42 protein-coding genes are annotated in these 46,345 nt (G+C 65.6%); 12 read left to right on the forward strand and 30 right to left on the reverse strand.

Annotated features, from left to right (window positions below):
- The first annotated feature begins 272 nt into the window (after positions 1-272).
- Entirely contained in the window at positions 273-836 is a 564-nt protein-coding gene (locus tag RUU78_RS05815) for a hypothetical protein (protein WP_313914613.1), read from the forward strand.
- Positions 837-1,255: 419 nt separating this feature from the next.
- Here the strand turns inward: RUU78_RS05815 and RUU78_RS05820 are convergent, their stop codons facing one another.
- Genes RUU78_RS05820 through RUU78_RS05830 form a run of 3 tightly spaced genes read right to left on the reverse strand, consistent with a single transcriptional unit; the run spans position 1,256 to position 6,180 of the window.
- On the reverse strand, positions 1,256-3,013 hold the full coding sequence (locus RUU78_RS05820) for a hypothetical protein (protein WP_313914615.1): 1,758 nt from the start codon (positions 3,011-3,013) through the stop codon (positions 1,256-1,258).
- 4 nt (positions 3,014-3,017) lie between these two features.
- Entirely contained in the window at positions 3,018-3,188 is a 171-nt protein-coding gene (locus RUU78_RS05825; protein ID WP_313914617.1) for a hypothetical protein, read from the reverse strand.
- A gap of 19 nt (positions 3,189-3,207) precedes the next feature.
- A complete protein-coding gene (locus RUU78_RS05830) occupies positions 3,208-6,180 on the reverse strand; it encodes a TonB-dependent receptor (RefSeq protein ID WP_313914619.1) in 2,973 nt (990 codons plus the stop codon).
- Between the two features lie 603 nt (positions 6,181-6,783).
- Here RUU78_RS05830 and argS point away from each other — a divergent pair.
- Positions 6,784-8,469 carry an arginine--tRNA ligase gene (gene argS, locus RUU78_RS05835; RefSeq protein WP_313914621.1) on the forward strand — a complete coding sequence of 562 codons (1,686 nt, stop codon included), beginning with the start codon at positions 6,784-6,786 and terminating at the stop codon, positions 8,467-8,469.
- Between the two features lie 14 nt (positions 8,470-8,483).
- Positions 8,484-9,122, forward strand: a complete 639-nt coding sequence (locus tag RUU78_RS05840) for an SPOR domain-containing protein (RefSeq protein ID WP_313914623.1) — start codon at positions 8,484-8,486, stop codon at positions 9,120-9,122.
- A 368-nt stretch (positions 9,123-9,490) separates the two neighbouring features.
- Here RUU78_RS05840 and RUU78_RS05845 read toward each other — a convergent pair whose 3' ends face one another.
- The 4 genes from RUU78_RS05845 to glyQ form a co-directional block, all read right to left on the reverse strand.
- Entirely contained in the window at positions 9,491-10,951 is a 1,461-nt protein-coding gene (locus RUU78_RS05845) for a DUF4139 domain-containing protein (RefSeq protein ID WP_313914625.1), read from the reverse strand.
- A 176-nt stretch (positions 10,952-11,127) separates the two neighbouring features.
- Positions 11,128-12,564: a DNA recombination protein RmuC gene (gene rmuC / locus RUU78_RS05850; protein ID WP_313914626.1), complete on the reverse strand. Its 1,437-nt coding sequence runs from the start codon at positions 12,562-12,564 to the stop codon at positions 11,128-11,130.
- Between the two features lie 437 nt (positions 12,565-13,001).
- The gene (gene glyS / locus RUU78_RS05855; protein ID WP_313914628.1) at positions 13,002-15,143 is read right to left on the reverse strand and encodes a glycine--tRNA ligase subunit beta; all 2,142 of its coding nucleotides are present in this window, start codon (positions 15,141-15,143) and stop codon (positions 13,002-13,004) included.
- Positions 15,136-16,053: a glycine--tRNA ligase subunit alpha gene (glyQ, locus tag RUU78_RS05860; RefSeq protein ID WP_313914629.1), complete on the reverse strand. Its 918-nt coding sequence runs from the start codon at positions 16,051-16,053 to the stop codon at positions 15,136-15,138. Before glyQ ends, glyS begins: the two co-directional genes overlap by 8 nt.
- Positions 16,054-16,237: 184 nt before the next feature.
- On the opposite strand from glyQ, the gene RUU78_RS05865 reads away from it, so the two are divergent.
- Positions 16,238-17,971 carry a GspE/PulE family protein gene (locus RUU78_RS05865; RefSeq protein WP_313914782.1) on the forward strand — a complete coding sequence of 578 codons (1,734 nt, stop codon included), beginning with the start codon at positions 16,238-16,240 and terminating at the stop codon, positions 17,969-17,971.
- 4 nt (positions 17,972-17,975) lie between these two features.
- The gene (locus RUU78_RS05870) at positions 17,976-18,701 is read left to right on the forward strand and encodes a glutamine amidotransferase (RefSeq protein WP_313914631.1); all 726 of its coding nucleotides are present in this window, start codon (positions 17,976-17,978) and stop codon (positions 18,699-18,701) included.
- A 195-nt stretch (positions 18,702-18,896) separates the two neighbouring features.
- On the opposite strand, the gene RUU78_RS05875 is transcribed toward RUU78_RS05870, so the two are convergent.
- From RUU78_RS05875 to RUU78_RS05900, 6 genes are all read right to left on the reverse strand, one after another.
- The gene (locus RUU78_RS05875) at positions 18,897-19,115 is read right to left on the reverse strand and encodes a hypothetical protein (protein ID WP_313914633.1); all 219 of its coding nucleotides are present in this window, start codon (positions 19,113-19,115) and stop codon (positions 18,897-18,899) included.
- 171 nt (positions 19,116-19,286) lie between these two features.
- Positions 19,287-20,048, reverse strand: a complete 762-nt coding sequence (gene tatC, locus RUU78_RS05880) for a twin-arginine translocase subunit TatC (RefSeq protein ID WP_313914634.1) — start codon at positions 20,046-20,048, stop codon at positions 19,287-19,289.
- Complete coding sequence (gene tatB, locus RUU78_RS05885) at positions 20,035-20,352, reverse strand: Sec-independent protein translocase protein TatB (protein WP_313914636.1); 318 nt, start codon at positions 20,350-20,352, stop codon at positions 20,035-20,037. Before tatB ends, tatC begins: the two co-directional genes overlap by 14 nt.
- Positions 20,353-20,361: 9 nt before the next feature.
- Positions 20,362-20,583, reverse strand: a complete 222-nt coding sequence (tatA, locus tag RUU78_RS05890; RefSeq protein ID WP_313914638.1) for a Sec-independent protein translocase subunit TatA — start codon at positions 20,581-20,583, stop codon at positions 20,362-20,364.
- An 89-nt stretch (positions 20,584-20,672) separates the two neighbouring features.
- Entirely contained in the window at positions 20,673-21,365 is a 693-nt protein-coding gene (locus tag RUU78_RS05895; protein WP_313914640.1) for a lipid-binding SYLF domain-containing protein, read from the reverse strand.
- A gap of 120 nt (positions 21,366-21,485) precedes the next feature.
- The gene (locus RUU78_RS05900) at positions 21,486-22,424 is read right to left on the reverse strand and encodes a hypothetical protein (RefSeq protein WP_313914642.1); all 939 of its coding nucleotides are present in this window, start codon (positions 22,422-22,424) and stop codon (positions 21,486-21,488) included.
- A gap of 155 nt (positions 22,425-22,579) precedes the next feature.
- Between RUU78_RS05900 and hemH the strand changes: the two genes are divergently transcribed.
- Both hemH and RUU78_RS05910 read left to right on the forward strand, forming a co-directional pair.
- Positions 22,580-23,659 (forward strand): ferrochelatase, encoded by a 1,080-nt coding sequence (hemH, locus tag RUU78_RS05905; protein ID WP_313914644.1) that lies wholly within the window; start codon positions 22,580-22,582, stop codon positions 23,657-23,659.
- Complete coding sequence (locus RUU78_RS05910; RefSeq protein ID WP_313914645.1) at positions 23,646-24,521, forward strand: alpha/beta hydrolase; 876 nt, start codon at positions 23,646-23,648, stop codon at positions 24,519-24,521. The genes hemH and RUU78_RS05910 overlap by 14 nt, the downstream gene beginning before the upstream one ends.
- A gap of 26 nt (positions 24,522-24,547) precedes the next feature.
- On the opposite strand, the gene RUU78_RS05915 is transcribed toward RUU78_RS05910, so the two are convergent.
- The 3 genes from RUU78_RS05915 to ttcA all read right to left on the reverse strand — a co-directional run bounded on the left by RUU78_RS05915 (position 24,548) and on the right by ttcA (position 27,362).
- Entirely contained in the window at positions 24,548-25,309 is a 762-nt protein-coding gene (locus RUU78_RS05915) for a YgjP-like metallopeptidase domain-containing protein (protein ID WP_313914646.1), read from the reverse strand.
- 190 nt (positions 25,310-25,499) lie between these two features.
- Complete coding sequence (locus tag RUU78_RS05920; RefSeq protein WP_313914648.1) at positions 25,500-26,414, reverse strand: recombination-associated protein RdgC; 915 nt, start codon at positions 26,412-26,414, stop codon at positions 25,500-25,502.
- 72 nt (positions 26,415-26,486) lie between these two features.
- On the reverse strand, positions 26,487-27,362 hold the full coding sequence (gene ttcA / locus RUU78_RS05925; protein ID WP_313914650.1) for a tRNA 2-thiocytidine(32) synthetase TtcA: 876 nt from the start codon (positions 27,360-27,362) through the stop codon (positions 26,487-26,489).
- Positions 27,363-27,498: 136 nt separating this feature from the next.
- On the opposite strand from ttcA, the gene RUU78_RS05930 reads away from it, so the two are divergent.
- The gene (locus tag RUU78_RS05930) at positions 27,499-27,705 is read left to right on the forward strand and encodes a DUF465 domain-containing protein (protein WP_313914784.1); all 207 of its coding nucleotides are present in this window, start codon (positions 27,499-27,501) and stop codon (positions 27,703-27,705) included.
- Here RUU78_RS05930 and RUU78_RS05935 read toward each other — a convergent pair.
- From RUU78_RS05935 to RUU78_RS05970, 8 genes are all read right to left on the reverse strand, one after another.
- Positions 27,650-27,925 (reverse strand): hypothetical protein, encoded by a 276-nt coding sequence (locus RUU78_RS05935; RefSeq protein ID WP_313914651.1) that lies wholly within the window; start codon positions 27,923-27,925, stop codon positions 27,650-27,652. The two genes, RUU78_RS05930 and RUU78_RS05935, sit on opposite strands and share 56 nt — an antisense overlap.
- A complete protein-coding gene (locus RUU78_RS05940) occupies positions 27,922-28,092 on the reverse strand; it encodes a hypothetical protein (RefSeq protein WP_313914653.1) in 171 nt (56 codons plus the stop codon). Before RUU78_RS05940 ends, RUU78_RS05935 begins: the two co-directional genes overlap by 4 nt.
- Positions 28,074-28,451, reverse strand: coding sequence for a hypothetical protein (locus RUU78_RS05945; RefSeq protein ID WP_313914655.1), 378 nt, complete (start codon positions 28,449-28,451; stop codon positions 28,074-28,076). Before RUU78_RS05945 ends, RUU78_RS05940 begins: the two co-directional genes overlap by 19 nt.
- Positions 28,452-28,502: 51 nt before the next feature.
- Positions 28,503-31,037 (reverse strand): glycerol-3-phosphate 1-O-acyltransferase PlsB, encoded by a 2,535-nt coding sequence (gene plsB / locus RUU78_RS05950; protein ID WP_313914657.1) that lies wholly within the window; start codon positions 31,035-31,037, stop codon positions 28,503-28,505.
- A 109-nt stretch (positions 31,038-31,146) separates the two neighbouring features.
- A complete protein-coding gene (locus RUU78_RS05955) occupies positions 31,147-32,067 on the reverse strand; it encodes a hypothetical protein (RefSeq protein ID WP_313914659.1) in 921 nt (306 codons plus the stop codon).
- Between the two features lie 370 nt (positions 32,068-32,437).
- Positions 32,438-33,157 (reverse strand): orotidine-5'-phosphate decarboxylase, encoded by a 720-nt coding sequence (pyrF, locus tag RUU78_RS05960; RefSeq protein ID WP_313914661.1) that lies wholly within the window; start codon positions 33,155-33,157, stop codon positions 32,438-32,440.
- Between the two features lie 7 nt (positions 33,158-33,164).
- Entirely contained in the window at positions 33,165-34,052 is an 888-nt protein-coding gene (locus tag RUU78_RS05965; RefSeq protein ID WP_313914663.1) for an HAD family acid phosphatase, read from the reverse strand.
- A gap of 107 nt (positions 34,053-34,159) precedes the next feature.
- The gene (locus RUU78_RS05970) at positions 34,160-36,139 is read right to left on the reverse strand and encodes a UvrD-helicase domain-containing protein (protein WP_313914665.1); all 1,980 of its coding nucleotides are present in this window, start codon (positions 36,137-36,139) and stop codon (positions 34,160-34,162) included.
- 299 nt (positions 36,140-36,438) lie between these two features.
- Between RUU78_RS05970 and RUU78_RS05975 the strand changes: the two genes are divergently transcribed.
- Positions 36,439-37,059 (forward strand): thymidine kinase, encoded by a 621-nt coding sequence (locus RUU78_RS05975; RefSeq protein WP_313914666.1) that lies wholly within the window; start codon positions 36,439-36,441, stop codon positions 37,057-37,059.
- A 24-nt stretch (positions 37,060-37,083) separates the two neighbouring features.
- On the opposite strand, the gene RUU78_RS05980 is transcribed toward RUU78_RS05975, so the two are convergent.
- The 6 genes from RUU78_RS05980 to RUU78_RS06005 form a co-directional block, all read right to left on the reverse strand.
- Positions 37,084-38,160 carry a DUF4892 domain-containing protein gene (locus RUU78_RS05980; protein ID WP_313914668.1) on the reverse strand — a complete coding sequence of 359 codons (1,077 nt, stop codon included), beginning with the start codon at positions 38,158-38,160 and terminating at the stop codon, positions 37,084-37,086.
- Positions 38,161-38,254: 94 nt separating this feature from the next.
- Positions 38,255-39,067 carry a bifunctional DNA-formamidopyrimidine glycosylase/DNA-(apurinic or apyrimidinic site) lyase gene (gene mutM, locus RUU78_RS05985; protein ID WP_313914670.1) on the reverse strand — a complete coding sequence of 271 codons (813 nt, stop codon included), beginning with the start codon at positions 39,065-39,067 and terminating at the stop codon, positions 38,255-38,257.
- Positions 39,067-39,873, reverse strand: a complete 807-nt coding sequence (locus RUU78_RS05990; RefSeq protein ID WP_313914672.1) for a hypothetical protein — start codon at positions 39,871-39,873, stop codon at positions 39,067-39,069. The genes mutM and RUU78_RS05990 overlap by 1 nt, the downstream gene beginning before the upstream one ends.
- A 4-nt stretch (positions 39,874-39,877) precedes the next feature.
- Positions 39,878-41,230 (reverse strand): DUF4350 domain-containing protein, encoded by a 1,353-nt coding sequence (locus RUU78_RS05995; protein ID WP_313914673.1) that lies wholly within the window; start codon positions 41,228-41,230, stop codon positions 39,878-39,880.
- A complete protein-coding gene (locus tag RUU78_RS06000) occupies positions 41,230-41,985 on the reverse strand; it encodes an ABC transporter permease subunit (protein WP_313914675.1) in 756 nt (251 codons plus the stop codon). Before RUU78_RS06000 ends, RUU78_RS05995 begins: the two co-directional genes overlap by 1 nt.
- Positions 41,982-42,746, reverse strand: coding sequence for an ABC transporter ATP-binding protein (locus RUU78_RS06005; RefSeq protein ID WP_313914677.1), 765 nt, complete (start codon positions 42,744-42,746; stop codon positions 41,982-41,984). Before RUU78_RS06005 ends, RUU78_RS06000 begins: the two co-directional genes overlap by 4 nt.
- 183 nt (positions 42,747-42,929) lie before the next feature.
- On the opposite strand from RUU78_RS06005, the gene RUU78_RS06010 reads away from it, so the two are divergent.
- The 3 genes from RUU78_RS06010 to RUU78_RS06020 all read left to right on the forward strand — a co-directional run bounded on the left by RUU78_RS06010 (position 42,930) and on the right by RUU78_RS06020 (position 46,241).
- Positions 42,930-44,126: a fatty acid desaturase gene (locus RUU78_RS06010; RefSeq protein WP_313914680.1), complete on the forward strand. Its 1,197-nt coding sequence runs from the start codon at positions 42,930-42,932 to the stop codon at positions 44,124-44,126.
- 284 nt (positions 44,127-44,410) lie between these two features.
- Positions 44,411-44,776 carry a hypothetical protein gene (locus tag RUU78_RS06015; protein WP_313914682.1) on the forward strand — a complete coding sequence of 122 codons (366 nt, stop codon included), beginning with the start codon at positions 44,411-44,413 and terminating at the stop codon, positions 44,774-44,776.
- 103 nt (positions 44,777-44,879) lie between these two features.
- Positions 44,880-46,241, forward strand: a complete 1,362-nt coding sequence (locus RUU78_RS06020; protein ID WP_313914685.1) for a hypothetical protein — start codon at positions 44,880-44,882, stop codon at positions 46,239-46,241.
- Positions 46,242-46,345: the final 104 nt, after the last annotated feature.

Below are 46,345 nucleotides of genomic sequence, written 5' to 3' on the forward strand. Positions count from 1 at the left end.
GGGCGGCCAAATGCCTGCGCAGCAGGCGTTTGGCGGGGTTGTGGAGATCTGGTGCTGAGTATAAGAGCGATAGTTCCAGGACTTGTTCAGAGCTTCCCAAGTGGCGCAACGCTTTCAGTCAGGTGCATTGTCGCAGCCAAACGAATATGCATTGGCATGGTGATATTTGTCATGCCAAAGACATTGGAGGCGTGCATTGACCAGGGCTGGGTTTGGAAACAGGATTCGCTACTCGTTCCCGAGTGGGAGCCAGGCAACAGGATCGTATTTCCATGGCAATTGAGACGGGCTTTTCTTCTGCGACCACCATTGCAGACGCACAGCGCGATATGCGCATGGCGTACGTGAGTGGCGCACCGGGTATTTTTGTTTCCGCCCTGGCGTGGCTCCTGGCCGGCTGTGTGGCATGGTCGATGTCCCCGCAGAAAGCCGTAATTGCCTTGTTCGTCGGCGGCATGTGCATTCATCCCGTCAGCCTGCTCCTGGTCAAATTGCTCGGTCGATCCGGCAAGCATGGTGCCGGAAATCCGCTGGGCGCGTTGGCTATGGAGACTACCGTCTGGCTGATCCTGTGCATGCCCGTTACCTATGCGGTATCACTGTATCGCGTGGACTGGTTCTTCCCCGCCATGCTTGTGATGATCGGAGGGCGGTACTGCATTTTTGCCACCCTGTTTGGCAATCGCTGGTACTGGGCGTGCGCCGCTGCACTCATTGGTGCAGCCTGGTTGCTGGTGAGCATGCGTGCTTCCCCAACGCTCGCAGCCCTGAGCGGTTCTGCCATTGAGGCGGTGTTTGCGGTGATGATTTTTGCGCAAGCCCGGCGCGAGCAGTAGAAGAAAAGCCGGCGCAGTGCGGGGTATCGAGCGCATCGCGTGCGGCGCCGTCGAATTGCCCCCGATGCGCACTGCGTCCGCCATACGGACTGAGGTGTTTCGGTATCTGACGTATTTCGCGAGTTCGTTGCGCTCGCTGTTTCCAGCATTGGCCCGGTGATTTTGGCTCGCGCCAAAATAACTATTCCACTGGGCCTCGGTTCAAGGCCGGGGCGACGTACATCGGCGGGTTTGTCGCGAGGATGGTGGCCGAAGCGGCGACACCGAAAAACAAAAAGCGCGGAGTCCGCGCTTTTTGTCCTGAAAGATCGGCGCATCCCTGCACCGCGGCGCGACGTGCGCATCCCGCACGCCAGGCCGGTTCCATGTCTGGCCGCATCCCTGCCGCACGTCCGTGTGCGCTGCTGCTCCTGCGAAGATCAGCGCGTCAGGTTATAAGCCCAGCCACGCGTCCAGTCGTCGTTGGCGTCGCGGAAGGCGCCGATGTAGCTGACGGGCGTGAACCACACGCTGCTGGCCGACAGGCCGCCGTCGAGCAGCGGGGAGCCAGCCTTCGGCAGGAAGCCCTGCAGCATCGGGTCGCCCGTCACGTTGGCGGCCTGCGCGGTGTAGAACGCCTGCGCGGTCCACGGTGCATCGGCGGCCTGGTCGAAGTTCAGTGTGCATTGGACCAGGTTGTGATCCATGGTCAGGTTGCCGGTGAGCGCAGCCGGCGTGCCCGCCGAGGTGAAGGTCGGGCCGTTGGTCAGGAACAGGCAGCCCTTCTTGAAGCCGGTGATCACCGAATTCTTGATGCGTCCGCCGCTGCCTTCCTTGAAGGTGATGCCGTAGCCACCCTGGCCGTTGCCGATGAAGGTCAGGTTCGACACGGTCGGCATCGCGCGCGGCAGCGCGTCCTGGTTGGCGTTCTGATTGGCCGCTTCGATGCCGTGGTCTTCACCGAGGCCCGTGCCGTGCTGCAGCAGCACGTACTGGATGTTGCCGTTGTAGCCTTCGTCCCAGTCCAGGCCGTCATCGCCGGCTTCGGTGATGATCGCGTGCTTGACGTTGACGGTGCCGCCAAAGAATTCGATGCCGTCGTCCTTGCCGCGGTAAGCCTGCACGTGATCGACCACGGTGCCGTCGCCGACCGACTGGAACGTGAAGGAGTTCACTTCACGGCCCGTCTGGAAGACATAGCCGGCGTAGCGCGACTGCACGTACTGGATCACGCCCGAGCTTTCGCGCGGCTTGTCGCCGCCGTAGCGCAGGGTCGGATCGAATTCGCTGCGGCAGTCGAACGGCGCGGCGAGACACTTGTTGTTCGGCGCATTGCCGGAGACGACGATGCCGCCCCAGTCGCCGGGCTTGGGTGCCGTGGTGCCGACACCGTCGGCCGGGCTGGTGAAGATGATCGGTGCATACGGCGCGCCCTGGGCGAAGATCTGCGAGCCCGGCTCGACATAGAGATAGTCGGCGGACTGGCCCGAACCGGTGATCAGCGTGCCCGGCTCGATGTTGAGCTTGACCTTGGTGCCGTTGTCGGTGCCAACCTTGACCAGGCCCTTGAGCACCCAGGTCGTCTCGTTGGTCAGGGTCAGGTTCTGCGCGACGGTGCCGGTGATCTGGCAGGTGCGGTCGGCGACGAGCGTCGTGCCCGCCGGGCAGGTGGTGAACTTGCGCTTCTGCACGCACTGCTCGTTGACCGCGGCGACGCCGAGCGTACCGACGTAGTCGGCGCTGGCGGTCAGGGTCTGGGTCGACGTCGGCAGGCCCGTGGCGGCGTTCGGTTTCACCGTGATTTTCAGTTCGCCGCAGCTCAGCAGTTCCACATCGAGCGTGCCATTGGCGACCGGTACGACGGGCGTCGGCCAGGTGTCGCCGAAGCGGCCGCCGGTCGGCATGGCCATCGGCACGCCAGTCTTCTTGAACTCGAATTCCTTGACCTCGAAATTGCTCGTGATCCAGGCCTGTTTGCCGGTCTCGTCATAGGCGGCCCCGTAGAGATACAGGATGCCGCCGCCGTCCTTGCGCGGAATGAAATCGACCACCCAGCCACGGCCGCCATGTGTGGCGTCGGAATACAGGCCGTCGGTTGCCTCGGAAAAACGGATCGCGGCGTTGGCGGCCGGCGCGGCGAGTAGCGCGGCGGCCAGGGCGCCCGCAAGCGCGCTCAGCTTAGGAATAGTGAATCGCATTGTTTCAACCCTCTGTCTGCACGGAACGAATGCGCCGAACGGCGCGGTAGCCGTGGGAAAGTAGCCCGCCGCCGTGACGATCTCTGTGCGGTCTGATGACGCTTTGAAGGCAGGCGGCCTCGGCGGTTTCCCGCTCGGCGGAAATGAAAAAAGCGGCAAACGCCGCTTTTTTCATCGTGACGTCCTGCGGCGGCTCAGCGCGGCTTCCACTCCAGGCTCAGCATCAGCGCGCGTCCCTTGCGGTACTCGCGCGTGGTTTCCGGACCCTGCGTATAGCGCACGGCCGGATCGAGCAGGTTGCGCAGGCGCAGCTTCAGCGACCAGTCGTCGCCGAGATTGCGGCGGTACTGGAAATCGAGCTGGCGGAAGGCTTCCTCGTAGATGTCCGGCTGGCCGGCTACACCGACCGCGGCGATGCGCCGGCCGGAGACGTTGTAGAGCAGAGTCGCTTCGCGGCTGCCGTCGCCGGCCTGATGGCCGATTTGTACGTTCGCGACGTAGGGGGACTGGCCCTGCATCGGCCGGTTGAGGTTGGTCTGGAAGCTCGCGTCCAGCGGATCGAGCTGGATAGAGGATTTGATGCGCGCGTAGTTGAAGCCGACGCTCCAGTTGGCCCAGTCGCCGTGGACATGACGGAAGCCCGGCCAGTCGGCGACGAATTCCAGGCCCTTGCTGATGTCGAGTTCGATGCCGTAGTTGCGTGCCGACTGCGCGTTGTCGAGGCTCAACAGCACGCCCGAGCCAGGCAGCCGCGTCTTCTCGATCGGATTCTCGAACTCCTTGAGGAACGCGCCGATCGAGAAGCTTTCCACCGGCGAGAAATAGTATTCCCAGCGCAGGTCGTAGTTGCTGATGTCGGCCGTGATCAGGTCCGGATTGCCGATGACCTGCACGTCGAGCAGCGGGTCGAGGTACGGCGCCGGAGACAGCTCGCGGAAGTCGGGTCGCGACAGGGTTTTCGAATAGCTCGCGCGCAGCTGCGCGTCCTCGCTGTAGGCCCAGGTGAAGGCGGCGGCCGGCAGCGTGGAGTTCGCGTTCTCTCCGGCGACCACGGGCGGCGCGTCCGGATTGGATAGCGAGAACGTCGTTACCGCCTGGTCGTTCTTCTCGCGCCGGGCGCCGAGTGCAATGCGGTACTTTTGTGCAATGTTCGCATCGATGCCGAGGAAGAACGCGGTCAGGTCCTGGCGCGCGACATAGTTGTCGGTCGGCAAGGTGGACTCGGTCAGGACGAAGCCGTCCTCGCCGATGTTCTGCGGGCTCAGCACCTGATCGACCGGCAGCGCGAGGATGGCCGGATCGCGCGCGAGCGGACCCGAGGCGCTGAACGAGAAGCTGCGCAGGCTCGCGTCGCGCTCGCGCTCCAGGCGTTCGCCGCCGAAGGAGACGTCGAGCGTGGCCGCGGAGAAATCGAACGGCAGCTTGCCCTTGATGTTGAGGTCGCGCTGATAGTCGTCGAGTTCTGCCCAGGTGATCTGGTTGGAGTCGGAACGCGGCGAGAACGACAGTAAGCCGTCGCGGTCGCGGTCGTAGCGGTATTTGCGCGTATCCGGTTCGTCGCGCGTCGCGCGCGCCCAGGTGTACTGCCAGTCCAGCGAAAGGTCGTGCGCGGCGGGAAAGACATGGTTGCCGCCGAGCTGCTGGGCGAACAGCTGGTTCTCGGTCCAGCGCAGTTCGGTGAAGCGCGCTTCCTGCTCGTCCTGGATACCTTCGGAGAGCTTGACCCGGTCTTCGCTCTGGCGCAGCAGCACGCTGGTCGCGTTGAAGCGGTGCTGCGGATTGATCTCGTAGCCGAGATTCAGAAACGCGGAAAAATCGATGTTGCGGCGCGTGTCGTCGATCGCCAGCTCGTCGGCAGGCTCCAGTCCGGCCGACGAGGCCTGGAAGGTGCGCCGCACTTCCTCGTTGCGGTCCCAGCCCTGGTTATAGCGCACCGCCGCGGTGAAGCCGAACTTCGACGTCTCGCCGATGTTCCAGCGATTGCCGATCGCGGCCGACAAGCCCACGTCCGGTCCCAGCGTCTCGCGGTTCACGCCATAGCCGCTCGCGGCCACGTCTTCGCCGTAGCGTTCCAGTTCCGCCGCGGTCGCGCCGTTCGGATTCAGCGGTGTCTGTGGCCGCAGCACCTGGCCGCCGGCCGTCGCCGCGGCCAGCGAAGCGGGCAGTTCGCGCGTGCCGTCGTCGTGGCCGGTCCAGTCGTGACCGCCGCCCTCGTAGGAATAGCCGTCGCCGAAAGTCGTGCCGTCCTGGTAGCCCAGCGTGCCGCTGACGCGGACGAAGAACTTGGACGGAATGTCACGCGTGCGCAGCAGCACCGCGCCGCCGCCGAACTCGCCGGGCATGTCAGGCGTATAGCCCTTCTGCACAACCACGCCGTCGAGCAGGTCGGTCGGGAACAGATCCAGCGGCACGACGCGACGGGTCGGATCGGGGCTCGGGATCGGCGCACCGTTGAGCGCGACACTGGAATAGCGTTCGCCGAGCCCGCGCACGTAGACAAAGCGGCCATCGACCAGGGTCAGGCCGGTGACGCGCTTGAGCGTGGTCGCCGCATCCGAGTCCCCGGTGCGCGCGATCTGTTCGGCACCAAGCGTTTCGGCCACTACGGGCGAGGCCCGCTTTTCATCGAGATACAGCGCTTCGCCGCCGCGCTGGTAGCTGCCGCGCACGTTGACGCCACCGAGCGTCTGCGTGCCGCCGGGCGCCGGCGCGATGCCGGCAGCGGCGCTGACGCCTATGTCGGGCGAGACGGTTCCATCGGCGCCGGCCTGAACCGCACCGGCGGCCGGCGCGCCGAGCGCGAGTGTGGTTTCGACCGTGGCGCCGCTGCGCACGGCCAGGCCGTCCTGGATCAGCAGGTCGAAACCGTCGGCCTGTACGGTCAACCCGAACTCGCCCGCCGGCAAGGTGGCCTGGAAGCGGCCGTCGGCATCGCTGAGCAGATCCAGCGACACGCTTTGCACGGCGTCGGACATGCCTTGCGCAGTGACTCGCGCTCCGGAGACCGGCTGCCGGGTCTGGGCGTTGACGACCTGGCCACGCAGCAGGCCCTGCGCCTGCGCGGCCGAAGTAGTGGCCGGCGGTGCCGCGAAGGCCGGGTGAGCGAGTCCGGCGGCCAGGAAGACGGACAACAAGGTGCGGCGTAAAGGCAAGCGTGAGGACGACATCGGGTATTCCAGGCGAGGGCGCCGGCCATGCGGCCCTCGCCGGCGGTGTCGCGAGGCGGGCTGCGCCAGTGACTGCCGGGTTCAGGCCCCGTGACGCGGCGCGGTCCGAAGGGGCAGTGACACGCGACGCAGCCTAGGCAACGCGGATTGCGCTTGCATGACCGGCAGACTTCAGTAGGAAGTCAGTCGGGACGCCGCCTGCAGCTGACGTCAAGCCCCCGGCGCAAGGTTATGCACAGCGCTGAACAGACTTGACCGTAGAGACCGGCAAAACCGTGAACACGGTCGAGGATGTTTTGCAAATTGCTGTTCCAATTGAATTTTTCAAAAACTACGAAGATGGTTTTTGCGTGACTAAAGTGCGGTAACGGACGCGGCCGCTGGGCTTGCTCACAAACTTATCCACAAGCCGGTCAACAGCGGCAGGTTCCGGAATCTGCTCAAGCGCTTGCTGCCTGCTCTTGTCGCAGACGCGAGATTCCACAGCCAACTCGCCGCCGGTTAACGATTTGTTGCAACGCAGCAGGCGGCAAGCCCGCATCCGGCTTGGGCCACGGACGCGGGCCGACTACAATCGGCTCCTTTTCCCGCTCCGGCTCCCCCGTGAAAGACTTCCTCCGCGACCAGCTGCTGCAGGCGCTGGCAGCGCTGCAACGCAATGGCAGCGTGCCTGCCGACATCCCCACCGCCTTCGTCATCGAACGCACACGCAGCAAGGACCACGGCGATTTCGCCGCGAATGCCGCGCTGCTCATGTCCAAGGCCGCCGGTATGAAACCGCGTGATCTGGCGCAGGCGCTCGTCGCGGCCCTGCCCGCTTCGTCCCAGGTCGCAAAAGTGGATATTGCCGGTCCTGGATTCATCAATTTCTTCCTGAGCCCGGCTGCCTACCGCGCCGAAGTGCGCAACATCCTCGCGCTGGGCACGGCTTACGGCCGTAACGGCAGTGGTGAAGGCCGGAAGGTCCAGATCGAATTCGTCTCCGCCAACCCGACCGGTCCGCTGCATGTCGGCCATGGCCGTGGCGCGGCGGTCGGGGACTGCCTCGCGCGGCTGCTGCAGGCGACCGGCTGGGACGTGACGCGCGAGTTCTACTACAACGACGCCGGCCAGCAGATCGCCAACCTGGCGCTGTCCACGCAGGCGCGCGCACGCGGAATCGGCCCTGACGACGCGGACTGGCCCGCCGACGGCTATCGCGGCGACTACATCACCGATGTGGCGCAGGCCTACATGGCCGGAGACACCGTTCACGCGGACGGCCAGGACGTGACCGGCGCGAAGGACCCTGACGATCTCGACGCGCTGCGCCGCTTCGCCGTGGCCGCGCTGCGCCGCGAACAGGATCTCGACCTGCGCGCCTTCGGCGTGGAGTTCGACGTCTATTACCTCGAGTCCTCGCTGTATACCGACGGCAAGGTCGATGAGACGGTGCAGCAGCTCATCGCCGCGGGCCATACCTATGAGCAGGATGGCGCGCTGTGGTTGCGCACGACCGAGTTCGGCGACGACAAGGACCGCGTCATGCGCAAGGCGCAGGGCGGATATACCTATTTCCTGCCGGACATCGCCTACCACGTCACCAAGTGGCAGCGCGGCTTCGGCCGTGTCATCAACGAGCAGGGCGCGGATCACCATTCGACCGTGATGCGCGTGCGAGCTGGGCTGCAGGCGCTGGACATCGGCATCCCCAAGGGCTGGCCGGAATACGTGCTGCACCAGATGGTCACGGTGATGCGCGACGGCGAGGAAGTGAAGCTCGGCAAGCGCGCCGGTGGCTACACGACGCTGCGCGATCTCATCGACGAGGTCGGCCGCGACGCGACGCGCTGGTTCCTCGCCGCGCGCAAGTCCGATTCGCAGCTGACCTTCGACATCGACCTCGCGCGCACGCGCAACCGCGAGAACCCGGTCTATTACGTGCAGTACACCCATGCGCGCATCTGCCGCGTGCGGGAAAAATTTGCCGAGCAGGGCTGGACCTGGAACCGCGACAATGGCCTGGCCGCGCTGGAGCGGCTGGATACGGCCTACGACCAGGACATGATGGCGGCGATCGCGCGTTTTCCTGAAATCGTCGAGATCGCGGCCAAGAACCTCGAGCCGCACCTGGTCGCGACGTACCTGACCGAGCTGGCTGCGGCGTTCCACACCTGGTACGACAACAGCCACATCCTGGTCGAGGACGCCGATCTGCGCGATGCGCGTTTTGCCCTGGCGGAAGCGGCACGCAGCGTGGTCGCCAACGGACTGGATCTGCTGGGCGTCAGCGCGCCGGAAAGCATGTGAGCAAGGAATAGACGATGGCAGGTAAGCGCAAACAGGCAACCCGCAACGGCACGGCGACCCCGGCCTGGCCGGCCTGGGTATGGCTGGCGCTCGGCGTGTTGCTGGGCCTGGGTTTCGCGACCCTCATGCTGCTGCAGGGTTGGGCGCCGACCTTGCGCAAGCCGAATTCGCCGCAGCCGAATCCGCAGGCTACCGCGCCCAAGGCCAGCGAAACCGCGGTCGCCGACGAGGCGAAAAAGGCGGGCGCGAAGAAGAACTATGAGTTCTATTCGGTACTGCCCGAGATGGAAGTCGTGATTCCGGACACCGAGCTCAGTGCCAAGGCGCGCGCCGAGCAGCAACGCCAGCAGGCCGCAGCACAGAACCCGGCCGCCGCAGGCACGCCGCCGCCGGAACCCGCGGTGGCCGCGACCGGCGCGCGCTATGTGCTGCAGGCCGGGTCCTACCCCGACCCGAAGGCGGCCGAGGAACTCAAGGCCAGGCTCGCGCTGTCGGGCTTCGTCGCGCGCGTGCAGTCGGTCAATGTGAACGGCAAGACCTGGCACCGCGTGCGCGTCGGCCCGTACAGCAGCGCCAGCGACGTCGAGACGGCCAAGGCCGGCCTGTCAGAAGCCGGCGTCAACGCGATCGCCCTGAAGGACGTCGGCGAGTAACCGCATTCAGCGCAAAGGAGTGAGCAGTGAGAGAGAGCAATCGCGCTGTCTCTTACTCCTTACACTGTTGTTGGCTGGGACTGCGTCGCCCTTGGGCCGTGCACCAGATCTCCACAACCCTGGCCAACGCTGCGCGTTGGCCGCCCCCTTAACTTAAGGGGGCTCCAAAATCAAAAAGCGACAGCAGGGGGACCGCGATGGCTTCTGGCCTGTAGCAAATGCCTCAAGGCTAAGCCAAGTCGAGAGCATAAAGCCCTCCCCTTCAAGGGGGTGAGGAACGATGGCTCAGAACCGCAGGTTCTCATCGTTCTGAACGCCCAATGGGCCGGAGGGTTGGGTGGGGATGGTATCGCTGCCGACTGCAGCACTTACCACTTGTAGCGGACGGTATAAGTGATCTTGGCTTCGCCGTCTGCGGGGATGTCGAGGGGGAAGTCGATCGTGTTGGCGTCGCGTTTGACGAAGTCGCGGTTTTTCGCGGTGACGGTCCAGCCGCTCCAGCGGTAGAGGTATTCGCGGGCGACGACGCGGGCGGCGGTTTTCTTGCGGTTGCGCACGGTGACTTCGACGCTCTCGTCGATGGTCTTGGCGGTGGTGTCGACGCTGAAGCTGACCTGCTTGCGCTCGCCGACCACGTCGAAGGCGGTACCCAGCTTGATGCGCAGGGTCTCGTTGCGGGGGGTGTGCTTGATGACGTCCTCGCCGATGAATTCCAGCGTGCCGTCGACGGAAGCCTGGTTCACGCGCACGCGGCCGGCCGGCAGCGGCATGCCGAGTTTGTTCGCTTCCTTGTTGTCGAACTCGAGAAAGGCACCGACCGTACCTTCGCTGGTCGCGCCGTAGCCCTGGTCCTGGATCGGCGTCGACCAATAGGCCCAGGGCTGCGGTGAGGCGGTGAACACGAGTTGCTTGGTGCAGCCGGCCTTGCTCGCGGTCGGGAACAGTTCGAGCTGCTTGGTCGAGTTGTCCGGCAGGTCGCTGCGCCGGCCCAGTGTGTACAAGTGGTATTCGAACAATGAGGATTCCTGGAATCCCTCATCCATGACCGGGGCTGCGGCGGCCATGGTCTTCATCTGCATGCGCATCGCCGGTTGCGGCGGTGCCGGCGCCCGATTGACCTCGCCCGCGACGAGCTTGAGCTGCGCCTGCGGGTAGCTCGCGCCCGACTGGTTGACGATGGTGACCCAGGCCGACAGGTCCATGTCGCAGCCGCCGTCGTCCTCGCGCAGCGTGATGTTGTAGTCCGACCACCAGGTCATGCCCTGGGTCTGGTAGCTCACGCGCGTGTCGTGCGTGCCTGCCTGCTTGGCGTTGACGAGCCAGACCAGGGTCGGCCGCGTGATCAGGCCGCCCGGAAGGCTCGGGAACAGCACGTTGCTGTAACTGTTGATGCTGACGACCTCGCCGCTGTCACGTTGCAGGATCAGCGTGCCGCCGGCGGCCGAGAGCAGTACGCCGCTGAGGCGTTCGAGCGCATCGCCGCGCTGCTGCTCGACGGTGATGGTGGCGCCGACGTAGCGTTCGAGCAGCTTGTCGCGGTTGACGAGGTCGAACTGGTAGTTCTGTTCGACCACGCGCGTGCCGGCGGGGTCGGTCAGCGATTCGAACGCGACCGTGGTCGGGTCGATGCGCGTGGCGACGTCGGTGAAGCGAAGCACGCCGCTTCCGGCCTGCAGGGTCATCTTGCGTCCATCGCGGACCAGCGCGTAGCCGGGCAGCGCATTGCCGAAGTTGGCGAGGCTTTCGGTGCTGACCTGGCCGGGCTGGGCCGAGCTGTAGACCGTCAGGGAATAGTCGGGGGTATCGGCGGCGAGGGCGGCGGTAGTCATTGCGGCGGCGATTCCTGTGGCGAGCAACGTACGCATGGCGACTCCGGTGTGGTGAGAGAGGCGTCGAACGGCAGCTTGGACTGCGTGGGGTTAGGTCCGGGTGGAGGCGGCACCATGAACGGCGGCGCACCGTGGCTGTGGCACAGGTGCCGTGACATCAATGCTCATGTGCCGTGTCATTCGTCGTCCCCGACGCCAAGGCCGTCGTCCCCGAGCAGACCTTGGCTCTGCTCGCCGCTCAGCGATTCCACGCTGCGCAGCTTGCGCTCGATCGCGCGTGAGCGCACACCGGCGGCGTCGATGCTGTTGCGCACGCTGTCGAGCTGGTTGCGCGTGCGTTCCAGCACGGTGCCGAACTTGCCGAACTCGGTCTTGACCGCGCCGAGCAGCAGCCAGACTTCGCTGGAGCGCTTCTCGATCGCGAGCGTGCGAAAGCCCATCTGCAGACTGTTGAGCGTCGCGCTCAGCGTGGTCGGTCCGGTCACCACGACGCGCAGGTCGCGCTGCAGCGCCTCGAACAGCCCGGGGCGGCGTATGACTTCGGCGAAAAGCCCCTCGGTGGGCAGGAACATGATCGCGAACTCAGTCGTCGACGGTACGGAAATATATTTGTCGCGAATGCTGCGCGCGGCCTCGCGCACGCGGCGCTCCAGCGCGTTGCCGGCGACGGTGGCCGCCTCGGCGTCGGCGCGTTCCTGCGCGTCGAGCAGGCGCTCGTAGTCTTCGCGTGGGAACTTTGCGTCGATCGGCAGCCAGACCGGCGTGTCGGCGCTGCTGCCGGGTAGGCGTATCGCGTATTCGACACGTTCCGTGGAACCCGGCACCGTGGCCACGTTGCGCGCGTACTGATCGCCGGTCAGCAGTTGTTCGAGCAGCGCGGCAAGCTGAACTTCGCCGAGCATGCCACGGGTCTTGACGTTGCTGAGCACGCGCTTGAGATCGCCGACGCCCTGCGCCAGGCCCTGCATCTCGCCGAGGCCGCGATGCACCTGCTCGAGACGCTCCGATACCAGCTTGAACGATTCGCCGAGGCGGGTCTCGAGCGTCGCGTGCAGCTTTTCATCGACCGTGACACGCATGGCCTCGAGCTGCTTTGCATTGTCGGCCTGCAGCTCCTTGAGGCGCGTTTCGAGAGTGCTGCGCACGTCGGCCAGGCGCTGCTGGCTATGTTCGCCCTGTTCCTGCAGGCCCTGGCGCAGCAGGTCGCCAAAGCGGCCCAGCGCCTGCGCGCCCTCTTCGCGGGCCTTGCGCGCGTCGTCCTGCAAGGTCAGGCGCAGTGCGTCCAGGCGCTGCTCGTTGCGCTGGCCGGTCTGCTCCAGGCGCAGGCCGAAATCCTCGATGCGCTGATGCTGCAACTGCGCCAGTTGCGCGAACTGGCCCTGCACGCTGTCGCGCAGCTGGTCCTGGCGCATCGATTGCTCGCCGCGGCCGGCGCGTTGTTCATCACGCAGGGTGCGCTCGAGGCGTTCGTTGTCGTCGCGCAGGTCGCTCAGCGTCTGGCGCAGCGGCGCCAGCGTATCGCTGCGGCCATGGCGCAGGATCAGCAGCTGCAGGATCAACAGCAGCACCAGCGCCAGCACCGCGACGAGAACCAGGATTTCGAGCAGCGACATGGGCGGCAGGCATACGGGGACGGCGCCCAGTGTAGCGGCTGGCATCGCTGCGCAGCGCGCAAAAAAACAGCGGCGGTTCGCGAGAACCGCCGCTATCCCCATGCACCGTCTTGCTTTACCCCAGACCTGGTACTGCAGGTCCACAACGATCGCCGCTCACGGCGACCCCGCGCCGTCCGGCTTACCGGGTCATGAAGCGGCATAAGCCCCGCATGACCTTCGGCACTCCCTGTGGCTGAACGTAGTAAAAACGTTAAGCCGCGTCAACGTGCAGTGCAGCGAAACGCGGTCGGGGGATATAAGCGAGCGAGCGGATCGACCGACGTTCGCCCAGCGTTGCGCCATCGCAGCGCATCGACTGGCGCCGCCGGATCGTCGGTATCGCGCGCCGCGGGCAGAGGAGCAGCCGACTGCCCGCGGTCGTTGCCAGGACGACCTCAGCCGGCCGGCTGCAGCACGGAGATGTCGGCGACCTGCAGAAACTGCTGGCGCAGTTCGCGCAGCAACCGCAGCCGGTTCGCGCGTATCGCCGGGTCGTCGGCCATGACCATGACGTCCGTGAAGAACGCATCGACCGGACCGCGCAACTCGCCGAGGCGCTGCAGCAGCGTCACATAGTCGCGTTGCTGCGCGGCCTGAGTGGTGACGCGTTTCGCCGCGCACAGCGCGCTGTGGAGATCGCTTTCCGCGCCGGCGCCGAGCAGGTCTGCATCGATCGCGCCGCCGTCCACATCGCCGGCCTGGCGCAGGATGTTGGCGATACGTTTGTTGGCGGCGGCCAGCGCCTCGGCTTCCGGCTGACTGGCGAAGGTTGCGACGGCACGCACGCGTGCGTCGAAATCGCCAAGATCATCCGGGTTTAATGCTCGCACCGCTTCGAAGCGGTCGGCGGCTATGCCCGCGTCGGTGTAGTAGCCGCGCAGCCGGTCGACGATGAAGTCGAGGATGTCGGCGGCCAGTTCGCGCCGGCGCGCGCCGGCATCTAGCGCCGGTGCCTTGCCGTCCTTGCTCCTGGGTAGCCCCGCGGCGAGCGCGCCGTCGGGCAGTTGTGCCAGGGCTTCAGCCAGCAGCGGAGACAGTTCCAGCGTCAGGCCGCTTTCGATCAGCGTGCGGGCGAGGCCGAGCGCGGCACGGCGCAGCGCGAATGGGTCCTTGTTGCCGCTGGGCTTGAGGCCAACGGCGAAGATACCGCACAGCGTGTCGATGCGTTCGGCAATCGCGAGCACCTGGCCGACCGGTCCGCTCGCGATGCCGTCGCCGGCGAAACGCGGCCGGTAGAACTCATCCACCGCCCGCGCGACATCCGGGTGCTCGCCGTTGGCGCTCGCGTAGTAGCGGCCCATGACGCCCTGCAGCTCGGGGAACTCGCCGACCATGCGCGTCATGAGGTCGCATTTGGCCAGCGCGGCGGCGCGCGTCGCCTGCGCCGCGTCGACGCCGACGCGGTTGGCGATGGTGCGGGCGAGCTCAGCGACGCGGATCACCTTGTCCCAGACCGAGCCCAGCGCCTGCTGGTAGGTCACGCCCTTGAGTGTCTCGAGCTGGTCGATCAACGACGACTTGAGGTCTTCGTCAAAGAAGAACCGCGCATCGGCGAAGCGTGGCCGGATCACGCGTTCGTAGCCCTTGCGGATTTCGCCGGGATCCTTGCTGGCGATGTTCGCCACACCGATGAAATGCCGCGTTAGACGGCCGGACGCGTCGACGACGGAGACGAATTTCTGGTTGGTCTCCATCGTCATGACCAGCGCTTCCTGCGGCACGCGCAGGAAATCCTCTTCGAAAGCGCAGGCGATGGCGACGGGCCACTCGGTCAGGTTGGCGATTTCGTCGAGCAACTCGTCACCGAGCTGCGTGCGTCCGCCGGTCTCGGCGGCGGCGCGCGCGATCTCGGCGCGGATGCGTTCGCGCCGTTCGACCGGATCGGCGAGCACGTGCGCCTCGCGCAAGCTGGCCAGCCAGCTGTCCGCGTCGGCGATGGATACCGCCTGGTTGTGGTGGAAGCGATGGCCGCGCGATTCGCGGCCGCTGACGAGCCCCATCAATCTGGCGTCGATGATCCGGTCGCCGTGGAGGATCACGAGCCAGTGCACCGGCCGCACGAAGGCATAGTCGTGATCACCCCAGCGCATCGGCTTGGGAATCGGCAACGCCTTGAGCGCTTCGACGATGATGTCCGGCAGCAATGCGGCCAACGGCTGGCCCGCCTGCTCGCTGCGGAACACGAACCAGGCACCCTTGTCGGTCTCGAGCTTCTGCAACTGTTCGACCGTCGTGCCGCAGGATGCGGCGAAGCCGGTCAGCGCCTTGCTCGGCTGACCATCGCTGCCGAATGCGGCGGCGGCGGCGGGGCCGCGGCGTTCGATAGTCTGATCGGGCTGGGCTTGCGCGACGGCCGGCAGCCGCACGGCAAGGCGGCGCGGCGTGCAATACACCGTGGCGGCATCTGCCGGGATCGCAAAGCCACGCTTGTTGAGTCCGTCCACGATGCCGGTGGCGAAGGCGTGGGCGAGTTCGTCGATCGTGCGCGTCGGCAGTTCCTCGGTGCCGATTTCGATCAGCAGCGCCTGCTCAGCCATGGGCCTTCTCCTGGCGGTTCTTCAGTCCGGGAAAACCGAGCTTCTCGCGCTGCGCGTAGTAGGCCTCGGCTACGCCGCGGGCCAGCGTGCGCACACGCAGGATGTAGCGCTGGCGTTCGGTCACACTTATCGCGCGGCGTGCGTCGAGCAGGTTGAAACTGTGCGAGGCCTTGCATACCTGTTCGTAGGCCGGCAGCGGCAGTTTTGCATCGATGAGTTTCTTTGCCTCGGACTCGCAGACGTCGAACCAATGCAGCAGCTCGGTCACGTTGGCGTGCTCGAAGTTGTATGTCGATTGTTCCACTTCGTTCTGGTGGAACACGTCGCCGTAGGTGACCACGCCGTGCGGCGCGACGGTCCAGACCAGGTCATAGACGTTGTCGACGTTCTGCAGATACATCGCCAGGCGTTCCAGGCCGTAGGTGATTTCACCCGTGACCGGACGGCATTCGATACCGCCGGCCTGCTGGAAATAAGTGAACTGGGTGACTTCCATGCCGTTGAGCCAGACTTCCCAGCCCAGGCCCCAGGCGCCGAGCGTCGGCGACTCCCAGTTGTCCTCGACGAAGCGCAGATCGTGGGTCAGCGGGTCGAGTCCGAGTGCGCGCAGCGAGCCGATATACAAGTCCAGAATGTTGTCCGGGTTGGGCTTGAGCACGACCTGGTACTGGTAGTAGTGCTGCAGGCGATTCGGGTTTTCGCCATACCGGCCGTCGGTAGGCCGGCGCGACGGCTGCACGTACGCGGCGGCCCAGGGCTCGGGGCCGAGCGCGCGCAGGAAGGTCGCCGGATGGAACGTGCCTGCGCCGACCTCGGTATCGAACGGCTGGATCAGCACGCAGCCCTGTTCCGCCCAATAGCGGTTGAGGGTCTGGATCACGTCCTGAAACGTGGGCGTCAGCGTAGACATGGTGTGGCTCACGAAAGGGCAACGGCAAAGCGCGCTAGTATAGCCAGCGCTCTGCCGTCCTACAGGAATCGCCATGGCAACCATCCCGCAGCGTCCCGTCGCGGCCGATGCTCCGGCGCCCACCGCCGCGAGCACGCCGGCCAAGCTGGGCCTGCACGGACGGCTGGAGCTCGATGAAACCCTGATGGCACTCGTGCAGGATGGCTTGCTCGCGGCCGACGATGCGCGCCGCATCCGCGCCGACTCGCGCAGCACCAAGGACAAGCTGGCGCTGCATCCGCTGGTGCTCGTGGCGAATCTCAAGCCGATCGACCAGCGCAGTCCTGGCAAGCCGCTGGGTCTGGAGCTGCTGACGCAATGGCTGGCGGAAAAATCCGGACTGCCTTATCTGCGTATCGATCCGATGAAGATCGACGTCAAGGCGGTGACGCAGGTCATCTCACACCAGTACGCGACGCGCTATCGCATCCTTCCAGTCGCGGTCGCGCCGGAAAAGGTCACGATTGCCTCCGCTGAACCCTTCGACGCGCGCTGGGTCAACGACCTCGGGCATATCCTGCGGCGCGAGATCGAGCGGGTCGTATCGAGTCCGCTCGATGTCAACCGCTACCTGGCCGAGTTCTTCGGCGTGCAGCGCTCGATCCAGCGCGCCAAGGATGCCAAGGGCGACAGCGGCTACGACCCGTCGACACTGCTGAACTTCGAGCAGCTGCTGGAACTTGGCAAATCCGGCGACATCGGCGCGGACGACCGCCACGTCGTGCACATCGTCGACTGGCTGCTGCAATACGCCTTCGATCAGCGCGCCTCGGACATTCATCTGGAGCCGCGACGCGATGCGGGCAACATCCGCTTTCGCATCGACGGCAACATGCTCAAGGTGTTCGAGTTTCCCCCGCCGGTGATGACCGCGGTGACCGCGCGCATCAAGATCCTCGGCCGCATGGATCTCGCGGAAAAGCGCCGGCCGCAGGACGGACGCATCAAGACGCGTTCGCCGGGCGGGCGCGAAGTCGAATTGCGCCTGTCGACGATGCCGACGGCCTTCGGCGAAAAGATCGTCATGCGCATCTTCGACCCGGACATCGTGGTCAAGGAGTTTCGCCAGATCGGGTTCTCCATGGACGAGGAAAACCTCTGGCGCTCGATGGTCGAGCGGCCGCACGGCATCGTGCTGGTGACCGGTCCTACCGGCTCGGGCAAGACCACGACGTTGTATTCGACGCTGAAGCATCTGGCCACGCCGGATCTCAACGTCTGCACGGTGGAAGACCCGATTGAAATGGTCAGCCCCGAGTTCAACCAGATGCAGGTGCAACCGGCGATCGACCTGGATTTCGCCGCGGGCGTGCGCACGCTGCTGCGCCAGGATCCGGACATCATCATGGTCGGCGAAATCCGCGACCTCGAGACCGCGCAGATGGCGGTGCAGGCCTCACTGACGGGTCACCTGGTGCTGTCGACGCTGCATACCAACGACGCGCCGACGGCCGTAACGCGACTCCTCGATCTCGGCGTCCCGCACTACCTGATCCAGTCGACCCTGACCGGTGTCGTGGCGCAGCGCCTCGTCCGCACGCTTTGTCCGCACTGCAAGACCGCGCTGCCGGTGGAGCCGCGCGCGTGGGACGCACTCACGCATCGCTGGAACCTGGCGCTGCCCGAACGCACGCAGGGGCCGGTCGGCTGCCTTGAATGCCGCAATACCGGATTCCTCGGCCGCACCGGCATCTACGAGATGCTGCGCATCACCTCGAAGCTGCGCCAGCTCATCCAGGCCGATACCGACCTGGTCAAGTTCGGCGAGGCCGCGCTCAGCGATGGCATGCGGCCGCTGCGCATATCCGCCGCGGCGCAGGTCGCTCGCGGGGTGACGACCGTGGCCGAGGTCATGACGGTATTGCCTCCAGTCGAGTAGCGGCGTGGATCGACTCCTCATCCTGCAGACCGGCACGACCCTGCCGCGGCTCGCGGCGCGGCGTGGCGACTTCGCGGCGTGGTTCATCCGTGCCGCGGGCCTGCGGCGCAGCGATGTCGATACCGTGCGCGTGGATCGCGGCGAAGCGCTGCCGTCGGCCAGACGCCTTGCCGCGGTTCTCGTGACCGGTTCGGCGAGCATGGTGACTGACCGCTCCGACTGGAGCGAACGCACGGCTGCGTGGCTTGCCTCGGCGGTGCGCAGCAATGCCGTGCCGGTACTCGGTATCTGCTACGGCCATCAGTTGCTGGCGCATGGCCTGGGCGGCCGTGTGGACTGGAATCCCCTGGGACGGCAGATCGGCACTCAGTCGCTACGGACGGGTGCGCAGGCGACGACTGATCCGCTGTTCGCCGCAGTGGCTCCCGAGTTCCGTGCGCAGACCACTCACCAGCAATTTGTCGTCGAAGTGCCGTCTGGTGCGCAGGTACTGGCGAGCTCTGCACTCGACCCGCACCAGGCGCTACGTTTCGGCGAGCGGGCCTGGGGGCTGCAATTCCATCCGGAGTTCAGTGCGGGAATCATGGCGGGATATATCCGCGGCCGACATGAGCGCCTGGTCAGTGAAGGGCTGGATCCGGTACGGCTGCTGCGCGAATGCGGCCCGACGCCCCAGGCCCGCTGGCTGCTTCGGAGTTTCGTGCGGCTGGCGCGCGTCGGCGGCTTGTGAGCTTCGTCGTCGCGACTGCAACCGCTAGAAATGTGCGTAGTTAGACTTTGGTCGAAGTTCCGGCTGAGGGATCTTCCAAACTTGCGTGAGTAGTTACCCGTATTCGTCAGCTTTACAAAAGCAAACGCCGCGCAGTGCGCGGCGTTTGGATATCTTGCGGATCTGGCCGTGGGGGCCGCAGAAACGCAGAGACCATTACTTGCGACCCTTGCTGCCCTTGCGCAGGCCGGCCAGCGGATCCGGCAGCTTCAAGCCACCGAGATAGTCGTTGATGGCTTCGTTGGTAACATCGTACAGCGGGCGGCCCATCACGGCGGCTGCGGCTTTGAGGCTGTCGCGCATGCGCTTGGAAACACGCAGGCTAGCGTCGCGAGTATCTTCGTCAACAGCGACTGCTGCGGCGGACTTTTTCATGATTTTCACCCTGAGATTAAGAAGTGCTGCTACGTGTACTGCGGGAATAGTATACGTGGCAGGTTCATGAAAATGACGCTACAGCTGGCGCGCACTTGTTACGAATTGTAAATAACGCCGCGAGTTGAGCCGAAGCGACGCCAATTTACGGCGACTGCAACACTGGTTCGTTCAGGCATCGGGACTTTCGAGGTCCGCGGGGCGGGTGGCTACCGTTCGCGCGGCGACGATACCGACTTCGTACAGGAGGCACATGGGTATCGCGAGCATTACCTGCGACACCACGTCCGGCGGGGTCAGTATGGCGGCGATGACGAACGCGCCGACGACGACATAGCCGCGACTTTCGGTCAGCTGCTTGGGCGTGACCCAGCCGAGCGCGACCAGAATAACGACAGCTACCGGAACCTCGAAGCACAGCCCAAAAGCAAAAAAGATCACGAGTACGAAATCGAGATATTTACCAATGTCCGTCATCATGGCCACGCCCTGTGGCGTGATCTTGGCGAGAAAGGAAAACACCATCGGCAGCACGAGGAAATATGCAAAAGCGCCGCCGAGATAGAACAGGACGACACTGGAGACCAGCAGCGGCATGCCGAGACGCTTCTCGTGTCGGTACAGGCCCGGCGCTACGAAGGCCCACAGCTGATACAGAACGACCGGCATGGCGACGACGAGTGCCGTGCAGAACGCCAGCTTGAGTGGCGTGAAGAAGGGCGAGGCAACCTCGATCGCGACGAGCTGGCCGCCGGCGGGCAGGTTGCGCAGCAGTGGTTCGGCCAGCCACGCATAGAGCTTGTTGGCGAACGGCAGCAGACACAGCAGTACGGCGCCTATCGCGAGCACGGCTTTCATCAGGCGTGCACGCAACTCAACAAGATGGGAAAAAAACGAGGCCTCGTCGCCCTGGTCCTGGTCAGCTGCGCTCATCGAGCTTCCTGCCGATTTCCTGTGTGCCCTCGCGGACCTGCTCGGTGGTCTCGCGGAACTGCTCTGCCGCGTTGCGCAGATCCTCGCGAGGATCTGCGGCGGCGGCCGTGTCGCGCATGCTGCGCTTGAGCTCCTCGGCCGCCAGTTCGCGCTCGACCTCGGTGCGCACATTGGCCCAGCTGTTGCGCGCGCGGCGCAGCAGGGCCCCGACGGTGCGCGCGGCGCCGGGCAGGCGCTCGGGTCCCAGCACGATCAGCGCGACGATGCCGATCAGCACGAACTCGCTGAAGCCAATATCGAACATCGCCGCGATTTACTCGGCTTTTTCGCGTTTGGTCTCGCTCGCGACCTTTTCGCCGTCGGGCGCCGGGTCGGCCTTGAGCTTGGGCGCTTCCTCGTCGCTTTGCAGGCCCTTCTTGAAATCGCGCATTGCGCTGCCGAGATCGCCGCCCATGTTGCGCAGCCGCTTGGTGCCGAAGACCAGCACGACAATCAGCAGAACAACCAGCCAGTGCCAAATGCTAAAACTACCCATTGTTCCACTCCTGCAAAGGAATCGCGTCGTCGTTAACGGCAAAGCGCAACAGTGTAGCCGTGCTTTGCAATGGGGTCATGACGCCACGCTCACTCGGCCGATTGCGCAGTGTACTCCTCGAGACGGTCGCGGAAATCGACCACGACTTCCGGCACATTACCGACTCCGCCCTCGAATATGCGTCGCGGCGTGATGCCGTCGCCGAACACGGCCTGGTTGGAGTCGTGATCGATCGCGATGACCGAACCGTCGAGGGCGACGCCGGCGAACAGGCCGCGCGCGCGCGAATACGAGTAAATCTCAGCCTTGAGCTGGGCGTCGGTGGACGCCTGCGCCGAGCGGCCTACCGGCCCGGCGGCAGCCGATGCGTCGGCGCCGAGGGTGAACTTGCCGTGCACGATCGAATCCACGCCTCTACGGCTGCGGAACACGAGCACGACGTCGGTCGACTGGACGCCAGCCTGCAAGCCGAGACTGCCGCCGGTCATGGTGATGAAACTGGGGTTGGACCAGGTGCCCTCGGGCGTCTTGACGACGATGAGGCCGTGGCCGCGGCGGCCGCCGACCACGAGTCCTGCCTTGATGACATCGGGAATGACGGCGATGGCGTGCGCTTCGCGCAGCAGGTTGGAGGGGATGCGCCGGTCGGGCGCCTGCATGATTTCGTCGATGACGCGAACGGCTTCACGGGCTCGCTTGGCTTCGGTTTCACTGGCGAGCGTACTGCTGGCGGGGAGCAGGCAGCATACGAGCAGCAGGACATGCAGTTTCGATCGGCTCACGGGAATCTCACTGGAGAAGGGGGCTCGCGCCGCGTGTACGCCGAGTCGCGCCCACGCGACATTCCGGAGTGCGCGTCCGCGCAGCCCGGGCATGGTGTGGTTCAGTGGGGGAATCGCCGCTTAACGCAGACGGCGTCGACGCAGGCCGAAGCAGGAAGCGAGCGCGAGCAGGGCGCCAAACACGGCGTAGCCGAACGGCGAACCAGCTGGAACGGTTAGCGGGGTCACGGTGCCAGTCGGGCACGGTGCCGGAGGACCGATCGCCAACCCGAACAACGGTACGCTGCGCAGATCTTCCGGTCCTGTGATGGGACCCAGCAGTGTCATCGCGCCAGTGCCCGGATCGAGGCGGGCGAGGTCGCTCCAGTCCGGTGGGAACGTATTCGCTGCGGGCGGCGGCGGCGGGATATAGCTGACAGCGGCCCACAGCTGGCCGCTGCTGTCGAAGGACGGCCAGACCGAGCTGATCTTGCTGCTGGCGACGTTGAACGAGCCGATGGCGGTCGCGGTGCCGGTCGTGGTGTCGACGCGAAACAGGGACGGGTTTTCGTAGTCACCCGTGCCGAACAGTTCGCGACCGCGCGCAGCGAGGCCGGTGACGCGTGCGCCGGTAGGGCCGATATACGTGGTGAAGCCCGTCGCGATATCGACCTTCCAGAGCTTGCGCGTGACGCCGGACGCGAGCCAGGCCGATCCGTCGCAGGTCACGGCATAGGAGAGGTCAAGCGCGTCGAGTCGTGCGGGATCACCCTGTCCGGCCAGGCCGAGGCTGCCGACGAGCGTAGGGGCCGAGCCGAGAAAATCGAGGCGGAAAAGCGACTTGGTGTTGTCTGACGAAGCCAGCAGCGACCCGTTCGGGGCGTAGGCCATGCCTTTGAATACAATCGTCTGACCGGCATAGGAGCCCGTTTCACCGACCAGCGTCGCGGTTCGCGTGGCCAGATCCACGCGATAAATCTGATCATAGGCCGGAGCGAGGGCGAACGGCTCCGCTGTGGCCGCGGTTGCGGCCAACAGAGCAAATAGTGCCGCGGCGGCAGGGCATGCGCGCAGGCTCATTGTTCACCGTTTTTGTTATCGTTTCTGGTAATCGTCGGCCGGGTCGGGCGCTGACACGGCTCAGCCAGTCTAGCAGCTTCCGGTTCGCCTACAAGGCAGGGTTCCGCCAGGCCCCAAACAACGCGGCGGCAACGTACGCAATCACTCGGAAAGCCATGTTCGGAACCAGGAAGTACTACGCAGCGCCGCCGGGCGCGGAAACCGGCAGCGGCGGCATCGCCGTCGTGCTCGTCAATCTCGGCACACCGGCGGCACCCACGACCGCGGCGGTTCGCCGCTATCTCGACCAGTTCCTGTCCGACCCGCGCGTGATCGAGCAGCCGCGCTGGCTGTGGTGGCTGATCCTCAACGGCGTGATCCTGCGTCTGCGACCGGCACGCTCGGCGCGCGCCTATGCAAGCATCTGGACCAAGACCGGTTCGCCGCTGCTCGTGAACAGCCAGGCGCTTGCGCAGGCGTTGGGCGGTTCACTGAAGCGTTCGGCCGGTGATGGCGTCGATGTGCATCTGGCCATGACCTACGGCGAGCCTGCGCTGTCGGCCGTGCTGCGCAGCCTCGTCGGCGCCGGCCGCCGCCGCGTTCTCGTGCTGCCGCTGTATCCGCAGTACTCGGCGACGTCCACCGGCGCGGTGTTCGACGCGTTGGCCGATGCGATCAAGACGCTGCGCTGGCCGCCGGAGCTGCGCACGATCGGCGACTACCACGACCAGCCGGCGCACATCGAGGCGCTGGCCCGCAGCGTCGAGCGGCACTGGGCGGCGCACGGGCGCGCCGAGCGGCTGCTGCTGTCGTTTCATGGCATTCCGCGGCGCTACGTCGAAGCGGGCGACCCCTACGCAATGCAGTGCAGCGCAACGGCGGCACGGCTCGCGGCACGGCTGGGCGTCGGCGACGACGGTGTGGTCGTCAGCTTCCAGTCGCGGGTCGGTCGTGAAGAGTGGCTAAGGCCCTACACCGACCAGAAGCTCGAAGAATTCGCGAAAGCCGGTGTCAGTTCGGTCCAGGTACTCTGCCCCGCCTTCGCCGTGGATTGCCTCGAAACCCTGGAAGAGATCGCGGTCGAAAACCGCGAGCGTTTCCTGCACGCGGGAGGGCAGCGCTATGAGTACATTGCCGCCCTCAACGATGGCGAGGACCAGGTTGCGGCGTTGTCGGAACTGGTCCTGCGGCACATCCAGGGCTGGTTGCCGGCCGAAAACCCGGCTGCTGCGGGAGTACCGAATGTCGGCGCGTGAGCTCACGATCGAGCTGCCGCACCTGACGCTCGCCGCCCAGAGCTGGGGCGACGAGGCCTTGCCGCCGCTGCTGGCCTTGCATGGCTGGCTCGACAATGCCGCGTCGTTCGGCGCGCTGGCGCCGTTGCTGGCCTCGCGCTTCCATGTGGTCGCGATCGACCTGCCGGGCCACGGTCGATCCGGCCATCGGCCTCCGGGCGGCTGGTATCACTACGTCGAATACCTGGCCGACATCCAGGCCGTGACTCAGGCACTGGGCTGGCAACGGTATTCGCTGCTCGGCCATTCGTTGGGCGGTGCGACGGCCAGCGTCTTCGCCGCGGCGCAGCCGGACGCGGTGCAGACGCTGCTGCTGATCGAGTCGCTGGGTCCATTGACGGTCGCGCCCGACGCGGCGCTGGAGCAATTGCGACGCAGCATGAGCCAGCGCGTCGCGTGCAGCGCCAAGTCGTTGCGGGTCTTCCCCGACGCGTCGCTCGCGATACGCGCGCGCATGCAGGTGAACGATCTCAGCGAGGCCGCGGCTTCGGCACTGGTCGAGCGCGGCCTGGCGGCGGTTCCGGGCGGCTGGTCCTGGTCCAGTGATGTACGCCTCACGCTGGCTTCGCCGCTGCGCTACACCGAAGCGCAGATCCACAACATCCTGCGCGGTATCGCGGCGCCGACGCTGGTATTGCTTGCCCAACCGGCGGCTTCGTACCTGCCCGACGCGATGATGCGCGCACGCGCGGCCTGCGTTGCGGACATCACGCTCCAGCATCTGCCGGGCAACCATCATGTGCACCTGGAAAACCCCGCACCGGTCGCCGCGGCGATCCTTGCCTTTTGCGATCGCGTCGCGGCTTCAGCAAGGGTTGCCTGATCGCGACGCCGACGTGCAGTCCCGGCTCAGGGGTCGATGAGCCGGGACAGTTCGGCCTTGAGGGCGTGGCCTTTTTCGCGCAGCCAGTCGCGCTGTTCCTTCCAGTCCGGGTAGAAGCTCGCGACGAGGTTCCAGTAGCGCGGCGAGTGGTTGCGGATCTTGAGATGGCACAGCTCGTGGACCACGACGTATTTCAGCGCCGCCGGCGGAGCCAGGGCCAGGGCCAGGTCCAGCGTCATGCAGTCGCGCGTGTCGAGACTGCCCCAGAGGCTCTTGAGCGGCTTCACGCGCACGGCCACGGGCGCCGCCTGCAGTTCGGAGGTGTAGCGGGCGAGCAGGCGCGACACGTCGCGGCGGATCTGCGCATCGAGAAAGGATCGCAGCAAAGCGCGTGCCGCCGGCAGGGCGCGCTTGCCCTGGGCAGGGGGCAAGGTCAACACGAGCTTGTCGCCCTCATGGGCGATGCCGGGATAGGCGCCCTCGCGCCAGAGCATCTGCGTAGTCTCGCCGCGCAGCGGGATCAGGGTCGGCGAGCCCGGCAGCAGCGGCGGTGGGCCGGACCCATCCAGTTGCAGCTCGTCGAGCTTCCGTTCCAGCCAGTCGACGTGCTTGCGCAAGAACGCGAACACCTGGGCGGGGTGGGTTCCCTCCGGATAGGACAGGCGGGCGCCACGCGAAGTGACCGTCAGGCGCAGCCGGCGCGCCTGCGGATGGGGCTTTTTGAATACCTTGATCGTCTCCCCGTTCGGGGTGGACAGTTCCAGGTAGTGGTTGTCGTCCAGGGCCATGCCAGTTCCTTACCCAGTCCGCCCGCCGACGCACGATGGACGCGGTTCAACGAGCTTGGTTCAACGAGCCTGGTACATCGAGCTCGATGCAACGAGCCCAATACAAACCCACAATCCCTTGCGTCGACCGGTCGCGCCGCTGCCGCGCGACCGGGATTGTGGTTTCACCGGATTGTCGCCGCGCCGGGTTTCAGCGATCGGTCGGGCGCGGCAGGCGAAACCATTCGTCGAGCTTGCCAAGCAGGCGTTCGACTTCCAGCGTCATCAGCGCCATGCGCGAGTCGAGCTCGGCGGCGGCGGAATCGGCATTGGTCTCGGTCAGTTCGTCGAGCACCTGGTCGAGGAAGCGCAGCTTGCGGATGACGAGGTCTTCGCCAAGCACGAGGCTGATGCGATCGTCGAAGGTCAGGCCGAGCTGATACACCTGCTTGCCGGTCTTGAGGTGCTCGCGCACCTCGTCGGTTTCAAGGTCCTGGCGACGGCAGCGCACGATCGCACCGGATTCGGCCGGGTCCCGCAATTCGCACTCGTCCGCCAGGACCAGGCCGGCCGGTAGCTTGCCACTAACCACCCAGTCCGTCATCAAGGTGCGCGGCGACTCTTCCGGCGCCATCGGCGTGGCGGGGAACGAGCCCGCTGCCTCGCGCAGTTCCGACAGTACTTCCTCGGCCGACTTGCGGCTGGAGGTGTCGACGACGAGCCAGCCGTTCTTGAGGTCCAGATAGGCCAGCAGCCGGTAGGGTTTGACGAACGCGCGCGGCAGGAAGTCCGTGAGGATGTCGTCTTTCATGCGCTTGCGCTCTTTGGCACCGACGCGACGGCCCTGCTCCTCGGTGATTTTCTGCAGCCGCGCCGACAGCTCCTCATTGACGACCGAGCCTGGCAGCAGCTTGTCCTCGCCACCCAGGGCGACCAGCGTATAGAGCCCGACCTTGTGCACGAGCACGTCGGCGTTGCGGCCGTGGGGAGAGACGAAGCCGCGCGTGGATTGTTCCAGCGGACCACAGGGGCGCAGACGCTTTTCCTCGAGCTGGGCTTCCAGTTCGATCAGCGATTCGGCCATGGCTTCGGAAAAGCGGAACAGAGTCAGATTGCGGAAGAACATGAATCCCCATGGGGCAGGCCTGAGCCCGCCGGTGCGTTGAAGGAAAGGTCGGCGATTCCGCGGCCGGCCAACTTAGCCGGCTACGGTCTCAGTTTCTGCGCCGGCCGGTTCGCCGCGCAGCCAGTCGGTGACAACCGTGCGCGCCGTGCCGCGGCCGCCCAGCGAAGCGAAGTCGAACAGGTTGCGATCGGCCAGTTGCGAGGGCGATACGTCGCCGATCGCTCGGAACACGTTCTCGACACGGCCTGGGAACCTGCGCTCCCAATCGGCCAACATGGCCTTGATCGCCTTGCGCTGCAGGTTTTCCTGCGAACCGCAGAGATTGCACGGCATGATCGGAAAATTCTGCAGCTGCGCGTAGTCGGCGATGTTGTCTTCGCGGCAGTAGGCCAGCGGCCGAATCACCACATTGCGGCCGTCGTCCGAACGCAGCTTGGGCGGCATGGCCTTGAGCTTGGCCTGGTGGAACAGATTCAGGAACAATGTCTCGACGATGTCGTCACGATGGTGGCCTAGCGCAATCTTGGTATAGCCCTGCGCCGCGGCGTGGTCATACAGGTTGCCGCGGCGCAGGCGGGAACACAGGCTGCACATCGTGCGGCCTTCGGGCACCACGCGCCTGACCACGCTATAGGTGTCCTGTTCGAGGATGGTGTACGGCATGCCGACCGACTCGAGGTAGCGCGGCAGTGTCTGCGCGTCGTAGCCGGGCTGCTTCTGGTCCAGGTGCACCGCATGCAGTTCGAAGGCGACCGGGGCCTTGGCCTGGAGCTGGCGCAGGAGCTGCAGCAGCGTATAGGAATCCTTGCCGCCGGACAGGCAGACCATGATGCGGTCGCCGTCCTCGATCATCTGGAAATCGGCGACGGCCTGGCCGACCTGGCGGCGCAGTCGCTTGGCCAGCTTGACCGCGTTGAACTCCTGCTGGCGTGTGGCGGCAATGCTCATGGACGAAGGGCCGAAACAAGGCCGCCATTGTAGCAGCGACAACCCGGCCTCCCGGCCGCCAGGCGCGTTCCGATGCCACCCTACGAGTCGCCGCTCAAGCGGGCTACACTCAGGCGACTCCCTCAAGCTCGCGCCGATGCAACGCCCGGATCCCGCCGAAATCACGCGTCAGCTGATCGAACTGCGTATCGAACATCGCGACCTCGATGTCGCAATCGGACGCCTTTCCGTCGACAGTGCCGCCGACGAGCTGCAGCTCAAGCGTTTCAAGAAGCGCAAGCTGCGCCTCAAGGACATGATCGCGTACCTGGAAAATCAGCTGATTCCCGATCAGCCGGCCTGAGCGGCAGCGCCGGCCGCAGCGCGCTTCGTGGCAGGCCCAAGGCGATCGACGCCAGCGTAACCAGCGCGAGCAGCCAGCCGTAGTGCACCTGGCCGACGAGTTCCAGCGGCGAGGTCCTGGCGATCGACGCGGCGAGCAGGATCTGCGCGCCGTAGGGCAGCACGCTCTGCGTCACGCACGCAAAGATGTCGAGCAGGCTGGCGCTGCGGGCCGGACTCACGCCATGGCGTTCAGGGCGGCCAGGCCGCCGATCAGCAGCGACAGCAGCGTGATCTCGAACATGCCTTGAAAGCCGGCATGGATGTCGTTGCCGAAGGCCGCCAGCGTATAGCCGCTCTTCAACAGGAAGCCGAACGCACCGGCGGGCATCAGGCCGAGGCCGAGCACATCAGTACGTCCACGCCCAGCAGTGCGAGCACGAGCACGATGAGATCGGGCAGCGCCGCCCCCAGTGACGCAGGAGCCACCGACGGCGCGGCCGCGCCGTCGCCTAGCAGTGCCAGCAGTACCACGCAAGCCAGCGCCGCCGGCAGCGCGAGCCAGAAGTTCGCGCGGAACTTGTCGCGCATGCTCGCGCCCTGCAGGCGAGAGGCGGCGATGGCGGTATCCGAAATCACCGACAGGTTGTCGCCGAACGTGGCACCGCTGAGCACCGCACCCAGCGTGCAGCGGAACCATGGCCGGTGATCAGAACAACCAACGAGTGTCGATGACGGCGGCTGTCCCCGATCCAGGTGGCCGCGCATCCGGTTCAGGCCGTCGCGGTCATCGGATTTGCTGTGCGCGGGTTCCGCCGCTCAGTCGGCTTCGGCGGCTTCGGCTTTGGGCGCCTGTGGAGTTGCCTTGGGCTGCGGCGCGAGCTTCAGGATGCCGTGGCGGATCTCGCGGCTCAGGATCACCTTCGCATCCTTGGCCACGATATTGAGCGCTGCGTCGAAATCGAGCTTGCCGGCATCGTCGGTCCAGATCACCTTGAGCTCGCGCAGCTGCTGGATAAAGCCCTTGAACAGGGCCTTGTCGAAGAACTCGGGCGCATTGAGCTCGTGCAGCAGGGTCAGCCGCTGCGCCGTCAATGTGCACAAGTTCTCAAGTTCCGCAGCACTGATCGTGTGCGGCCCGTGCTTCACCAGTACCGCAATCGTGATGTAGTAGCGCTCGAACGCCTGCAGCAGACTGTGCGCGAGCGTGCGCAGCTGGAAGGCGGCGTCCCCCTGGCCGGCGCCGCGATTGAGCACGCGGCCCTCGGCATCGGGCGTGAGCACGCCGCGCTGGATGAAAAAATCAATCGTGGTCTGGATGCGTTCGATGAAGCCGGCTTCGTCCCAGGGCAGGAACAGCTCGGACTGTATGAACGGATAGATCAACCTGGACAATCGCAGCAGCGAGGCGCGCGCCATACGCCGGTTGTTGATGAAGCAGCAGGCGATCCAGGCCGAGGCCGCGAACAGGTGCAGCACGTTGTTGCGGAAGTAGGACAGCAGCGTGGCCTGCTTGCCCTCGCTGGTCAGCACATCGCCCAGCGGATGGCGAATGCGGCGTATCCACTGCATCTTCTCGCCATAGGCGACGATTTCCTGCGGCGTCTTCGCGGTCAGCGTGACGCGCTCGCCGTAGGGCAGTTCGGCGAGAAGATTCCTGTACAGATCAAGCTGCGCAATGAGATCGGTCTCCGCCATCGCGTGCTTGGGCGTGGCCAGTAGCGCGACGGCGAGAAGATTGATCGGATTGACGTCGGCCGCGCGGTTGATGCTGACCTGGATGCGTTCGGCCAGCGCGTCCACGCTGCGCCCGAACCATTCGGGCTTTTCATCGCCCGCGGTCGCGCGCCAGTTGGGGACTTCGCGCTCCAGCAGTTCCTCCAGGAAGACGGGCTCGCCGAAGTTCACCGCGACGCGGCCGTAGTGCTCGCGCAGTTTGCGCAGCGAGCGCACCAGTGCGAACAGCGACTCCTTCTTCTTGGCCTGGCCCGACAGCTCGCCGATGTAGCTGTTGCCTTCCATGAGCTTTTCGTAGCCGATGTAGACCGGCTGGAACACGACCGGACGACGCGATTCGCGCAGAAACGCGCGCATCGTTATCGCCAGCATGCCCGACTTCGGCTGCAGCAAGCGTCCTGTGCGCGAACGGCCGCCCTCGATGAAATATTCCATCGACACACCGCGGGCGAACAGCTGGCTCACGTATTCGGTGAACACGGCCGAATACAGCGCGTTCGACTTGAAGCTGCGGCGCAGGAAGAACGCGCCGCCGCGGCGCAGCAGCGGGCCAACCAGCGGCAGATTGAGATTCACGCCCGCGGCGATGTGCGGCGGCACGATGCCGTTGGTGTAGAGCAGCCAGCTCACGAGCAGGTAGTCGATATGGCTGCGATGGCAGGGCACGTAGATGATTTCGTGTCCCGGCGCCACGGCGCGCACGCGATCGAAATGGTTCATCGTGACACCGTCGTAGAGCTTGTTCCAGAAACTCGTCAGCAGGAACGAGATCGAGCGTACGACCGGATGCGAATAGTCGGCGGCGATTTCGACCGCGTAGTCATGCGCGCGGCGCATGGCCTGCTCGCGCGACAGCGATTCCTTCAGCGCAGTGACGGCGACGACTTCCTGCACCGGTTCGGCATTGACCACGGCGTCAACGATGGTGCGACGGTGCGACAGGTCGGGACCGATCACTGCCGCGCGAATGCGACGGAAATGCGCGCGCAGCACGCGCGAAATCTTGCGCACGGTGCGCTCGCGCGGCTGGCCGTGTTCTTCCATCAGAACGCTGCGCAGGGACACCGGCGCGGAAAACTGCACATGCGTGTCGCGGCCGTTGAGGATCAGTCCCAGCAGGCGGCGGAAGCGGCCGACGACGACCCAGTTTTCCGAGAACAGCACGCTGAACCAGCCCGACTGCCGATTCGGTGCGCGGCCGACGAAGATCGATACCGGCACCAGTTGTACGTCAAGGTCCGGGAACAGCTCGAGTTGAGCGACCAGTTCGGCCAGCGGCTGCGTCGGCGAGCGCCGACGTGCGCGACTCCAGAACAGGCTGTTGCGCATGGAGGTCGCAAAATAGCTGCGCTTGCGTCGCGTGGAGATGTTCTGCAGCGGGATCAGCGCCGAAGGCAGGCCGGCTTCGCGGCACGCCTGTTCCAGGATCAGCGCATCGGAAAGGCCGTAGCGCTCGGTGACGTAGCAGACCGGAACGCCGGGCACGAGCAGGTTGCTCGGATTGGCCGGGTCGGGCTTGATGCGTATCCAGGATTCGAGCAGGCGGCCGAACAGGCGAAGACGCCAGGGAACGCGCGGCGCGTCATCGCCGCGTTCGGAAATAGTGATGTCATCCATGCGGCGGATTGTAACCGCGCCAAAAACGAACGCCGCCCGTAGGCGGCGTCGTTTGCGTTAGCGGCACGTTAAATCGGCCAATAAACCGGCCGATGAAACCCGGCCGATATCAGTTGGTCGCCGGAGCCGGGGCCGGAGCAGGCGCCACTTCCGCAGCGTCCTTCTTCTTCAGGCCTTCCAGCATTTCCTTGCCGTACCAGCGGTCGCCGAGCTTGACCAGGTCGCTTTCGGCGCTGAGCGGAGTGTTGAGCAGCGAGTAGCTGATCTTGACCTTGGCCGTCGTGGCGTCCGAGGAAAGCGTTTCGGCCTTGACCGAATCCAGCGTCTGGTCGATCGAGAAGCCGTACAGCGCGAGCACATCCTTGAGGCCGAGGTAGGCCACGCCGAACTTGCTCATGGCCTGCTCGTAGCTCAGCGCGCGCGCTTCGTCGAGGGTCTTGAGGTTGATCTTGCGCGCGGTGTCGCAGACGATCTTGATGGATTTCTGCGCCAGGCCCGGATCCGTGAACTTGGCCGTGCTGACCCAGTTGCCGAGGGCATCGACGGCCTGCGTGGCCTGCAGCTTCTGCGCTTCGTTAAGTTCCTGGTTCTGCTGGATCGAGCTCTGGATGAAGCCCTTGCCCATGGCAACCATCATCGGCATCTGCTGTGCCATCTGGGCGTCCATTTCCTTGAGCTTGGGTTCCAGCTCGGCCCAGAGCTGAGCTTCGGCGTCGGCGGCGGTCAGCTTGGCCATGTTCTCGGCGAACTTGGCCTTGTCTTCTTCGGAGGCCGGCTCCTTGTTCATTTCCTTGGAATACTCGGCCTTGGCCTTGGCGTATTCGTCGGGCGGCAGCACGCTCTGCATCAGGCCGTCGATGTTGCCGGTCTTCAGGTGGCCGACCGAAGCCAGGATGGCGCCATCAGGCGTGGCAGCTGCCTTGGCCGCAACAGCCGGGGGCGGCGCGGCAGGCGGCTCATCCTTGCCACAGCCGACCAGTGCAAAACCGAGAGCCGCGGCCAGCGCGACGCGAGCGAATTTCGTGGACATGTCTTTCCCCAAGGGTTTGATTGGTCAAACAGCGATGCACTCTAGCCGAGTGCGGTTGCGCATTCCAGCAAACATTGAGGGCGCGCGGCCGCGCAAATCGCAGCCTGCAGACAAGAAAAACCCGGATGTTCTTGCGAACAGTCCGGGCAAATCCGGCAGGGCCGGAGGGGGAATCGCATTGTCGAGCGCGGTCGGCTATGTGTAATTGTTGCCGCGTCTGGGTTCAGGTACGGCGAGCATCGTACTGGCTGAATCGAGTTAATGCAACATCTTATGATGTATCAAATATCTTTATGATTTGTATCGAGTTTTCTCGTCACGGCGCCGCGCTTGCTGATATCCGACGCAAGCCGCGTTCCGCGCCGGCGGACTACAGGCCGGCGGCGAGCGTGTCGCTGATGGTCTGTCGGATCGCGAGTGCGGCGGCGCGCGGGTCTGGCGCCTGGCGCACGGGGCGTCCGACCACGATGTAGTCCGCGCCTGCCGCGAAGGCCTCAGCCACGTCGAGTGTGCGCTTCTGGTCGTCGCTGTTGCCGACCGGTCGTATGCCCGGACAGACCGTGATCAGCGCGTGGTCCACTTCGCGGCGCAATGCCGGCACTTCAAGCCCGGACGACACGACACCGTCGCAACCGGCCGCCAGCGCCGCCTTCGCGCGCGACAGCACGAGCTGCTCCGCATCGCACTGGAAACCCAGGTCGTCCAGGTCGTGCTGGTCCAGGCTCGTCAGTGCGGTGACGGCGAGCAGTTTAATGTCGCCCTTCACCTGCGCCGCCGCGCGCATCATGCCGTCGTTGCCATGGATAGTGCAGAAATATACGGGGTAGCGGGTCAGGCCCTTTACGGCCGAAGCGACCGTCGCCGGGACGTCGAAGAACTTCAGGTCGACGAAGATTTTCTTGCCGCGCCCGGCCAGGTCGGCGAGCACCTGGAAATATTCCCCGCTGGTCAGCAGTTCCATGCCGATCTTGTAGAAGGTGACCGCATCGCCGAGACGGTCGATCCACTCGAGCGCCTCCGCGCGCGTAGGTACGTCCAGCGCGAAGATCAGCCGGTCGCGCACATCGATGGGTTTGATCGCAGGAATCATGTCGGCCTCATTCGGTGCGCAGCGCATCGCGTCGGATCTGGTGCTTCACGGGCGCTTCGGCACCGCGCTGGTTGCCAAGTACGGCGCTGTCCCAGGATCCGTAGGTCGGGTTGGGCAGCATGAACCAGCGTTCGCCGAACCAGGCGTCGTAGGGCTTGGCCGCGTCGGCGCGTGCCGCGACGGTATTGTTGTCGACGTCGATGAAGTCGCCGAGCTGGTCGCCGACGAGCGCGAGTACGCGATAGCGACGGCCGATCAGTTCGCGCCGGCAACCCTTGTCGCTGCCGCTGGCTTCGCAATCTTCGACGACCGTGCCCAGGCCCAGGAACACGGTTTCCTTGTCGGATACCGGAAAACCTGCGCTGCGCAGGTTTGCGAGCGTCGCTTCATTGAGGTGCTGGGCGCGGTTGGTCAGGTAGAAAACCGTCACCCCCTTCGCGGCGGCGGCCTTGGCAAAATCCAGCGCGCCGGGCAGCGGCTGGGCGCGCTGTTCGCGGCACCACAGGTCCCAGCTGAACTCGTCGAATTCCTTGCCGTCGCGGATCAGGCGCGCCTGATAGGGCGAGTTGTCCAGCACGGTCTCGTCGACGTCGACGATCACGGCAGGCTTCAGCCCCTTGGCCGGTTTCTTGCGCTCCCCTTTCGGCAGTGCGTCCCAGTCTTTCTGTTTGAGGGCCGCGGTGAGCTGGCGCGTGGCCTGCGCATAGATGCCGCGATACGTCATGTCGTGCTCGACCGTGCCCTGTGCCCACAGCGTCGCATTGAGATTGGTTTCTGCATACGTCAGCGGCGGCGGTTTCGGGGCTTCTGGTTCGGTCGGCGCGGCCGTGCGCGGCGGGTTGGCTGCGCAGGCGGCAAGCAGCAGCAGGGGCAACAGGGCGGTGAAGCGTTTCATCGCGGGGCGGCTCCGGTTTGCAGGGACCGCCGATTGTAGCGTGCTGCTGCGACGCGTCCCGAGGCGTACTGCGCCTGACCGCGCCGTGCGTCGCACGCCGTGTGCAATCAGTCGGCGAGCAGGCTCGCGAGCCGCGCGAGATGCGACGCAGCCACGTCCTTCTTGGACTGCGCGTCCTGCTCGGCGTCGCGGCCGTCCCAGTGCAGGTCGTCGGCAGGAATTTCGGTGAGGAACCGGCTCGGGTCGTTCTTGAGGATCTGGCCGAAGCGGCGTGAGCGTGCCGCATAGCTCAGGCACAGGCGCTCCTTGGCGCGCGTGATGCCGACGTACATCAGGCGGCGCTCCTCGTCGAGACGGCCTTCCTCGATGCCGCCCTCGTGCGGCAGTTGGCCATCCTCCACTCCGACGATGAAGACGAAGCGGAATTCCAGGCCCTTGGCGCCATGCAGGGTCATGAGGCGCACCGCGTTGCCGGGATCGTCGCGGTCGGAATGTGTCAGCAGCGCAAGCTGCGCCGCGAGATCGCCGGCGCTGCTCGCGCCCTTCTGCATGGCGCGGAACCACTCGGCCAGTTCGGTCAGGTTGTCCAGGCGGCGCTGGCGCGCGGCCGGATCCTTGATTTCGGCGATCAGATGCTCGGCGTAGTGCGTGCGCCGGATGAGTTCTTCGACGAGATCGGCCGCGCCGAGTTGGCGCGACTGCGCGCGCAGCGTGGCGATGAGGTCGGCGAAGCCGGCCAGCGACGAGGCCGAACGCGGCGCGAGCTGCTTGAGCACACCGTCGCTCTGCGCTGCTTCGAGCAGCGAGGCATGGCGCTGCTGGGCCATTTCGCCGAGCTTTTCCAGCGTCGTCGCGCCAATGTCGCGTCGTGGAATATTGGCAATACGCAAAAAAGCCGAGTCGTCCTCGGGGTTCGAGATCAGGCGCAGGTAGGCCAGGATGTCCTTGACCTCGCCGCGATCGAGGAATGCGGTGCCGCCGCTGATGTGATACGGCACGCGCGCCAGACGCAGTGCTTTTTCCAGCGCGCGCGACTGGTGGTTGCCACGGTAGAGGATCGCGAACTCGTGCCAGGTCGCCTTGTTCTTCTCGGCCAGATGGGTGAGGTCGGCGGCGACGCGCTCGGCTTCGTGCTCGCTGTCTCTGCACTCCATTACGCGGATCGGCGGGCCGTCGGGCAGCTCGCTGAAGAGCTGTTTCAGGTGCTTGTGCGGATTATTCGCGATCAGCTTGTTGGCCGCGCGCAGGATGCGCTTGCCGCAGCGGTAGTTCTGTTCGAGCTTGACCACTTTGAGGGCCGGATAGTCGCGCGCAAGATCATCGAGGTTTTCCGGATTCGCACCGCGCCAGGCATAGATCGACTGGTCGTCGTCGCCGACTGCGGTGAACGCCCCGCGCGGTCCGCACAGATTGCGGATCAGGCGGTACTGGGCCGAGTTGGTGTCCTGGTACTCATCGACGAGCAAATAGCGGATGCGTTCCTGCCAGGCGCTCCGCGTTTCCTCGTCGCGTTCGAGCAAGGTCAACGGCAGGCGGATCAGGTCGTCGAAGTCCACCGCGTTGAACGCGGTGAGGCGGCGCTGGTAACCCTCGTACAGCTGCGCCGCTTCGAGTTCGCGCGGACTGCGCGCCGCGGCGATGGCCTGGGCAGGATCCAGGCCGTTGTTCTTGGCGGTCGACACGAGGTTGCGCAGTGCCCAGAGCTGGTCGTTCTTCAGCCCCTTGGGCAGCAGGTCCTTGATGATCGACTCGCCGTCGTCGGCATCGAGTATCGAAAAACCGCGCTTGAGACCGAGCTTGGCATGCTCGATCTGGAGGAACTTCAGTCCCATCGCATGGAAGGTGCAGACGGTCAGCTCGCTCGCCGCATCGGCCGGGACCAGCTTGGCGACACGTTCGCGCATTTCGCGCGCGGCCTTGTTGGTGAAGGTGATCGCCGCGATCTTTTTCGCCGGTAGGTTCCGTCGCGACACCAGGTGGGCGATCTTCTGCGTGATGACGCTGGTCTTGCCCGAGCCGGCGCCGGCGAGTACGAGCAGCGGGCCATCGCAGTAATCGACGGCGGCGCGTTGGGCGGGATTGAGCATGGTGTGGCTTATCGCAGGTCAGGCGGTGCGGCCACAGGCTAGCGGCGCAAGGCCGCCTATTCTGCCCGTGGCGGCGGCCTGCTCCTAGTGGCCTGAAACGGATGGGTCGATAGCAGCTCACTCGTCCTGGCCGCGCAGAACGTGGTGCTCACTCGGCCATTCGCTCGGGCTATTGGCCTCGCTCTGCAGCGGCGTACTGCACGACGGTTCCTTCGCGATCCCACTTCCGATTCATCCATTGCAGGCGACCAGCCTCGCTTCTGCCGTTATCATGCGCACCCGCCCATGTCGACCGGACCATGGCCAAGCTCTATTTCTACTACTCGGCCATGAATGCCGGGAAGACCACGACCCTGCTGCAGAGCGCGCACAACTACCACGAGCGCGGCATGCGCACGCTGATCCTGACACCGCGGCTGGACGATCGTTACGGCGAAGGCGTGGTTGCCTCGCGCATCGGCCTGAAGGCGAACGGTCGCATCTTCGAGCGCGGCGACGATCTGCTGGCGATGACGCACAGCGACCTCGCCGCGAACGGCGCGCTCAACTGCGTTCTGGTCGACGAGGCCCAGTTCCTGAGTAAGTCACAGGTCTGGCAGCTGACTGAGATCGTCGACGTGCTGAACATCCCGGTGCTGGCCTACGGACTGCGCACCGATTTTCGAGGCGAACTGTTCGAAGGCAGCCAGTACCTGCTCGCCTGGGCCGACTCGTTCACCGAAATCAAGACCATCTGCCATACCGGTCGCAAGGCCACGATGGTCGTGCGTGTCGACGAGCACGGCCGCGCCGTGACCCAGGGGCCCCAGGTCGAGATCGGCGGCAATGACCGCTATGTTTCCGTCAGCCGTGCGGAATTCAAGAAGATCACGAGCGGCGAAGGCCGCATCGAACTCAAGCAGGCCGAGCTGGCGCTGTGAGCGCCGGTCCCTTACCGCATCGGTTCACTGCTTGACGAGTTCCACGCGACGGTTCTTCGCCCGGCCCGCCTCGTCGTCGTTGCTCGCGACCGGCGCGGCGCTGCCCATGCCCTGGGCCAGCAGGCGGTCTGCGGCAATTCCGTAGTTCCCACTCAGTGCCGCAACCACGGCATCGGCGCGCTTTTTGGACAAATCCAGATTGTAGGCGGCGCCGCCCTGGTTGTCGGTATGGCCGGCGACGACGAGCCTGAGCGCGCCGTCGGCCTTGAGCAGTCCGGCGATCTCGTCGAGCTGCGGGGTGGATTCGGGCTTGAGGTCGGCCTTGTCGAAATCGAAATAGATGCCGTAGACCGCGACCTTGCCGTCGCTGGCGATGGCCTGCGCCATCTCGCTGGCCTTGAGCGTGACCATCTTCTGCTCGCGCGCCTTGGCTTCCAGCGTGACGACGATTGCGACGGTGCGTTCGTTGAGCGCCTTGCAGTACAGGTCGTCCTTGGCAGTGAAGGCGAGCACGGCGACGTGGGTGTCATTGCCGGTCGCGCTGAACTTCGCGACGCCGTAGCGCAGGTCGGCGAGGTTGACGTCGACCGCGCAGGCCGCGTTGCTGAAGCTCTCCTCAGTGACCGCGCTCTTGGGAAACAGGTAGTTGAGCAGCCCCTGCTGGCCGCCCCCGTGGGTGGCGCCGGACGTGACATCGCCGCCGCAGTTCTCCGCCTTGCATTCGTACAGCGACTGGCCGCCCTTGTCCTGGATCAGCTGCTGGTAGTTGCGCAGCACTTCGAGCGGACTGCGGCCGGCGGGCAGCACGTAGACCGTGCGTGTGAGCTTGCCCTCCAGGCCGAGCTGCGACGCGCTGCGCATCAGGCGGTTGTTCATGCCGTCGCGTTTCTCGTCGTCCGGATCCGGCGTCAGCGCAGCGGTCGGCAGTATGAGCTCGTCGTAGGCCTTGGCCTGCTGTTCGACGATGAAGGCGCCCTCATAGCGGCCCAGACCCGCGGGATCGGCCGTACCGGCCTTGTCAGCGGTGGGAATGGTCGCATCGGCCAGCGCCAGCGAGGCGAACAGGCTCAGCAGCACGGCAGACAGCAGTCGCAGGGACATTGGGCACCTCGGTTGGAGGGCCACACCGCGTGGCCTGATCAGTAACAACGCAAGCCGGCGCCGAACCCTGAAATGCGCCGGCGTCTGGCTACCGTCAACGCTGGCAACGCGGGCAGTGGAATGTGCTGCGCTGGCCCAGCACCGATGCCTTGATCGGCGTCGCGCAGTTCCTGCAGGGCAGGCCCGTGCGGCCATAGACGTACAGCTCCTGCTCGAAATAGCCGGGCAGGCCGTCGGGACTGATGAAATCGCGCAGCGTCGTGCCGCCGCGACGGATCGCATAAGCCAGGATGCGCTTCACCGCTGCGGCGAGATCTCGGTAGCGCGCGCGCGAAATCTGTCCGGCAGCGCGGGCCGGATGGATGGCGGCGGCAAACAGCGCCTCGGCCGCATAGATGTTGCCGACGCCGACGACGATCTTCTGGTCCATCAGAAACAGCTTCACTGCGCTCTTGCGGCCACGCGACAGCTGCCAGAGCAGGTCGCCGTCGAATGTGTCCGACAGCGGCTCGGGGCCGAGGCCGGCCAGGAGTTCGTGCACCTCGCCGGGGTTCTGCCACAGCTGGCAGCCGAAGCGGCGCGGATCGGTGTAGCGCAGGACCTGGCCGGAATCCAGGCGCCAGTCGATATGGTCATGCGTGCCCGGCGGCGTGGCCTCGGGCAGCACGCGCAGCGAGCCGGACATGCCCAGGTGCAGCAGCGCGCTGCCGGCCATCGTATGAACGAGCAGGTATTTGGCGCGGCGTTCGATATCGTCGACGCGCTGGCCCGGCAGCTGTTCGCGCAGGGCCGCGGCGATCGGCCAGCGCAGCTTGGGCTGGCGCACGATCAGATTTTCCACGCGCCGGCCGATCAGGTGCGGCGCGAGACCGCGGCGGGTGGTTTCGACTTCGGGCAGTTCGGGCATCAGCGCACCGTCGCGGCGGCGCCGGCATTCGTAGCCGGCAGCAGATGCTGCATCTGGATTTCGTCGAGCGGATAGAGCAGTGCGGGCTCGCCGCGCAGCGCGGCATAGCGGCCGTCGTCGCGGCGCCACAACGTATAGCGAAGGCGTGTACTGTCGGCGGCAATGAGTTCCACCGTGATCGTCGACATCGCTGGCGCGGCCTGCGCCGCGGCGACCTGGCTCGTCGTCACCTGTTGCCAGGCGGCAGCGAGTTCGGGCCGGCTCTGGCCGTCAATCATGACGTCCGTGAGCGTGCCCAGCGGAGCCGCCAGGCGATGGTCGAGTTCCGATTCGGCCGGCGCCAGCAGCCAGGCGCTGAACCGGTCGGGCATCAACGCGACGGTCTGATCGCTGAGCACATAGCGGTCGCCGCGGATCGCGTCGGTAAGGCCGAAGGTGATCGGCACACCGTCGAGTTCGAGCACGGCCTGTGGCGGATCGAGACCGATGCGGGCGAGATCGAATTGTGCGCGTGCATGGCGCGACCGCGGTGCGGCGCGCACGATCGTGAGCAGGCGGCCGATGGCATCGGCGTGCGCCGGCAGTACGTACGGTTCGCGCATCCACCAGACGCCGTCACGGCGCTCGAAATGACGCGCCGGCCGGTCGCCGTTGCGCACGCGCAGTTGTTGGGTCTGCGTAGTGTCGATCGCGGTAAGCGGCAGCCCGATCGCGGCCTGCTCCCGTAGCACCACGAGCCAGACCGTCACCGCCGCCAGTGCGACGATGCCTGCGAGTACGAGGTTCTGGCGCAGCTGCCGGCGCATTGGATCAGCGCCGCCGACGCCGGCGCCAGGCGATACCGCCGCCGACGAGCGCGAGCAGCAGCGGCAGTCCGATGAGGAGTCCGACGCCGATCACACTCAGGCGCGCCTGAGACATCCGGATCAGCCGGTCGGGTGCGCCGCGGTCGGGCACTTCGATCAGCGCATCGTCGGCCAGCAGCCAGTTGAAGATGCGCTGGCCGAGTTCGCGGTTGCCGCCGTTGCCGAGGAACTGGTTGGACATGAAATCGCCGTCGCCGATGACCACCGCGCGCTGTTCGCGCCGGTCCGGTCGCGGCGACAGGCGTTGTAATGCGAAGGCAAGGTCGAGCGGTCCGCGCATTTCGTCGCTATCCGCGTCGAATCGGATCGTCGCAGTGGATTCGCCGGCCTTGGGCATCGCACCGGTTTCGCTCCAGCTCTGTGCGCTGCTGCGCAGCAGCGGCTGAACCTGCCAGCGTGGCGCGGTCAGTTGCGCAAGCGCGACTGCCTGCGGCAGCAGAGTGGTCTGTTCCAGGCCGCGCGTGATCGCGTGATCCGGATACTGGCCGAGTGCGACGAAACTCGGATCGCCCAGGCCCAGGCTCGCACCGCTGCCGTCGACGAGCAGGCCCGGCAGCACGCGCACCGACAAGGTGTCGGCCAGCGTTTCCAGGCCTGCGTTTTCGGCGGGCTCGACCAGCCATAGCAACGCACCGCCACGTTCGACCCAGTCGATGATCTCGGCCACGACCGGCGCAGCGACCGCGCTGCGCGGGTTAGCGATGACGAGCAGGTCGGTGTTGTCGGGAATGCGCGCACCGCTGCCGAGCACCAGCGGCACGCAGCGTACGCCCTGGGCGAGCAGCAGCGCGGTGAACTGGCCGAGGTCGGCGTTGGCGCTGCCGTCGGGCTTGCGTTCGCCGTCGCCGGAGAGGAACGCGACCATGCGCTCCTGCGTGCGCGACAGGCGTAGCAGCGCGTTGGAGAATTCCTGTTCGGTAAGCCGCTGCACGCGCTCGCTGCGGCCCCGGTAGCGCAGCTCGATCTCGCCGTCGACGCGCACGCCGAGCGCACGCATTGCCGCAGGATCCGCCGCCGGATCGACGAACTGCAGCGTGATATCCGGCTTGTGTTCACGATAGCGCGCGACGAAGGCCGCGATGGCCGGGCGCAAGGTGCCGACGTCGCCCGCGTAGGAAATCACGTCGACGGGTGCATCGAGCCGCCCGACCAGCTGCACGCTTTGCGGCGCCAGCGAGGCGCCCCGCGCCGCGCTCCAGTCGCTGCGGAAACCAAAGCGTGTACTCAGAAAGCCGACCAGTCCCGCCAGGGCCAGACACAGCAGCGCATGGACGAGACGCCCGAATCCGCCGCGCATCAGTCCGCGCTCCGCAGACTGCCGATCTGGCGCGCCGTCAGGGCGAGGAACACCGCCGTGACGAGGCCGAACCAGACCAGATCGACGCTGGCGACGATGCCATCGCTCAACGGACCGAAATGCGTCGGCAGGGCGAGCCAGTTGATCAGGCTGTGACTGACACCGGCCGCGCGCGCGCCCAGGTCGATGGCACAGAGCACGATATTGATCAGCAGCGCGAGCGCGGTCGCCAGTACCGGCTGGCTGGTGACGCTCGAGGCATAGAGTGCCACGGCCGCGAGTGCCGCCGCATGCAGCGCCAACGCGAGCAGGTTCGCACTGAGCCGGCCGAGATCGAGCTCGGTCGTGCCGAGCAGGCTCAGCGGCATCAGCGCCGTCAGCGCAATCAGCAGTAGCAGCCAACCCCACAGGCCCAGCCACTTGCCGATGGCGATGGCGCCGTCGCCGACACCTGCGGCGAGTAGCAGGCTCAGCGAGTGCGCCCGTCGCTCGCCCGCAATCGTGCGCGAGCCAAGGATCGGGACCAGCACCAGCAGCACGATCGCGAGCCAGCCCAGCACGGGTGCGGCGACCTGTGCGGTCGCGCCGATCGAGGCTGCGTTGCCGGTGCTTTCCTGCAGTCGAAGGAAGGTGTCGAGCCGGCTGAGGAAGATCCAGGCCAGCAGCCCGAGGACGCCGGCCATGAGCACCCAGGGCCAGGCCTGCACGCGCAGGCGTCGCCATTCGTGTCGCGCAAGGACCAGGCTCGCGCTCATGCGGCGGCGACCGCCGGGTCGTGGTGGGCGGGATCCAGATCGGCGGCAATGCGCAGGAAGACCTGCTCCAGCCGCGCGGTTTCGCCGGGGGTCACCGGCGCAAGCTGGCGCAATTGCCCACGGTGCAGGATGGCGATGCGGTCGCAGCAGGCCTCCGCTTCGGACAGCAGATGCGTGGACAGGATGACCGCGTGGCGGTCGCGCAGACCGGCGATGAGTTCGCGCATGCGCAGCGATTGCACCGGGTCCAGGCCCGACGCGGGTTCGTCGAGCACGACCAGTGCCGGCGTGTGCAGCAAGGCCTGTGCGATGCCGACGCGCTGCTGGAAGCCCTTGGAGAGCTGACCGATCAGGCGCTGTTGCACCTCGCCGAGATCGCAGCGTTCGATTTCACGCCGTGTCGCGGCCATGGCCTCGCGCTGTGGCAGGCCATGCAATCGCCCGCAGAACACCAGGAATTCGGTGACGCGGAGTTCCGCGTGCAGCGGTGCGCGTTCGGGCAGATAACCGATGCCGCGCCGGCCGAGGCCGGGATGTTCGTAGAGGTCCGCGCCGTCAAGCAGCACACGGCCATCGTCCGGCGCGAGCACGCCGGCGATCATGCGCAGCGTGGTCGACTTGCCGGCGCCATTGACGCCGAGCAGGCCCAGCACGGCGCCGCGCGCGACCTCGAGGCTCAACGCATTGACGGCAACGCGTCCCGCGAGCCGGCGAGTGATGCGGTCGATGCGAAGCACGGGTACGGAGGCGGGGTCGGTCACAGGGGCCGGATTGTGGCTATGCGCCGCTGAGGCCACAAGGGCGCCGGCTAGTGACAGGTCGGTTCAGAATCGGCGGCAAAACGAACGTTTGCGTGCCTGGCACTTGGATTGCTTCATATAGTCCCCACAAACCTCGTCGCGTATAGTCTTCGCTCGCCTTCCACTTCGCCGACTTCTTAACTTATGTTTAACGCGATCACTGAATTTCTGACTGGGGGACTGACCCAGGCCAGTTGGCCGTGGTTGGTTGGATATTTCTTTCTCGTCACGCAGCTGACGATCTTCTCGGTCACGCTGTATCTGCATCGCAGCCAGGCCCATCGCGGCGTCGATTTCCATCCGCTGCTCAATCATTTCTTCCGTTTCTGGACCTGGTTCTCCACCGCCATGGTTACCAAGGAATGGGTCGCGATCCATCGCAAGCACCACGCCAAGTGCGAGACCGACGAAGACCCGCACAGCCCGGTCATCTACGGCATCAAGAAAGTCCTCTGGGATGGTGTCGACCTGTACCGCCAGGCACGTCGCAACAGCGAGACCATGGACAAGTACGGCCTGGGTACGCCGAACGACTGGATCGAGCGCCGCGTCTATTCGGCGATACCGGAAGTCGGCCCCACCCTGATGCTGTTCCTGAGCTTCGCGCTGTTCGGTCTCTGGGGTGTCGTGATCTGGGCCTGCCAGATGATCTGGATCCCCTTCTGGGCGGCTGGCGTCGTCAACGGTCTCGGCCATTGGTGGGGTTACCGCAATTTCGAAAGCAACGACACGGCGACGAACCTGACCCCGTGGGGCCTGATCATCGGCGGTGAAGAACTGCATAACAATCATCACGCGTTCCCGAGTTCGTCCAAGTTCGCCCTGCGCAAGTGGGAACTCGACATCGGCTGGATGGCGATCAAGAGCTTCGAGTTCGTCGGCATGGCGAAGGTGCTGCGTGTGGCGCCGTCGCTGGACGTGCGGCCGAACATGCATCTGCCGGACGGTGACACGATCAAGGCCCTGCTCGCGCACAAGTTCCAGGTCATGACCGACTACTTCGGCGGCGTCATCCGTCCGACGCTGCGCGAGGAAGCCGCGCGGGCCGGCGGCAACCTCAAGGACATGCCACGCCGTCTGCGCAAGGCCCTGTCCAGCGGCGGCCGCTGGCTCGACAGCGACGCGCGCGAACGCCTGGGGCAGTGGGTCAGCCAGCGTCCGACCATGGCGACCGTCATGGAGTATCGCGGCCGTCTGCACGAACTCATGGAAAGCCGCAATGGTGAAGCCATGCTCGAAGGCCTCATGCAGTGGTGTCGCGAGGCCGAAGCCAGTGGTATCCGCGCGCTGCAGGATTTCGCCGCGCGGCTCAAGGGTTATTCCCTGGCCACAGCCCACTGAAAAAAGTACATTCTCCACAATGTAGGACGACGAGGGCGCCAATGGCGCCCTCGTCGTTTTTGGCTAGGCTTCGCGAGTGCCGGCTACTCGCCGTCCTCGCAGAGCGTAAGGGGGCTGCCCGACCGAGTATGCCGGTGACGCATCCGGGTCGTTCCCCCAAGCCGTTTCTCTGGGCGTACGGAGGGAAAAATCGCGTCAATCTGTGACGGAATTCGCCTATTGCGCGGAATTGTGCGGCAACGAACAATGCGACCGCGCACGTTGCGCCTTATGGGGGAAACACCGTGAAAAAGCTGACTGGTTTTGCGCTGGCCGCCGTTGCCGTATTCGCTTCATCCGCCGCGTCCGCGTCGGAGAATAATTCCAAGGTCGTCATCACCAACAAGTCGTCGTGGGCAATTCACGAGTTCTATATTGCACCGCACAGCGAGCGGGAATGGGGTCCTGACCAGCTCGGCGACAAGACGATTGAGAACGGTGAAACCTTCACGCTGACCGACGTGCCGTGCGCCTCCTACGATGTCCGTGTCGTCGACGAGGACGGCGACGAATGCATTCTCGAGGACGTGGGTCTGTGCGCGACCAAGGACACCTGGGTCATCAACGACAAGGATCTGCTGGGCTGTCAGGCTGCCTCGAAGGGCGAGTGACGAGGACTACGACGTGTTCTTCGCGCCCGCCGCTGTGCGGCGGGCGCAACCAGGGCCCCGCGCGGTCTAGACTTCCGGGGACCTGAGTCCCGGAATTTCTTTCGTGAGTCCATCTGCAGAACCGGCCGGCGATTCCACGCGGGCCGCGCAACAGCGCCGAGTCGCCTTCGAAAGCCTGCGCGAGCGTACCGACGAGCTGGAACTGATCATCTCTGGCATCAGCCTGCTCGCGTTGCTCGCCCTGCCGGGCTGGCTGTTCGAGCATTGGGCACGGCTGGAAGTCCATGCCGCAGGGCAGCGCCATCTGCTGATCTCGCTGGCATTCCAGCTCGCCAGTGGCCTGAGCATGACCCTGGCCGGTGCCTTCCTGCTGCATCTGGCCGTACGCGCCTACTGGGTAGGCCTGATCGGACTCAAGGCAGCGTTTCCGGCCGGCATTCGCTGGGATGCCATCCGCAGCGTCGGTCCGATCACACGGGACTACCATCGCCGCACGGTCGTCGATCTCGACGCGACGATCGATGCGGCAGACCAGGCCGCGTCCATCGTGTTTGCGCTGGTCAGCCTCGTTGCGCTGTCGGTCCTGTGGATCGGCGCATTGCTGTCGGTGCTCACGCTGCTCGCCATGGGGCTGGCCCGGCTGTTCGGATGGGAGGCGGAGCCGGCCGGCGGGATCGGAGCGTATGCCTTCGTGCTGCTGAGTCTGGGCATCGTCTTTCCGACCCTGCTGCTCGACAGCGCGTGGCTGGCGCGGGTAAGACCGACGCCGATCGCGACCTGGCGCCGCCGGCTCGTGGAAAGTCTGGTCCGGCTGCAGCGCCTGCTGTTCGCACAGCGGCTGGTGCTGCCGGTGCAGCTGTCGCTGGAAAGCAACCTGCCGCGCTGGACGTTTTCCGCCGTGTTCCTGCTGCTCATCACGTGCACGCTGGTACTCGGCTCCGTGCAGGAAAAAGCGGTGCGCCAGTTTGCGCTGATCGCCAGCTATGACTATTTCGCCGACGCGGATGCCGACGACGGGCTGCGCAGCGCGCACTACGAAAGCCTGCGCAGTAGCGCACACGATGCGTTGTCGCGCGTGCCCCTGATTCCTTCGGACCTCGTGGCCGACGGCCACCTGCGCCTGTTCCTGCCCTATCTCCCCGACCGCGACAACGCGGTGCTGCGCCAGCGCTGTGCAAAGAGCGCGGAGCGCGCGCAACGCCAGTCCTGTCTGGCCGGGTTGTGGCAGGTCACGATCGACGCGACACCGGTCGATCTCGCGGGCTTCGTGCTGGCCGAGCGCCGCGACATTGGCCAGCGCGGCCTGCAAGGCTACCTGAGCCTGGCCGGACTCGCGCCGGGCCGGCACGAACTGCGCGTGGGCTGGAACTCCGGCGCCTCCGCCGAGGCCAAGCCGATCGAGTACCGCATACCGTTCTGGTTCTCGCCGCCATATCAGCAGGATCTGGCGCCCGTCAGCCGCTGAATCGAAAGCAGGCCCGACGCCGGGGGGCTCGGAAGACGGGTCTGCGGCGGGAGCGGGCACGCAAGTCTTGAGGTTCCTGCGCCGGGAGTCGGAGTCCATAAAAA

The sequence above is a fragment of the Tahibacter sp. genome, assembly GCF_032229445.1.
Lineage (GTDB): Bacteria > Pseudomonadota > Gammaproteobacteria > Xanthomonadales > Rhodanobacteraceae > Tahibacter.

Coding starts and splice junctions, on each gene's coding strand:
- RUU78_RS05975 (WP_313914666.1), top strand. CDS start 36,439: ATGGCCAAGCTCTATTTCTACTACTCGGCCATGAATGCCGGGAAGACC.
- pyrF (WP_313914661.1), bottom strand. CDS start 33,157: ATGATTCCTGCGATCAAACCCATCGATGTGCGCGACCGGCTGATCTTC.
- tatC (WP_313914634.1), bottom strand. CDS start 20,048: ATGAGCGCAGCTGACCAGGACCAGGGCGACGAGGCCTCGTTTTTTTCC.
- RUU78_RS05830 (WP_313914619.1), bottom strand. CDS start 6,180: ATGTCGTCCTCACGCTTGCCTTTACGCCGCACCTTGTTGTCCGTCTTC.
- RUU78_RS05825 (WP_313914617.1), bottom strand. CDS start 3,188: ATGAAAAAAGCGGCGTTTGCCGCTTTTTTCATTTCCGCCGAGCGGGAA.
- hemH (WP_313914644.1), top strand. CDS start 22,580: ATGTTCGGAACCAGGAAGTACTACGCAGCGCCGCCGGGCGCGGAAACC.
- RUU78_RS05965 (WP_313914663.1), bottom strand. CDS start 34,052: ATGAAACGCTTCACCGCCCTGTTGCCCCTGCTGCTGCTTGCCGCCTGC.
- RUU78_RS06000 (WP_313914675.1), bottom strand. CDS start 41,985: ATGAGCGCGAGCCTGGTCCTTGCGCGACACGAATGGCGACGCCTGCGC.
- RUU78_RS05995 (WP_313914673.1), bottom strand. CDS start 41,230: ATGCGCGGCGGATTCGGGCGTCTCGTCCATGCGCTGCTGTGTCTGGCC.
- RUU78_RS05955 (WP_313914659.1), bottom strand. CDS start 32,067: ATGTCCACGAAATTCGCTCGCGTCGCGCTGGCCGCGGCTCTCGGTTTT.
- rmuC (WP_313914626.1), bottom strand. CDS start 12,564: ATGTCGCTGCTCGAAATCCTGGTTCTCGTCGCGGTGCTGGCGCTGGTG.
- RUU78_RS05910 (WP_313914645.1), top strand. CDS start 23,646: ATGTCGGCGCGTGAGCTCACGATCGAGCTGCCGCACCTGACGCTCGCC.
- RUU78_RS05930 (WP_313914784.1), top strand. CDS start 27,499: ATGCAACGCCCGGATCCCGCCGAAATCACGCGTCAGCTGATCGAACTG.
- glyQ (WP_313914629.1), bottom strand. CDS start 16,053: ATGTCTACGCTGACGCCCACGTTTCAGGACGTGATCCAGACCCTCAAC.
- RUU78_RS05920 (WP_313914648.1), bottom strand. CDS start 26,414: ATGTTCTTCCGCAATCTGACTCTGTTCCGCTTTTCCGAAGCCATGGCC.
- tatB (WP_313914636.1), bottom strand. CDS start 20,352: ATGTTCGATATTGGCTTCAGCGAGTTCGTGCTGATCGGCATCGTCGCG.
- RUU78_RS05900 (WP_313914642.1), bottom strand. CDS start 22,424: ATGAGCCTGCGCGCATGCCCTGCCGCCGCGGCACTATTTGCTCTGTTG.
- RUU78_RS05915 (WP_313914646.1), bottom strand. CDS start 25,309: ATGGCCCTGGACGACAACCACTACCTGGAACTGTCCACCCCGAACGGG.
- RUU78_RS05815 (WP_313914613.1), top strand. CDS start 273: ATGGCAATTGAGACGGGCTTTTCTTCTGCGACCACCATTGCAGACGCA.
- RUU78_RS05865 (WP_313914782.1), top strand. CDS start 16,238: ATGGCACTCGTGCAGGATGGCTTGCTCGCGGCCGACGATGCGCGCCGC.
- RUU78_RS05845 (WP_313914625.1), bottom strand. CDS start 10,951: ATGACTACCGCCGCCCTCGCCGCCGATACCCCCGACTATTCCCTGACG.
- mutM (WP_313914670.1), bottom strand. CDS start 39,067: ATGCCCGAACTGCCCGAAGTCGAAACCACCCGCCGCGGTCTCGCGCCG.
- RUU78_RS05970 (WP_313914665.1), bottom strand. CDS start 36,139: ATGCTCAATCCCGCCCAACGCGCCGCCGTCGATTACTGCGATGGCCCG.
- plsB (WP_313914657.1), bottom strand. CDS start 31,037: ATGGATGACATCACTATTTCCGAACGCGGCGATGACGCGCCGCGCGTT.
- tatA (WP_313914638.1), bottom strand. CDS start 20,583: ATGGGTAGTTTTAGCATTTGGCACTGGCTGGTTGTTCTGCTGATTGTC.
- RUU78_RS05980 (WP_313914668.1), bottom strand. CDS start 38,160: ATGTCCCTGCGACTGCTGTCTGCCGTGCTGCTGAGCCTGTTCGCCTCG.
- RUU78_RS05945 (WP_313914655.1), bottom strand. CDS start 28,451: ATGCGCGGCCACCTGGATCGGGGACAGCCGCCGTCATCGACACTCGTT.
- RUU78_RS05875 (WP_313914633.1), bottom strand. CDS start 19,115: ATGAAAAAGTCCGCCGCAGCAGTCGCTGTTGACGAAGATACTCGCGAC.
- RUU78_RS05840 (WP_313914623.1), top strand. CDS start 8,484: ATGGCAGGTAAGCGCAAACAGGCAACCCGCAACGGCACGGCGACCCCG.
- RUU78_RS05820 (WP_313914615.1), bottom strand. CDS start 3,013: ATGCGATTCACTATTCCTAAGCTGAGCGCGCTTGCGGGCGCCCTGGCC.
- glyS (WP_313914628.1), bottom strand. CDS start 15,143: ATGGCTGAGCAGGCGCTGCTGATCGAAATCGGCACCGAGGAACTGCCG.
- RUU78_RS05990 (WP_313914672.1), bottom strand. CDS start 39,873: ATGCGCCGGCAGCTGCGCCAGAACCTCGTACTCGCAGGCATCGTCGCA.
- ttcA (WP_313914650.1), bottom strand. CDS start 27,362: ATGAGCATTGCCGCCACACGCCAGCAGGAGTTCAACGCGGTCAAGCTG.
- RUU78_RS06010 (WP_313914680.1), top strand. CDS start 42,930: ATGTTTAACGCGATCACTGAATTTCTGACTGGGGGACTGACCCAGGCC.